The 53,539-nt window shown below is 45.6% G+C and carries 49 protein-coding genes and 1 pseudogene; 28 read left to right on the plus strand and 22 right to left on the minus strand.

Annotation, left to right across the window (positions count from 1 at the left end; all coding sequences use genetic code 11):
• The 8 genes from AAFP11_RS14985 to AAFP11_RS15020 form a co-directional block, all read left to right on the plus strand.
• On the plus strand, window positions 1–287 hold a 287-nt coding region (locus AAFP11_RS14985; protein ID WP_341737788.1), incomplete at its 5' end, for a tetratricopeptide repeat protein.
• A gap of 217 nt (window positions 288–504) precedes the next feature.
• Window positions 505–852 carry a nucleotidyltransferase domain-containing protein gene (locus tag AAFP11_RS14990; protein WP_341737789.1) on the plus strand — a complete coding sequence of 116 codons (348 nt, stop codon included), beginning with the start codon at window positions 505–507 and terminating at the stop codon, window positions 850–852.
• Entirely contained in the window at window positions 830–1,183 is a 354-nt protein-coding gene (locus AAFP11_RS14995) for a HepT-like ribonuclease domain-containing protein (RefSeq protein ID WP_341737790.1), read from the plus strand. Before AAFP11_RS14990 ends, AAFP11_RS14995 begins: the two co-directional genes overlap by 23 nt.
• A gap of 322 nt (window positions 1,184–1,505) precedes the next feature.
• Window positions 1,506–2,810, plus strand: a complete 1,305-nt coding sequence (locus tag AAFP11_RS15000) for a TldD/PmbA family protein (protein WP_341737791.1) — start codon at window positions 1,506–1,508, stop codon at window positions 2,808–2,810.
• A gap of 193 nt (window positions 2,811–3,003) precedes the next feature.
• A complete protein-coding gene (locus tag AAFP11_RS15005) occupies window positions 3,004–3,825 on the plus strand; it encodes a DUF3153 domain-containing protein (RefSeq protein ID WP_341737792.1) in 822 nt (273 codons plus the stop codon).
• A 125-nt stretch (window positions 3,826–3,950) separates the two neighbouring features.
• Window positions 3,951–4,328 carry a LapA family protein gene (locus AAFP11_RS15010; protein WP_341737793.1) on the plus strand — a complete coding sequence of 126 codons (378 nt, stop codon included), beginning with the start codon at window positions 3,951–3,953 and terminating at the stop codon, window positions 4,326–4,328.
• A gap of 146 nt (window positions 4,329–4,474) precedes the next feature.
• Window positions 4,475–5,296 carry a segregation/condensation protein A gene (locus AAFP11_RS15015; protein ID WP_341737794.1) on the plus strand — a complete coding sequence of 274 codons (822 nt, stop codon included), beginning with the start codon at window positions 4,475–4,477 and terminating at the stop codon, window positions 5,294–5,296.
• 314 nt (window positions 5,297–5,610) lie between these two features.
• Entirely contained in the window at window positions 5,611–6,774 is a 1,164-nt protein-coding gene (locus AAFP11_RS15020) for an NDP-sugar synthase (protein ID WP_341737795.1), read from the plus strand.
• On the opposite strand, the gene speA is transcribed toward AAFP11_RS15020, so the two are convergent.
• The 3 genes from speA to AAFP11_RS15035 all read right to left on the minus strand — a co-directional run bounded on the left by speA (window position 6,771) and on the right by AAFP11_RS15035 (window position 11,057).
• On the minus strand, window positions 6,771–8,780 hold the full coding sequence (speA, locus tag AAFP11_RS15025; protein ID WP_341737796.1) for a biosynthetic arginine decarboxylase: 2,010 nt from the start codon (window positions 8,778–8,780) through the stop codon (window positions 6,771–6,773). The genes AAFP11_RS15020 and speA overlap by 4 nt on opposite strands.
• Before the next feature lie 155 nt (window positions 8,781–8,935).
• Window positions 8,936–10,132 carry a helix-turn-helix domain-containing protein gene (locus tag AAFP11_RS15030; protein WP_341737797.1) on the minus strand — a complete coding sequence of 399 codons (1,197 nt, stop codon included), beginning with the start codon at window positions 10,130–10,132 and terminating at the stop codon, window positions 8,936–8,938.
• Between the two features lie 334 nt (window positions 10,133–10,466).
• The gene (locus AAFP11_RS15035; protein WP_341737798.1) at window positions 10,467–11,057 is read right to left on the minus strand and encodes a DUF3611 family protein; all 591 of its coding nucleotides are present in this window, start codon (window positions 11,055–11,057) and stop codon (window positions 10,467–10,469) included.
• A gap of 285 nt (window positions 11,058–11,342) precedes the next feature.
• Here AAFP11_RS15035 and AAFP11_RS15040 point away from each other — a divergent pair, with 285 nt between their 5' ends.
• A complete protein-coding gene (locus AAFP11_RS15040; RefSeq protein WP_341730581.1) occupies window positions 11,343–11,513 on the plus strand; it encodes a hypothetical protein in 171 nt (56 codons plus the stop codon).
• A 412-nt stretch (window positions 11,514–11,925) separates the two neighbouring features.
• Window positions 11,926–12,234: a hypothetical protein gene (locus tag AAFP11_RS15045; protein WP_341737799.1), complete on the plus strand. Its 309-nt coding sequence runs from the start codon at window positions 11,926–11,928 to the stop codon at window positions 12,232–12,234.
• Between the two features lie 67 nt (window positions 12,235–12,301).
• Here AAFP11_RS15045 and AAFP11_RS15050 read toward each other — a convergent pair.
• Window positions 12,302–12,610: pseudogene (locus AAFP11_RS15050) on the minus strand (transposase); the annotation flags it as partial.
• Window positions 12,611–13,381: 771 nt separating this feature from the next.
• A complete protein-coding gene (locus AAFP11_RS15055; RefSeq protein ID WP_341737800.1) occupies window positions 13,382–14,254 on the minus strand; it encodes a 6-carboxytetrahydropterin synthase in 873 nt (290 codons plus the stop codon).
• A gap of 468 nt (window positions 14,255–14,722) precedes the next feature.
• Here AAFP11_RS15055 and AAFP11_RS15060 point away from each other — a divergent pair, with 468 nt between their 5' ends.
• On the plus strand, window positions 14,723–16,216 hold the full coding sequence (locus AAFP11_RS15060) for a cyclic nucleotide-binding domain-containing protein (RefSeq protein ID WP_341737801.1): 1,494 nt from the start codon (window positions 14,723–14,725) through the stop codon (window positions 16,214–16,216).
• A 144-nt stretch (window positions 16,217–16,360) separates the two neighbouring features.
• Here the strand turns inward: AAFP11_RS15060 and AAFP11_RS15065 are convergent, their stop codons facing one another.
• The 5 genes from AAFP11_RS15065 to AAFP11_RS15085 form a co-directional block, all read right to left on the minus strand.
• A complete protein-coding gene (locus tag AAFP11_RS15065; RefSeq protein ID WP_341737802.1) occupies window positions 16,361–17,047 on the minus strand; it encodes a J domain-containing protein in 687 nt (228 codons plus the stop codon).
• Window positions 17,048–17,376: 329 nt separating this feature from the next.
• Window positions 17,377–17,952, minus strand: a complete 576-nt coding sequence (locus AAFP11_RS15070; RefSeq protein ID WP_341737803.1) for a zf-HC2 domain-containing protein — start codon at window positions 17,950–17,952, stop codon at window positions 17,377–17,379.
• A gap of 28 nt (window positions 17,953–17,980) precedes the next feature.
• A complete protein-coding gene (locus AAFP11_RS15075) occupies window positions 17,981–19,273 on the minus strand; it encodes a transposase (RefSeq protein WP_341737804.1) in 1,293 nt (430 codons plus the stop codon).
• Between the two features lie 224 nt (window positions 19,274–19,497).
• Window positions 19,498–20,157 carry a sigma-70 family RNA polymerase sigma factor gene (locus AAFP11_RS15080; protein WP_341737844.1) on the minus strand — a complete coding sequence of 220 codons (660 nt, stop codon included), beginning with the start codon at window positions 20,155–20,157 and terminating at the stop codon, window positions 19,498–19,500.
• Window positions 20,158–20,339: 182 nt separating this feature from the next.
• Complete coding sequence (locus AAFP11_RS15085; protein WP_341737805.1) at window positions 20,340–20,828, minus strand: molybdenum cofactor biosynthesis protein MoaE; 489 nt, start codon at window positions 20,826–20,828, stop codon at window positions 20,340–20,342.
• 475 nt (window positions 20,829–21,303) lie between these two features.
• Between AAFP11_RS15085 and AAFP11_RS15090 the strand changes: the two genes are divergently transcribed.
• Window positions 21,304–21,699, plus strand: coding sequence for an SH3 domain-containing protein (locus AAFP11_RS15090; protein ID WP_341737806.1), 396 nt, complete (start codon window positions 21,304–21,306; stop codon window positions 21,697–21,699).
• 92 nt (window positions 21,700–21,791) lie between these two features.
• Here AAFP11_RS15090 and AAFP11_RS15095 read toward each other — a convergent pair whose 3' ends face one another.
• The gene (locus AAFP11_RS15095; RefSeq protein WP_341737807.1) at window positions 21,792–22,772 is read right to left on the minus strand and encodes an aspartate carbamoyltransferase catalytic subunit; all 981 of its coding nucleotides are present in this window, start codon (window positions 22,770–22,772) and stop codon (window positions 21,792–21,794) included.
• Window positions 22,773–23,020: 248 nt separating this feature from the next.
• A complete protein-coding gene (locus AAFP11_RS15100; RefSeq protein ID WP_340550524.1) occupies window positions 23,021–24,202 on the minus strand; it encodes an RNA-guided endonuclease TnpB family protein in 1,182 nt (393 codons plus the stop codon).
• 113 nt (window positions 24,203–24,315) lie between these two features.
• Between AAFP11_RS15100 and AAFP11_RS15105 the strand changes: the two genes are divergently transcribed.
• Together AAFP11_RS15105 and AAFP11_RS15110 are read left to right on the plus strand one after the other, a co-directional pair.
• The gene (locus AAFP11_RS15105) at window positions 24,316–24,885 is read left to right on the plus strand and encodes a hypothetical protein (protein WP_341737808.1); all 570 of its coding nucleotides are present in this window, start codon (window positions 24,316–24,318) and stop codon (window positions 24,883–24,885) included.
• Window positions 24,886–25,241: 356 nt separating this feature from the next.
• Window positions 25,242–25,460: a DUF4327 family protein gene (locus AAFP11_RS15110; protein ID WP_340524949.1), complete on the plus strand. Its 219-nt coding sequence runs from the start codon at window positions 25,242–25,244 to the stop codon at window positions 25,458–25,460.
• Between the two features lie 138 nt (window positions 25,461–25,598).
• Here AAFP11_RS15110 and AAFP11_RS15115 read toward each other — a convergent pair whose 3' ends face one another.
• Window positions 25,599–26,840 carry an FHA domain-containing serine/threonine-protein kinase gene (locus tag AAFP11_RS15115; protein ID WP_341737809.1) on the minus strand — a complete coding sequence of 414 codons (1,242 nt, stop codon included), beginning with the start codon at window positions 26,838–26,840 and terminating at the stop codon, window positions 25,599–25,601.
• A gap of 491 nt (window positions 26,841–27,331) precedes the next feature.
• On the opposite strand from AAFP11_RS15115, the gene AAFP11_RS15120 reads away from it, so the two are divergent.
• Entirely contained in the window at window positions 27,332–28,027 is a 696-nt protein-coding gene (locus tag AAFP11_RS15120; RefSeq protein WP_341737810.1) for a PEP-CTERM sorting domain-containing protein, read from the plus strand.
• On the opposite strand, the gene AAFP11_RS15125 is transcribed toward AAFP11_RS15120, so the two are convergent.
• From AAFP11_RS15125 to AAFP11_RS15145, 5 genes are all read right to left on the minus strand, one after another.
• Complete coding sequence (locus AAFP11_RS15125) at window positions 28,024–30,276, minus strand: serine/threonine phosphatase (RefSeq protein ID WP_341737811.1); 2,253 nt, start codon at window positions 30,274–30,276, stop codon at window positions 28,024–28,026. The genes AAFP11_RS15120 and AAFP11_RS15125 overlap by 4 nt on opposite strands.
• Window positions 30,277–30,475: 199 nt before the next feature.
• A complete protein-coding gene (locus AAFP11_RS15130; RefSeq protein ID WP_341737812.1) occupies window positions 30,476–33,022 on the minus strand; it encodes a DHH family phosphoesterase in 2,547 nt (848 codons plus the stop codon).
• Between the two features lie 125 nt (window positions 33,023–33,147).
• Window positions 33,148–33,546, minus strand: coding sequence for a photosystem II protein Psb27 (gene psb27 / locus AAFP11_RS15135; RefSeq protein WP_341737813.1), 399 nt, complete (start codon window positions 33,544–33,546; stop codon window positions 33,148–33,150).
• Window positions 33,547–33,693: 147 nt separating this feature from the next.
• On the minus strand, window positions 33,694–34,953 hold the full coding sequence (locus AAFP11_RS15140; RefSeq protein WP_341737814.1) for a DNA replication/repair protein RecF: 1,260 nt from the start codon (window positions 34,951–34,953) through the stop codon (window positions 33,694–33,696).
• A 92-nt stretch (window positions 34,954–35,045) separates the two neighbouring features.
• Window positions 35,046–37,868, minus strand: a complete 2,823-nt coding sequence (locus AAFP11_RS15145) for a cation-transporting P-type ATPase (RefSeq protein ID WP_341737815.1) — start codon at window positions 37,866–37,868, stop codon at window positions 35,046–35,048.
• Window positions 37,869–38,505: 637 nt separating this feature from the next.
• On the opposite strand from AAFP11_RS15145, the gene AAFP11_RS15150 reads away from it, so the two are divergent.
• From AAFP11_RS15150 to AAFP11_RS15180, 7 genes are all read left to right on the plus strand, one after another.
• The gene (locus tag AAFP11_RS15150) at window positions 38,506–38,667 is read left to right on the plus strand and encodes a hypothetical protein (RefSeq protein WP_341737845.1); all 162 of its coding nucleotides are present in this window, start codon (window positions 38,506–38,508) and stop codon (window positions 38,665–38,667) included.
• 311 nt (window positions 38,668–38,978) lie between these two features.
• Window positions 38,979–39,161 (plus strand): hypothetical protein, encoded by a 183-nt coding sequence (locus AAFP11_RS15155; RefSeq protein WP_341737816.1) that lies wholly within the window; start codon window positions 38,979–38,981, stop codon window positions 39,159–39,161.
• Between the two features lie 578 nt (window positions 39,162–39,739).
• Window positions 39,740–40,258 (plus strand): phycocyanin subunit beta, encoded by a 519-nt coding sequence (locus tag AAFP11_RS15160; RefSeq protein ID WP_341737817.1) that lies wholly within the window; start codon window positions 39,740–39,742, stop codon window positions 40,256–40,258.
• A 106-nt stretch (window positions 40,259–40,364) separates the two neighbouring features.
• Window positions 40,365–40,853: a phycocyanin subunit alpha gene (gene cpcA / locus AAFP11_RS15165; RefSeq protein WP_340521912.1), complete on the plus strand. Its 489-nt coding sequence runs from the start codon at window positions 40,365–40,367 to the stop codon at window positions 40,851–40,853.
• Between the two features lie 385 nt (window positions 40,854–41,238).
• Window positions 41,239–42,108 carry a phycobilisome linker polypeptide gene (locus AAFP11_RS15170; RefSeq protein ID WP_341737818.1) on the plus strand — a complete coding sequence of 290 codons (870 nt, stop codon included), beginning with the start codon at window positions 41,239–41,241 and terminating at the stop codon, window positions 42,106–42,108.
• A 210-nt stretch (window positions 42,109–42,318) separates the two neighbouring features.
• Window positions 42,319–43,152, plus strand: a complete 834-nt coding sequence (locus tag AAFP11_RS15175; RefSeq protein WP_341737819.1) for a HEAT repeat domain-containing protein — start codon at window positions 42,319–42,321, stop codon at window positions 43,150–43,152.
• A gap of 3 nt (window positions 43,153–43,155) precedes the next feature.
• Window positions 43,156–43,779 (plus strand): HEAT repeat domain-containing protein, encoded by a 624-nt coding sequence (locus AAFP11_RS15180; RefSeq protein WP_341737820.1) that lies wholly within the window; start codon window positions 43,156–43,158, stop codon window positions 43,777–43,779.
• Here AAFP11_RS15180 and AAFP11_RS15185 read toward each other — a convergent pair.
• Complete coding sequence (locus AAFP11_RS15185; protein WP_341730606.1) at window positions 43,768–44,061, minus strand: DUF2103 domain-containing protein; 294 nt, start codon at window positions 44,059–44,061, stop codon at window positions 43,768–43,770. The two genes, AAFP11_RS15180 and AAFP11_RS15185, sit on opposite strands and share 12 nt — an antisense overlap.
• 365 nt (window positions 44,062–44,426) lie before the next feature.
• Here AAFP11_RS15185 and AAFP11_RS15190 point away from each other — a divergent pair, with 365 nt between their 5' ends.
• Window positions 44,427–44,753, plus strand: a complete 327-nt coding sequence (locus AAFP11_RS15190) for an antibiotic biosynthesis monooxygenase (RefSeq protein ID WP_340521906.1) — start codon at window positions 44,427–44,429, stop codon at window positions 44,751–44,753.
• A gap of 545 nt (window positions 44,754–45,298) precedes the next feature.
• Here AAFP11_RS15190 and AAFP11_RS15195 read toward each other — a convergent pair.
• Window positions 45,299–46,381: a class I fructose-bisphosphate aldolase gene (locus tag AAFP11_RS15195; protein ID WP_341737821.1), complete on the minus strand. Its 1,083-nt coding sequence runs from the start codon at window positions 46,379–46,381 to the stop codon at window positions 45,299–45,301.
• Window positions 46,382–46,599: 218 nt separating this feature from the next.
• Here AAFP11_RS15195 and AAFP11_RS15200 point away from each other — a divergent pair, with 218 nt between their 5' ends.
• From AAFP11_RS15200 to AAFP11_RS15220, 5 genes are all read left to right on the plus strand, one after another.
• Window positions 46,600–49,230 carry a M1 family metallopeptidase gene (locus AAFP11_RS15200; RefSeq protein ID WP_341737822.1) on the plus strand — a complete coding sequence of 877 codons (2,631 nt, stop codon included), beginning with the start codon at window positions 46,600–46,602 and terminating at the stop codon, window positions 49,228–49,230.
• Window positions 49,231–49,418: 188 nt separating this feature from the next.
• Window positions 49,419–49,835 (plus strand): NUDIX hydrolase, encoded by a 417-nt coding sequence (locus AAFP11_RS15205; RefSeq protein ID WP_341737823.1) that lies wholly within the window; start codon window positions 49,419–49,421, stop codon window positions 49,833–49,835.
• A gap of 237 nt (window positions 49,836–50,072) precedes the next feature.
• Entirely contained in the window at window positions 50,073–50,642 is a 570-nt protein-coding gene (locus AAFP11_RS15210; RefSeq protein ID WP_341737824.1) for a hypothetical protein, read from the plus strand.
• On the plus strand, window positions 50,630–50,977 hold the full coding sequence (locus AAFP11_RS15215; RefSeq protein WP_341737825.1) for a hypothetical protein: 348 nt from the start codon (window positions 50,630–50,632) through the stop codon (window positions 50,975–50,977). The genes AAFP11_RS15210 and AAFP11_RS15215 overlap by 13 nt, the downstream gene beginning before the upstream one ends.
• A 95-nt stretch (window positions 50,978–51,072) precedes the next feature.
• Window positions 51,073–51,621: a hypothetical protein gene (locus tag AAFP11_RS15220; RefSeq protein WP_341737826.1), complete on the plus strand. Its 549-nt coding sequence runs from the start codon at window positions 51,073–51,075 to the stop codon at window positions 51,619–51,621.
• A gap of 71 nt (window positions 51,622–51,692) precedes the next feature.
• Here AAFP11_RS15220 and AAFP11_RS15225 read toward each other — a convergent pair whose 3' ends face one another.
• Together AAFP11_RS15225 and AAFP11_RS15230 are read right to left on the minus strand one after the other, a co-directional pair.
• The gene (locus AAFP11_RS15225; RefSeq protein WP_341737827.1) at window positions 51,693–52,175 is read right to left on the minus strand and encodes a hypothetical protein; all 483 of its coding nucleotides are present in this window, start codon (window positions 52,173–52,175) and stop codon (window positions 51,693–51,695) included.
• Between the two features lie 51 nt (window positions 52,176–52,226).
• On the minus strand, window positions 52,227–53,372 hold the full coding sequence (locus tag AAFP11_RS15230) for an FAD-dependent oxidoreductase (protein WP_341737828.1): 1,146 nt from the start codon (window positions 53,370–53,372) through the stop codon (window positions 52,227–52,229).
• Window positions 53,373–53,539: the final 167 nt, after the last annotated feature.

Consider the following 53,539-nt stretch of genomic DNA (forward strand, 5'->3'; position numbering starts at 1 on the left):
ATACTTTGCACAATCTAGCAATAATCTATGCCAATCAAGGGGATGTAGAAAAGGCGATCGCATTTTATCAACAATCACTCGAACTTAAGGAAAAAATTGGCAATGTTCAAGGGAAAGCAGCTACTTTCGCAATGCTGGGACAGTTGTTAGCAGATGAGAAGGGAGATTTTGACCAAGCTTTGAATTATTTACAGCAATCTTTGGAGATTTTACAGCATTTGCGATCGCCTGACGCGGAGACAGTGAAGGAAATTATTGCTGCGGTTCAGGCGAGGGCTGGGGATTGATGGATGCACTTTGACTAAAGAAACCGGGTTTTTCGCAGTTTTTGGGCGGTGTATCGATGTTATTGGAAAAAACCCGGTTTCTGGCCACGCCCAAAATCTAATAAACCGGGTTCTCAGCAGTTTTTTGGTGTGTATTGATGTTGTCTGAAGGTCAGTCAGACCTGCAATGTTACAATTAAAAAAACGTTAGGCTAAAAAATTGGAGGTTGGCTCGCCCATGATTGAGTTGCAATCAGATTTAGAGTATGTGATGACCGATCGCTTAAAAGTCTCTCTAGATGCGATCGCCCAATTTTGCCAGCGCTGGAACATTGTCGAATTTGCCTTGTTTGGCTCAGTGCTCCGGGATGATTTTCGTTCTGATAGTGATGTGGATGTACTGGTGACATATGAGCCATCACATCGCCTCACGTTTGCTCATTTATTGAGTATGGAGGAGGAGATCGAGGATTTATTTCACCGTTCTGTGGATTTGGTAGAAAAAAAATTGTTAAAAAATCCCTATCTACGATCGAACATTTTGAAAACCTATCGAGTGATTTATGCAAACGGGCGATCGAGATAGTGCTTCACTTTGGGATATGGCGCAAGCAATCCGTCGGATTCAAGAGTTTACGGCGGATGCTTCATGCGACACTTATCTTGAAAATGTTTTTATGAGTGCCGTAGAGCGACAGTTGGGGATTTTGGGGGAGGCCGCTCGGAGAGTTTCTATGGAGTTTCAGCAGTTCCATCCCGAAATTGATTGGCGAAATGCGATTAACTTACGAAATATTTTGGTTCATCGTTATGACCAAGTAAGCTCGGAAGTTATTTGGAATATTGTTACGAGTGTTTTGCCTAGTTTACTGGTACAAGTAGAGGCATTATTGCCACCGTTACCTGATGATAGTTGATCGATCGCACAAACACAGAATGCGCGATCGTCTTCTACAGTTGACCCTTTAAATCGTTCGCTTTAAATCGAAGCGAACGATTTAAAGCGAACGGCTACGCTCAGGGCACCGCAGTTGACAGAGGTAGTGCGAGGTTTTACCCGGTTTCTGGTCACGCATAAAACTACCAGGATTTAGAAACCGGGTTTCTCACGAATATCTCATGAGGATGCGTAAAATCTCGTAGAAACCCGGTTTCTGGCCACACACACAAAAACCCGGTTTCTGGCCACACCCAAAATCGCTAAAATAGAACAAAGACCAAACCAGAAAGGCGATTATTGTGAGCGATTCCACCATAGAACAGATATTGAAATTGGCATCTCAACGCGCCGATAGCGCTGAAGTATACTACCTATCCAGCCAAGATACGCCGATCGAATTTGAAAACAATCGCCTCAAATCCCTCCAAACCAAAGCCCTCCGAGGTGTCGCACTCCGACTGATTCACAACGGCAAAATCGGCTTTGCTAGTTCCACCGATTTAACGCGGGTAGACGATTTAGTCGATGCAGCGATTCAAACAGCCGAAATAGGCGATGCCGCCGAATTTGAACTCGCCTCCAACTTCCACCTAACCACCCCGGAAACCACCTACATTCCGCCCACAACCGCCGAATTAGTCGAAAACGGCAAAAACCTCATCGAGCAAGTTCACGCCTACAATCCCGATATTATCGTCGATGTTGGCTTCCACGTCCGCAGCGGCCGCGTCACCATTGCCACGACGCGAGATGTGTATGCCCAAAGAAGCAGCCAAATAGTCAGCGGGACGATCGCAGGCAATTTGGTACAAGGAGAAGATTTTATGCAAGCATACAGTTATGATGTGGCGCGCGATCGCCCCCTAGACACCAACAACATCCTGCAAACACTCCTGGAAAAATACCGCCTCGCCGAAAATGCAGCCAGCATCACCAGCGGTTCCTACCCCGTATTATTCACCCCCAACGCCGCCGCTAGCACCCTCGGTGGCCTATTTGACACCATCCTGTCGGGCCAAGCCGTCGTTCAAAAAGCCTCTCCCCTAGCCGACAAAATCGGCGAAACCTTATTTGACGAACGCTTTACCTTTTTAGAAGACCCCACTTTAGGGCCCTATGCTCGTCCCTTTGACGACGAAGGCACTCCCACCACTCGCAAAGTCTTAATTGACAAAGGTACTGTAACCGGATTTTATTGGGATCGTAGATGGGCTGCTCGTGGAGGTGTAGAATCTACAGGCAACGGTTTTCGGGGGGGACTGTCTCGCCCCGGCCCAGATTTGAGTAACTTTTGCATTCTCCCCGGAAATACTCCAACTCAAGAATTGATTGCTAGCATGGACGAAGGCTTGATAGTAGAGCAGGTTCTAGGTGCCGGTCAGTCCAATCAATTAGCCGGCGAATTTTCAGTCAATTTGGCTTTAGGCTATAAAGTAGAAAAAGGCAAAATAGTAGGCCGCGTCAAGAATACAATGGTAGCGGGCAGCATTTTTGAAGCCTTTAAAAATTTGGTAGATTTGAGTAGCGAATCCGAATGGGTAGGCGGCGGGGCTTATTTACCGAGTATGCTGTTTAAACAGTTGGGCGTTGCCTCTAGACAATAAACAGTGGATGGGGAGGGTAGGCACGGGGGCACTATCCCTACAAAATGATGAGTTACTCGTTACCAGGCTCTGCCTGGTAATGAACATCCAGAGGCTCTGCCTCGAATTTGCATCAAAGCTGGCGAGGCAGAGCAAGAGTGACATGGGTTCCCAAGCTCTACCTGGGAACCAGTTAAACAGGGAAAAAACAACAATGAAGCAGCAAATGGTCAAGGATGAAACAGGGAAAAGGAAACAACACTTCTTGTTTCTTTTACCTTTTGTATTGTGCCTTTTAACTTTGGTAACAGGCTGCGTTCAGTACGATGTCGGAGTTAACTTTGAAAGCCAAACTCGCGGCGAAATTGTGCAGCACATTAAGCTGGGGGAACGGCTGACGAGCTTCAGCAGCGAGATTCTTGGAGATTGGTTGGATAGTGTGGAACTTAGAGTGCGCTCTTTGGATGGGAAAACTAAACGGCTTTCAGAGGGAGAGATTTTAGTGAGGATTCCTTTTAATAATGGTGCAGAGCTAGAGGAAAAGTTTAACCAATTTTACAATCCCGTACCCACCAAAAAATCTAGGGTTGCTACTCCCTTAGAAACGGATTTGCCGAAGTTTGAATCTCACCTAAAGGTCAAGCAAAATAATTTGTTGCTGGTGCTGCGAAATCGGTTAAGTTTGGAGTTGGATTTGCGATCGATTTCTTTGCTGTCGGCTAACGGTAATCTGATTGTCAGTCCTGGGGGACTTTTAGAGCTAGACTTTAGCTTGAACACCCCTTGGGGAGCCGAAAGTATTCAAACTGTCCCCGGTGCGATCGCACCGGAAATCTCTGACCAGGGAAAACAGTTGGTTTGGAAGCTGAAACCGGGGGAAATTAATTATTTAGAGGCTGTATTTTGGGTTCCCAGTCCGGTAGGCATTGGTGCAGTGATTATTGCTTTATTCGTTCTTGCTGGTATTGGTTTGAAATATCAACTCTTGCCAGCCATGGGCATCGGTCACAAAACTCAGAAAATCCCCCAAACCTAAAGCAGTTGCTCAGTCACAGCTAAAAAACAGAAGCTCTAGCACCAGGACTCCTGGAAAAAGTCGGAAATCTAATAGTTTATCGAGACACAAAAAATTGTACAGTTTGAGAATTAGGAACAGAGAAAATGCGGGTACTAAACTTCTTCTTCATCTTTCTGATTTGTTTGGCTTTAGTCTTGTTCAGCATAGAGAATACAGAGCCGACAACTATTCAAATTATCAAAGGCTTCCAAGTTAAAGCTCCTTTGTCAGTAGAATTAATTATGGCAACTGGATTGGGGGCAGTTTTAGCGTGGCTGTTTAGTTTGTGGTCCAGAATGCAGCGAATGCTCGCCTCTCGTGATGAGACTCGTCAAGTTCGCGAAAAGGAGCAGCAAATTCAAGCTTTAGAACAGGATATCGAACGGTATAAAGCAGAAGTTGAAGCGAAACAACTTTTGTTAGAAAGTACAGAACCGTCCACCGTGGAAGATATCAAGAATGCGGTGGCGATCGCTAATTAAATCAAATATAGCAATCCTAAATCATTTGTGAATTTCTTACTCCCGGACCTTAGTAAGGTCCGGGTTGGGTTTGGGTAAAAATATTTACGACTCCTACAAGGATTGCTATATAGGCTCGATCATCTAAAATCTAACATCAACATCGAATGACCATTGCCAAAGCCCAAGATGGTTTACAGACGATTTCCGAGGGGATCGCAATTTTAATTGACTTAGCAGAACGGGGAGAAATCAATCCTTGGGACGTTAAGGTGATTGAAGTGTTCGATCGCTGTTTGAACAAGCTAAACGAGGCGCGTGACGCAGATCAGAGTGGGGATTTCTCCGATTTGTCCCACTCCGGTCAGGCATTTTTGTATGCTTCGATGCTGGTTTTGCTCAAAGCAGAAAGTATAGTCCTCTCGGAACCCCCCGTGAATGACTCTACAGATGAGGTGCCACTGGAAGAGGCAGAAAACTCAGGAGGGCGACATTTGCCGCAGCATTTGGAGCGGCAACTGCGGCGTCGTGGTGTGGCTAAACTACCCCAAAAACGCCCGGTGACGCTTCCAGAACTGATCGAGCAGTTGCAGCTAATGAAAGCGGCAATGGAGGAGACAGTTGTTCCCCGGCGACGCAGTAGCTCCAAAATGCGGTCTCAAGCGGCGCGGGCTATATTTGAGCTAGCTCACCAAGAAAATCTGGTGGAAACTGCTAGTGAACTGGAGCGGTTTTTGGGAGAACGCAATTCTGAAATTGATGAGGGTTGGCTGGACTTGGAACAACTGCTGGAACTCTGGCCTCATCACGATTTGCACTCTCCTGCTGAGTCGCAAATTACGGTCTCTATGGAGGAAACGGAGGAAACAAATTCGCCCAATCATGACCGCGTTGGTATTTTTTGGGCGCTGTTGCTACTGTCGGCTCAGTCTAAAGTAGAGTTGGTTCAAGAAGAGTTTTATCGAGACCTCAAAATCCGAGTTCTCTAAACTTAAACGGAAATGAGACTGACTGCTCCGAAACTAATAACTATGCTACTCCGTCGGTTAATATTCCAGGCAGAAGCTCCCTAGCCGGAATTTTCTGGCTCAGTTTGGGAGTAAGACACTCACTCCAGTGCTAACTGAGTCGTGATTCCTGAGTGCTGAAATTCAGGGAAATCCCGAATCAGTGATTGATAGCCTGGTACTGTGTGGAAAATAAACAGGTCAGGATTTTAGTGCGATCGACAAATATAGATCGTAACCGCTAGCATCTAAGTGTTGAGTTGATATCAATTAACAAAGGGTTGAGGAAGTTAAGAATGAAAGCGATGATTCTGGCGGCCGGTAAAGGTACTCGTGTCCGTCCCATTACTCAGACAATACCGAAACCAATGATTCCCATCCTACAAAAGCCTGTGATGGAATTTTTGGTTGAATTGCTCCGTCAGCATGGATTTGACGAGATTATGGTCAATGTTTCCCACCTAGCGGACGTGATTGAAAATTACTTCCGCGATGGTCAAAAATTTGGGGTACAAATTGGCTATTCTTTTGAGGGACGGATTGAAGAGGGACAAATGATCGGAGAAGCCGTCGGCTCGGCTGGCGGTATGAAGCGGATTCAGGAATTCTCGCCATTTTTTGATGATACTTTTGTGGTGCTGTGCGGAGACGCTTTGATTGACCTGGATTTGACGGCTGCTGTCAAGTGGCACCGGGAAAAAGGAGCGATCGCTACTATTGTGATGAAATCTGTTCCCCGCGAAGAAGTTTCGAGTTACGGAGTTGTGGTAACAGACGACTCTGGTAAAGTTAAAGCATTCCAAGAAAAACCCTCTGTCGAAGAAGCTCTGAGTACCGATATCAACACTGGTATTTACATTTTTGAGCCTGAAATATTCAATTATATTCCATCTGATACAGAGTACGATATCGGTTCGCAATTATTTCCTAAGCTAGTAGCAGCAGGCGCGCCTTTTTATGGGATTAGCATGGACTTTGAGTGGGTGGATATCGGCAAAGTTCCTGACTATTGGCGGGCGATTCAAAGTGTACTATTGGGAGAAGTTAAAAATGTTTCGATTCCGGGAATTGAAGTTCGTCCCGGTGTTTATGCTGGTTTAAATGTAGCTGTGAATTGGGACAAGGTTGATATTACCGGACCTGTTTATATTGGCGGGATGACGATCATTGAAGATGGAGCAAAAATTGTTGGGCCGACGATGATCGGCCCCAATTGTTGGCTTTGCAGTGGGGCGACAGTGGAAAATAGCGTGATTTTTGAGTATTCCCGTTTGGGGCCAGAAGTACGCTTAGTTGACAAACTGGTGTTCGGGCGCTACTGCGTTGATAAAACGGGGGCTGCGATCGATTTGCAAGCAGCGGCTCTCGATTGGCTGATTACTGATGCTCGTCAAGTTTTGCCAACTCAACAACGAGAAGAACGGCGGGCGATCGCAGACATTCTCAGCAACACTAACTAAGATTGAAGATAAGTATACTGGCTAAGACTCCTTTCATAATTTTGCAGCAAAAGTTGTGACTCCGAAAGAGTTATTTTATTTTGCTGCAACGCTTCCTCTGTCTGACGGCGGATGCTTTCAACCAAACTTTCTGCATCGTACTGTACATAGCTGAGAACTTCTTTCATCGTGTCTCCTTTCACAACGTGTTCGATATGATAGCCAGAAGGCGTTAGCTGAATGTGTACTGCATTTGCATCGCCAAATAAGTTGTGAAGGTTCCCCATGATTTCTTGATAAGCACCTCCCAAAAATAGGGCTAAATAGTAAGGTTGTCCGGGCTTCATGGGATGCAGTTCCAAAACAGACTTGACATCTCGCAAATCGATAAATTGGTCGATTTTACCATCACTATCGCAGGTGAGATCTGCCAAAGTTCCTCGCTGAGTTGGTTCTTCATCAAGTCGGTGGATTGGCATAATAGGGAATAATTGGTTAATTGCCCAACTGTCTGGCACTGACTGAAAAACAGATAAGTTGATGTAATAAATTGAGGCCATCACCTTTTCTAAGTCTTCCAAATCGTCGGATACATATTCTTTTTCCCGCGCGATCGCCTGGATTTTTTCGCAGCAAGCCCAATACAATTGCTCAGTTTTAGCCCGTTCGGCAATTCCCAAATAGCCTAAGTTAAATAAACTGATTGCTTCTTCCTTAAATTGGATAGCATCGTGATAGACTTCTTGGTAATTTTCTGGACTAATAGATTGGTAGATTTCGTAGAGATTACGCGGAATTTGGTGGGCGTTTGGGTCTACTGGTTCTGGTACTTCCCTCAGAACTTCGCTGGTACCAAGTACATCAAAAATTAACACTGATTGGTGAGAAGCGATCGCCCGTCCGCTTTCACTAATGATAATTGGCACTGGTACTTTTCGCTCGTCACAGGCATCCTTTACTCCGGCTACTACGTCGTTGGCGTAGTTTTGCATATTGTAATTTTTAGAGGCATGAAAATTAGTTTTAGAACCATCATAGTCAACGCCCAGTCCACCACCTACGTCCAAGTAGTTCATATTAGCTCCCAACTTAGCTAATTCTACATAAATGTGGCTGGCTTCTCGGATGGCATCTTTGATGACGCTAATCGATGAAATTTGAGAGCCGATATGGAAGTGCAACAGTTGCAAACAGTCTAGCATTCCTGCTTTTTTCAGCTCCTCGACAGCGCGGACAATTTCAGGAATAGTCAAGCCAAATTTTGCCCGATCGCCTGTGGAACCTCCCCAGCGGCCAACACCGGTGGTACTGAGTTTGGCTCGCACTCCCAAAACCGGTTTAATTCCTAATGCTTTGCCCGCGGCGATCGCCAGTTGCACTTCCTCTATTTGCTCAAGCACAACTACTGAAGTTTGCCCTAACCGCTGAGCTAAAATTGCCGTTTCTATATATTCGCGGTCTTTGTAACCATTGCAAATTAATAAAGCGCCTGGGTTTTTTAAAGTGGCTAAAGCTATCATTAATTCCGGTTTAGATCCAGCTTCCAAACCGAAGTGATGCGGTTGACCGAAACGCACCAAATCTTCAACTAATTGGCGGTGCTGGTTGCATTTGACCGGAAAGACACCGCGATAGACATTTTTGTAATTGTAGCGGGCGATCGCTCTGGCAAAACAAGAATTTAACCGCTCAATCCGGTCTTCCAAAATATCAGAAAATCGAATCAGTAGTGGCAGTGCCAAGTTTCGCTGTTTGAGAGATTCTACCAGTTCGCACAAGTCTAAGGAGCCACCACGATCGCCCTTGGGAGATACTGTAACGTGACCGGCTGCATTGATCGAGAAATAGGGTTCCCCCCAACCTTGAATTCGGTATAGTTTTTCGCTATCTTCGATTGTCCAAGATTTCTGTGGAATTGGAGCAGTCGTTGACAAAGTAGTGTCTGGTGTCACCAAATTTGGGATACTTGGTGGCTGAGTCGATAGTGGCTCCATCGGGGAGGAAGCAGCAGTGGCAGGGGAACTCATCTTCTCGGAAACCTTAAAATGACTGGTCGAGTAGTTAGTTTATCGCAGATATCGGGTTTCCTGATGTACTGGAAAATTCACTTTGTGACTGTGGGGCGATCGACCTCAAGGTTAGATCGATGAAAATTGCGATCGGTATTTTCCACTAACAGATTTTAGGCCCAAATCATTTCAGGTGGTGCCATATCAGCCCCCATAATCATGCCCCCATGAGTGGGAGACTTTTTCACACCAGGTTTAGGTGCGGGGGTGTCGCGGGCCGCCGCTGGCGCAACGGACGCAGGTGGTGTCACCAAATTTGCCGGTACTGGCTGCCCCCCTGGCACAACGGGTTGTTGCGATAGCCAAGCCACACCCCCCACAGCCCCAGCCATTAAAGCTGTATACCCGATGTACAAATGGGCTGAATTCATTTGAAAGCCATCGTCTGATTCCGATTCGGAAACCGACAAATAGGAGTTGAGATTGCCACTGGCATCTAGTTGGGGCAAAGCATCTGCCATTGCACTACCGTTGAGTCCCACGGCATCGCCGATCCGACGGATGAAACCTCTAACGTAGATGTCTTGGGGGAGTTTCTCAATTTCCCCATTTTCGATCGCTTCGATGTGGTGCAGCGGCACCAGAGTTTGACTGTGGATGTGTTGGATAGATAAGGCTCTAAGTTCCCTTCCCAGGCGCAATTCTCTCCCCAACTCGCACAAACAATCTTTCCGTTGTTGAATAGCCAAAGCTAGTGCTTCTTCCTTAGTAAGTTTCTTGTGTTTCTGAAGAAAAGAAAATCCTGGGAAGGAGTTTCCTTTAACTACCACAGCACCGGGTGTAGCTGACTCAACTTGACCTTCGTCTGGGGGAAATTGTTGCTGTGCTTCGTGAGTTTCAGTATCTCGAAGATCGGCATTTTCATTGTCAGAATCTGTTGTGGGTGGCAATTCCACAGTAGTGCTACGACGATAAAAGATGGGAACAGATACTTGTGATGGCTCTAATTCTCTGACTGCCGTAAATTCTGTAGCCTTGCTCAGCAGCGGACTTGTCAGGGCAGAACTTCCCATAGTAGAACTTGCCATGACGAGACTTTCTGGGGCTAGTTGTAGTTCAGTTTTTTGTGATTTGGGGAACCGCTGAAATGCTAGTTTGACCGCTTCTCGGCTAACAGCTCTAATTAAAATTTCCGCTGCCGATGCCGCTTCGCCCAACATAGTTTGCAAGCTAGCTAGAGCGTGGCTGTAGGTGTCGCTACAAAGTAGTTCAGCTTCTATTTGACCAAGGACAGAGCGAAAACTTTCTTGAGAAACTTCAATAGTTGTGTGATCTGTTACCCCAAAATAAGCATCGGGTTTCAGTGCCATGATATTTATGTTGTTTTACTACAAGGTATCTGAGTAACTTATTCGACAAGTTGGTACTGATTCCGGATGCCATTAGGGGGAGAGTCGAGTAGGGCTAACGGCAGTTGACATAATATCTATATTTACCTATATTTTAAATAGGTAATTCAAGGGTTAGCAGTGGACAGACTAATTAGTATAGGCGAGCTAGCGGAACTCAAAGCTGTTACTGGTGATTCATGCTTGGGATCTTGCCTCACCAATAACTAATAACCAATCACTAACAACCCTTCGACTACGCTCAGGAAGCGCGAAGTCGAAGGGCAGGGCGACACCAATCACTAATAACTAATAACTACTGCTTGTTGATGCGATCGAGCAACCACAGAGCTCCGACAATCCCGACAAAGTGAGCTAAAGTAGCGTGAATGTTTGCCAGCACTACAAATATATCTAGGGGCTGAATGAACCGACTGAAATCGACGGCTGCACCGAACAAAACTTGGGGCTGAGATATAGATTTGACGAACAAGGTACCACCGATCGCTTCTGCTCCCAGCAGCGTCAGCAGCATTCCCGACAAATTACTCATCAATGTCAATCGTACTTCTTGAATCGTCTGTGCCCTTTTGGGGCGGACACCCGTGGCGGGCGATCGCAATTCTTTAGACAAGCGAGTAAACCGAAAAGCCCGATAGGCGCTGTAGCCGAGGGCTAACAGCCCGCACACAGCCAACAATACACCTCCGCCGGTTCCAGCACTGGTCTGGCTCGTAGCGGAGGCACCACTCGACAGGGCAGACGGGACTGCCAGCAGCAAAATTAGCCCCGCCACCACGCCCAGCACTGCTTGGACCCAGAAGCAAGTCCAGCCCGCAGTCCGCAGGGCAAAGGCAACTCGCTGTGCCGCTAGGGGAAGGTTATCTGTATCTAACTGATTTGTCATATATGCAAGCAGTGTAACTGGTTAGGTTTAGCTAGGAGTTTTTGGTAGCAGGGACTGGGGACCAAAAGAGTTTAGGGTATCAAGCCGTGGGAGCAATTCTTTAATTCTTCAATCTCAAATCTTAAATCTCAAATTGATTTATGGCGGGTTAACCGCTTCTAAAAATCTAGGTATTTGTCAACTTTCACAAACCCTCTTTACAATGGGAGAAGAAACGTTTAAGAATTGTAACTAACTAACATTGGATTTCACATTTAGATACTAGGCACTGAGGCAATTAAAGCAATGACACCAATACAACCCACCATAACTCCGAAACTGTCACAGCCAAAATTTGGCTTCAACAACTACGCCGAAAGGCTCAACGGTAGAGCTGCGATGATCGGCTTTATCCTCACTTTGGCGATCGAGTATGCCACAGGGCAGGGGTTACTGTCCTGGTTAGGCCTCAACTAATTTTAGCGTGCTGTCAGCCTCACATCGGCTCGATCGCCAGGGAATAGTCGGTGTGAGTTCTCTGTTGAGTGTCACCAGTTCTCGAATTGATTAGAATATGCACAAGAAACAATATCAGAGACTTTTCGGTCTTGGGATACTTGTTATCAAAACGGTAGAGCTGGATTATGATGTGTCGATCGGGCAAAAAATTGATTTGACGAGGTTGGCAATTTGACCGGACTCCCGTACAATGCCCCACAGGCGAGAATGTTAATCTAGGTTAAGCTAGTATTTGAGCTAGAAATCCCGAATGTTCCGCCAGCTCTGAGCTTTAGCGGGCTGTTAAGAAGCCCACATCATAATCTGTACTCAGATTTGATGTGGGAGTATGTCACAGATTGTAGATAAATATAGAAAAGAGTAAACAGCAATGAATGCTTCATGGACGCGACTTTTAAGGTCTGCTTACCGTAGAGATCCTATTACCAGCTTTGTTGTGACAGTGGGCGTTGTCGATGCAGCGATCGGCAGTATTGGTGCTAGTGGCTCTTTATTGGCTTTTGGGCTAGGTACCGCTGGGGTGGCGATCGCCCTGAGATTCTGGCAGATTTACCGCTCAGGAGCCGAACAGCCGGCACCTGCTCCCGAATACTATCTCCCCCCTCAGTCTTCTCGACCTCAGTTACCCACACTCAACAACCTATCTAAAAAAAATCCTCCCTATATCCACGGCGACTAAAGTCCCTTGAGTCTTGTTTCCTCTCAGCGCTGAAGCGACTGAGTTTCCACACATCCCATGAGGTTTTATGAGTTCTGATTGAGAGCGACTTCTGAACGCGATTGCCACAACTTGAACAATCCTGGGAAGTGTACTGAGGGGCAACAGCAACTACTGTTTTACCGTACACTTTTCCCAAATATTGCAACCATTGAGCAAACTGCGACCATGCTGCATCGCTAATTGATTTAGCGAGCTTATGGTTTTTCACCATGTTCCGCACTTGAAGGTTTTCATAAGCTACAAAATCGCTAGATTTCACTACGCACAACGCCGTCTTAATGGCGAAGTCTTTACGTTGCCTACTAACCTTTAAATGTTTTCTTCCTACCTTAGATGATTCTATCATGCTTACAAGCAATTGTAGCTATCAACTTGTAGCTTGCAAGACATCTTTACACTTGAATTAAAGCCGTCCTATAAGGCGATGTGCTGAGCGTAGTCGAAGTAACGGGGCTTTAAACCCAAGTATTTGGTAATCGGAATGAGCTGAGGCAAATATCACAAAAGGGAAGGAAATGTGAGTTTCCTTCCCTTTGTTTTTGTTGTTTTGTGTGTAGTTTTGGCGATCGCCGGATTCAGGGTTTTGGGCTTTTAATTTTTTCCGCAAAGTTTGCTGTTGTTTTTTTAGCTGTCGAACTCTGGCGGAGCCACCTTTTCCTTTGGAGTTTCTGCCTTCGCTGCGGGGAGACTCCCAACTCTTCAGTCTCATGTTGTTATTTTTGTATACTACTTTTATAGTACACTCTGGCAATTTCACTGTCAAGTAGTTTCAGTATCTGGGAAACCAAAACTAAAAAGCGTAGTGGCACGGATTTATCCATTAGTATCAACTTAACGTCAAACCCTGTCACAGACTGCTGTTTGACTATTAAGGCCAGATCCCCCCTAGCCCCCCTTAAGAAGGGGGGGACAGGAGTCTTCTCTTTCGTCCCCCTTCCCCCATCCCCCCTTGGGGGGGCAGGGGGGGGTGGGGATTTAGAGGGGGATCTAGACTTGGCTATGAACGAGAGATACCAAGGGTTTCAGGCGATTGTTGACACCAATGGGATTTATCCTGCCACTACGCAACAGTTTAGAATCCCCGTGTCTTTAGACCGGGGAGATGTCAAACCCCAACCAAAACCCCTGACTGCTGCTGACTTTCACTCACCAATTCCTCTAAATCAGCGGAGTAAATTTCACAACTATTATTGGGGCTTTCAGTCAGCTTAATTTTGTACAACTCGGCTCCCAATTCACGAACGGGCGATCGTAATAATTGGCAAATACGAACCGCAATATTTTCCGCCGTCGGTACAACATTTTCAAAATAAGAAATATCCTTATTTAAAAAAGTATGATCCAACGGTTCAACAACATAATCATCAATAGCCTTTTGCAAAGCTCCCAAATCCGCAATCATACCAGTCCGCTCATCAATTTCCCCTTTCACCGTCACATCTAAATGATAGTTGTGACCGTGACCATGAGGACGAGCGCACTTGCCGTAAATTTCCGAATTTTCTTCCAAGCTCAAATCTGGACGAGCTAACCGGTGGGCGGCGCTAAAATGAGTAGACACAGTAAGATAAGCTTCCATTCCGTTTCCTAAATATTCGGCCCAAAGTTCTGGGTGTTCAAACAATTGAATTTTGCTCACAGGTAAATGAGGAGCTAGCCTCCGCCAGATTTCCCGTGCGATGTTTTCGGTAGTTGGCAAAGTCTGCTGAAATTCCGGCCATGCTTCGTTAAGGTAGGAAAAATCGAGATGGTTGGTAACTTCCCGCTTAATGACGTGCTTGACATCAGACAGGTTCAACACCATGCCGTACTCATCAAGTTCTCCTATCATAGAAACATACAGGACGTAATTGTGTCCATGTCCCGGTGCGCGGGCTGTTGGGCCAAACCGCTCAAAATTTTCGGCTTCGCTCAACTCCGGTAGCCAGTAACGATGACTCGCCGAAAACTGTGCCCGACGATTGATGATGCACTGCATAAAAGTCAAGTAGGGTAAGCTTGTAAAGTTCTGTAAAGGACTTACTTCTTAAGGATAAACTAATTTTTGCTGGAATTTTTCGATACTTTGAGGGTGCTGTACATGAATTGCGACCAATTTTCCAGATATGGGCAAGGGGCGGGCTCTCCCGCCGAGCCCACAATCAAATTTACTCTTTGGGGAACAGGCATCTTGCCTGTTCTTGAGCATAGTGCAAGATTTTACATTAATTCTATAAACAGATATCAGATATCAAGTACCCCTAGCAAACATCTTCTCCCCATCAGTTGCTAGCCCATCGGTTAGGAATCTTTGGCATAAAAAGTGCGATCGACTTTTTTGCAACACAGGACACTCTCAAGTAGAAGTTTTTCGGATAAACTCTGCAATAATTAGCCGTTTGCAGTTCAATGACAACCAAAATTAATCACCGGTTCCCAACCATCTATTACCCCTTACCCAATATTAATGAATTGGATTACTGTAAAAGCCAAACATTTTTTTGAACAACTATCTGGTGCGATGATGACCCCACTATTTTATGTGGGCGATGCTCATCTTTCCATTGCTGCCATCCTCAAACTAATTTTACTAGCTATAGTTTCCTTTTTTGTAGCTCGCATCATTAGTGAAGGAATCAAGCGTAGCGTCCTAGTTAGGATGGGATTAGATCGAGGTAGTCAAGAAGCAATTTCTACCATAATTGGCTATATTTTGGCAACTTTCGGTTGCATCATCGTCCTGCAAGGCGCAGGCATCAATCTCACTTCTTTAACTGTCCTAGCCGGGGTTGTGGGTATTGGTTTTGGCTTTGGCTTGCAAAATCTAGCCACTAACTTTATCAGCGGTCTCACTTTACTATTTGAACACCAAATTAGAGTGGGAGATTTTATTGAAATAGACAATTTATTAGGAACAGTCGAAAATATTTCGATTCGTTCCACGATTATTAAAACCATAGACGGTCTTTTTGTTATTATCCCCAATATTAAATTTGTTGAAACTAACATTATTAACTGGAGTTATAGAGACCCTAGATGTCGCCTACATATCCCCGTTGGCGTTGCCTACGGCACCGATCCAGTTTTAGTTACGGAAGCACTCTTAGTCGCTGCGAGGAAGGAACCAAATGTTTTGTCACATCCTTCTCCGAAAGTTTGGTTTCGCGGATTTGGAGATAACGCTTTAAACTTTGACCTTTTGATTTGGACTGACCAGCCCCAGGAAAGTGATGCCATCAAAAGTGCCGTCAATTTTTTAATTGACTACGAATTTCGCAACCGCAACATCGAAATTCCTTTTCCTCAACAGGATTTATGGCTGCGAAATCCGCAAGAATTAACTAAAATACTTGAAAATCACAAAAATGATATTTCCAATGGCAAAGTTTTTCCGCACCATGTCCAAAACTCAGCCGAATCAAATGGTAGTTTTACCTCTCCGAAACAGTCTGTACCCAAGTCTCTAAATAATTGGAATTTGCGCGATTTGTTGCGACGAGTAACTTATTTTGAACAATGTACAGATTTAGAACTACGACAATTAATTGAATATGGCTACCGACAACTGTTTCCAGCAGAACAGGTTGTATGCAAAGAAAACGATCCAGGCGATTCTTTCTATATTATTCTTTCGGGTTCTGTAGAAGTTCTTTCTCAAAAAACTGGTAAGTATATTGCTACCCTTCACGAGGGGGAGTTTTTTGGGGAAATATCTTTGCTGTTGGGAACTCCGAGAACCGCGACTGTTAAAACTAGCGCGGATTCAATTTTGTTTGTAGTGGAACGCCATGATTTGAAAAAATTATTAGTAGAACAGCCAAATTTAGCCGATCAAATTGCTCTCAAATTGTCGGAACGTCAACAAGCTTTGAGAGATTTGGGATTGTTGGATGACGATTCTTTGGAACAAACTCCTTTTCTTAAAGTTCGGAAACGAATTCAAGTTCTTTTTGGAATTTGAAACCAGGAAAACGATTTTATGGGCAGTTGTGGGACTTGGAGGGCCGGCACTCTTGGCACTGCCCCTACCAAGAATGAAACCGCCGTGCCCCAAGGGGGGAAGAAGAAAGCAGGAAGCAGACAGAAGGATGGAAAATTAAATTTTTTAAGATTTTATTTTTAATTCAGCTTGTGCTTCCCGTCGCAGTCTAGTGGCAATTCTAAACAGTTCTTGACCTGTATGCAAGTGCCGATCGTCGTAGTTTAAGGTAAATAAATGTAATTCTTCTATGCCATCTCCGACTTGATTGATGCAGTAGTAAAGATGAGCGGCTACTCCGGCTACGTTAGATGGATTAGGCATGGAACGAAAAAATTTTTGAGCTTGTTTGAGAAACTCGCGACTGGCTTCGAGATAGGTTTGAAAATTTTCTATCAATTCGTCATCAAAAGGGTCTGCTGATAATTGGTCAATTTCTTTTTTGAGTGGTTTCAATATGTTGTTGAGAAATCGATTCACGGGTTTGTATACTTTAATCAGCCACTGTTCCATGTGTTCGTCGGCATCCCGTGCACTGGCTGTTTGCTGGCGGCTGATGTTTTCGTTGGAAACAGGTTGTGCTTGCTGTACGGTGCGATCGCAAATTTGGCGATCGTAGGATTGTCTGTGCTGGGCATCTCCTAGTATTTCGTAGGCTGCATTCAGGCGGACAATTTGTTCGTGACCTGCGGTTTTGCTGTTACTATCTGGATGAAATAATTTGACTAAACGGCGGTAGGCTTGTTTAATCTCGGCTTGTGTTGCGGTTGGGGTGACGTTTAGGGTTTGGTAGTGATTGCTAGGCTCAGACACGCTTTTATTTCCTTGAAATTTGATAATTTACGCAAAAATCATTGACAATAGTTTCATGTTTTGCTATGATACCTATTATTTACTTGAAACACAATAAATTTTAAGTGTCAGTAAAAAACCTAAGTTTTCCAATTATTATCAAAAAACTGGGTTGAAAACCCCGTACTTTTAGGAAGGCTTTAATTGTAAAAATTTTTTGTAAATCTGTTTGAAAAAAACAGCGGCTGTTGAGAAATTTGTAGTGCAAAGCGGCGACTTCTTCAAGAAGTCGCCGCTTTCGGTTTTGGGTTTTTCAGGCAAAATCAATGGAATCTGTCTAGCTAAAACTCTTACTTGTGGCCAGATTTGGGAATTTCCACCACGGGTGCATCGACTCCCAGGAGCAAATCGTTAGGATTAATAATCTCCACCACAGGCTCGTTTAATGCCACCACCAAACCGTCATATTCAGGATTAACGGGGGATTGAGCAAACTGGGGAGCGAAGGATTGGCGGCCACTACTGACACCAGACACTACCGCGACCAACAAAGCTGCGATCGCGCATCCACCCCAGACTATCATCCGTTTCGGCTTGCGTTCAACTCGCTGCAACACCTTCGCAGCCAACTCCTGGGCCGATTGTGCCGAAGGCGGTACCGGAAGAGACTGAAAACTCTGCTGCATAGTTAGCAGTCGCGAGTACAAAGCTTTAGTGGCGGGGTCCGTTGCCAGCCATTCTTCAACTTGCCGCCGTTCGGCAGCAGTGACTTCGCCATCGAGGTAGGCGCTGAGCATTTCAAAGCGATCGCAAGTCATAGTAGTTACAGTCCCCTGAGCATGATTGTGTTGAGCTTGATTTCTAGCGAGTGCATCCCCGCCACCTTGGTGATGCTGATTGTGTTCCGATTCAAAGTTAGATTTCATAATTTATAGCTGGTAAAAGTATAGGCATTTATGACATGACATGGGAGGCGTTGAGTCCCTCCCCCTTCGCTTTTACTTCGAGCGGATTGACCCGCCTCGGCTGAACTACACAGCTCCCTATCCCATTGCTGAACGCATTTGGGATTGCTTTTCTCAAAATATTATAAGACCCGTTAACATCAGCGTTAATCAATCGACCCGACGATGTTCTGTACAATCCTCTCTTAATTCGCTGACCACTAAATGTGACATCGAAGGTTCCAATATACCCGTACACAGGAATTCGATCTAAATTCAGGAAGTTCGATTTGGAAGTATAGGATTCTTCTTGTTCTATTATCTTTATTCCCATCAATTCAGCTTTGTACTTCAACATTTCAATTAGTCGAGCATGAGGAATGTTTACAAAGCTTTGATTAGTTTTCCTTCCTAAATCAAGCTCGTTTTTCCATTGTGCATTTTTACCAATTACTAGCGTTCCGATATTTTGTGAGCCGAGAACATTGATGATATACCGACTAGCAGAGTGCAAGTAATTATCGACTTTTTGATGGCGACAACGGGTTAAACGCTGAATCCGTGATGAAGTTTTACGCAGACTTTTTAACTGAGATTGTAGTCGTGCCTTACGCTTGTTGTAGAATTGATTAATCGATTTCAGTGGTCGCCCGTTAATCAGTAAAGGGACAAATCCCGGCTGATTTGAAGTTAACGCCACTAAATTATTCAGCCCTAAGTCGATACTAGCTACTAATTCTTTGGGGTTTTCATCAAGCTCAAGGGTGGACTCCGGCTCAGTACAGGCATTGTAAATCACCTCAATTATATAGCAATCGCATTTTGGCACCAATCTAATTTGACAAATTCGCTCTGGTTTAATTTGGGTTTTAATTAAAATATTAGTACCCGACAGCTTGATAATTCCTTTCTTTAGTTCCTTGCTACTAATCGCCTGAATTGTATAGACGAGAATATTCCGACCCTTGACTTTATCTTTATACTTCGGTAATTTCGGGCGGCCTGTGAATCTCGTGGGTTCATTTTTGTAAGCTTTGACTGCTTCAAAAAAAGACTTCCAATTCTTGTCTAATATCATTAATATTTGTTGACTTACCTTGGCTGGTAATTCCTTGTATGCTGAATGAGATTTCATCAAACGATTCATTTCGTTGTAATTTATATAACCCCATCCATAGACAAAACTCTGACGAATCACGTAGTTAGCGGCATTGTAGAGATTTTTGGATTTAAAGGCTAATCCGTCTATTTCAACAAAACGATGTTCTGTGGATTTAATGATGTGTCTCTCTGCTAGTTGCATTCAGCATCTCCATTTTTTAACGCTCGCTATAATTCTCGCTTCTTGACCATTATGACTATATAATACTACCATTGCTTACTACTGCTTACAAACTTAATGAATTTTTACAATACTGCTTCTTGTCCCTTAACATTATTTACAGCTTATTTATATTGACAAATAGAAGTTTTGATGTTAGCTAAAACTTCACCAAATCTTCTGTTGTTACCTGGAAAACCACTAGACTAATTACCGTCTAGATATTTTTGCAATTGCAACTGCAATCTTTGGCGAGCTCTGGCAATTCTCGACTTGACAGTGCCGAGAGAAACTCCTGTCATTTCAGCTATTTCTTCATAGGCTAAACCTTGGATTTCTCTCAAAACAATGGTCGTGCGGAATACTTCTGGTAAATCCGCGATCGCCTCCCGCAATTGGTCGTAAAATTCTCTGGTCGTCAAATCTTCCTCCGGTCCCGGACAATCTGCCGGAATCTCCCAATCCACTTCCCCATCTTCGAGAGTACGAGGTACGTCCAGGGAGAGGGGAGTTCGGATGCGCTTGCGCTTCCGCAGCTCATCGTAAAATAAATTTGTGGCAATGCGACTCAGCCAGCCCCTAAATTTGACAGGCTCTTGTAAGCGATTGATATTTCGATAAACTCGAATCCAGACTTCCTGAGCCAAATCAGCGCGGTCTTGCCAGTCAGGGGCCAAGTGATAGAGAACGCGATCGACATGGGATTGATATCGCTTCAACAGTTCTGAAAAAGCAGCGCTTTCAGGTAGATTTCCTTCCTGACACCGCAACACTAAGTCATAGTTAGAGAGTTTTTCCGCTGGCAATTGCACTCTTTGAACGGTCGCCACAACCGCAGACCAGGACACTGAAATAAAGTCACTCATGGGTGGAATCGGGTCATCGAACATTCCATGATTTTTGACGTTGCGCTATCTTCCGAAGTTCCCAAATAGGCCAAGACAGACGGGAGAGTGCGGGATCACTCGGAGGGCCGGCACTCTTGGCACTGCCCCTACCAATAATGAAACAGCCCTGGGGCTAGGGGGGGGGTGACTTCTTCTTCCTTCTAACCAGCAACTTCGCACGCACCAATATTAACCCAACTACTAGAACCATCAGCCCAATGTTCCTTTTTCCAAATAGGAACATTATGTTTGAGCGTGTCCATCCCATACTGACAAGCTGCAAAGGCTTCCCTTCGGTGGGGACAGCCCACGGCTACCAATACGCTGATTTCCCCGACCTCCAAGCGTCCAACGCGGTGATGAATAACTACTCGATTGACATCAGGCCACTGGCGACGAATTTCCGTGGCGATTTGCTGGAATACTCGCACTGCCATTGGTTCGTAAGCTTGGTACTCTAGGGCAATTACAGGTTTACCGTCAGTTTGGTTGCGGACAGTGCCACTCATTAGTACCACCGCTCCGTTGGCTTCGTCATCTGCCAAAGTGTAGATTTCTTCTACAGATAAAGGAGCAAAAGTAATGGCAAAACTGTCTTGCCGATTGGGTTGAGGAATTGTGTTGATGGAAAGAGCAGCGCCAGAATTCATGGTGTGGAAATAGTGCTGGAGAACTTAATTTATCTTGACACAATGCCAGTGGCGATCGCTCGATGTTTACCGAATCTAGATTATTATCGATCGCACTGTAACCAATCAATCAGCAAATTTTAGGCGATCGACAGTATCATTTATCTATCGTAGAATCAATCTTGAACCCCAAGCCATCTGTTGATTCCTTACGCAATGATACAAATACCTAAAATCAGAGCGTCCGAGCATTCCCCCCTCACCCAAGATTTTCAGCAGCCGATGTAAACTTTATTGATTTTTTTGCCATCCAAGCTGCTGACATGGCATCATATACCTGTGCAGGATTCAGGCAAATAGTCTAAGATTCGGTAACAGCAAGACCCTAACAGTTCTTTGTGCCTTCTCTGACACATAAGTTAATAATTAGAGCTTGTAATCGATTTTTTGATCTGAGTCTCCAGCGACAACAGTTAACAACAATCATGAGGAAACTATGGAAGCACTAGCATTGAGCCACTCTTTTGTTGCTTATGAATCTCCAGAGTCTGAACTCCAACTCAAGTCCTTAGACGAACTGGGTTTAAAAATTCCTAATTCTGCATGGGTAGGGGTTGTAGGTATGGCAGTAGCCGTATCTGTTGTAAGTATTCCTGGGGAAGCCCAGGCAAATTGTGGGTATCGCCACTGCGGTGGTCATCACGAGTATCACAGCTCTACCCAAGTTGTGACCAACGGCAGCCGACTGAATATCCGCCACCGACCCAGTGACTGTTCTCATGTCATCGGCAAGTTATACGATGGAGATTATGTGGCATTGAGTGGTCGCTATAAACATGGCTGGGCCCAACTGGCTGACGGTGGCTGGGTATCTGCTGCCTGGATTCAATAAATCTTAACTAGAAAATTATATTTTTCTAGAAAGATGTTTAATCGTTACCAAGTCGAGCCTGGTAACGATTATTTTCCATAGCAACCGCAAGTTTAAACTTTACCGCCACCGATCAGGTAAAGTAAGGCCATCCGCACCGCCACCCCGCTGGTAACTTGCTGAGAAATGAGACTAAATTGGGGATCGTCCATCAAATCGGAACTAATTTCCACGCCACGATTCACCGGGCCTGGGTGTAAAACCTTGACATCGGGTTTGCAGAGTTTGAGTCGATCGCGCGTAATCCCATACAGAGAATGATACTCTCGTAAACTCGGTAGCAAATTCTGGCTCATCCGTTCCTTTTGCAGGCGCAAAGTCATCACAAAATCAGCATCGGCCAAAGCAGGTTCGAGATGCCAGTGCAAATATAACTTGCCTTCCCTACCTTGGCCGCACTCAGCGAACAAAAGTGGCAGTAAAGTAGGCGGTCCGGCGAGGTGAACTTGGGCCCCGGAAGCCGTTAAACTCCAGATATTAGACCGGGCTACCCGCGAATGCAAAATATCCCCAACCACAGCAATTTTTTTGCCTGCTAAAAGTTTCAGTCTCGGACGTTCGGGATCTAAAACAGAACAGATAGTAAAGAGGTCTAACAAACCTTGGGAGGGGTGTTCGTGCTGACCATCTCCAGCATTGAGAACACTGACTCTCGAACCCAATCGGTCCATTTCCGAGGCAATGGTGCTAGGCACTCCCGCCTGTCCGTGGCGGATTACCATCAAATCTGTGCCCATGGCCAGATAAGTCTTAGCCGTATCGAGAATCGTCTCTCCCTTGGTCAGAGAAGAACTACCGGGAGTAAAATTGAGGGTATCGGCTGAAAGTCGCTTTGCAGCCAACTCAAAACTATTGCGAGTCCGGGTAGAAGGCTCAAAAAACAAGTTCGCCACGACTTGACCCTGCAAAGCTGGCACTTTCTTGGTGCGGCGGCCGAGTACCTCCCGAAAACTCGCCGCCGTTTGCAGCACTGTATCGTATTCGTCGGAAGTAAAATCAGCCAGAGTGAGAATGTGGCGCCGAGTCCAAGTCATAGAGTTAAGTCGAGAGTAGCAAGTTTCAAGTGAACAAACCTGACGGTCAACTGAGTACAGTTAGACCGCAGGCTTCTTTTTCCTTTTTTGCAAAGGCTGTTTTGAGTGACGGAGTTCCCCCGCCACTTTCTTAAAAGACTCCTGAATGCGGATTTGTGTACTGCCGCCCAGAATGTTCGATCGAGATTTAGTGATAATCTTGACATCCACCCCGGCGTAAACGCACGGGGATTCCTAAGACTCACGACTTAGGTTTCTGCTTCCGTCCTCAGAGGGGATTTCGCACCAGCCTTAACAGATTTACTCTGTTCGGGTCTTACAGTCGCTCCACAGACTGCCACGGCAAGCCCTGCCGCCAAAATATTCTTTGCCGCGTTGATGTCTCGGTCATGGTGCGTCCCGCAATTAGGACAATACCATTCCCGGATATTCAACGGCATCTTGTCAACGATATGTCCGCAATTGCCACACCGTTTTGAACTCGGAAACCATCGGTCAATCTTAATTAAAGTACGACCGTACCCATCGCACTTGTAATCTAGTTGTCTGACTAATTCCCCCCAACTTGCATCACTTATAGCTAGAGCAAGTTTCCGGTTTTTAACCAGATTCTTCACAGCTAAGTCTTCTACGGCGATGGTTTGGTTTTCACGCACCAACCGTGTTGTTAACTTGTGAAGATGATCTTTCCTTGCATCAGTAATTTCTTGATGCACTTTCGCTACTTTAAGCCGTGCTTTGTGACGGTTGTTTGACCCTTTTTGCTTGCGACTTAAGGCTTTCTGCGCTCTTCTAAGCTTGCGATACTTTGCCTTGAATCCTTTGGGATTGGCAATCTTTTCGCCAGTGCTTAGAGTGAGCAAGCTTGTAACTCCCAGGTCGATGCCGACTTGATTATCTGTTTTGGGTAGTGTTTCAATTTCAACATCTACCAGCAGAGAAACCGACCACCTACCTGATGGTGCAAGCTTCACGCTTAAGGTTGATGGTATGGCACCATCAGGTAGTGTCCGGCTCCAGCGAATTGGTAAAGCTTGTGTGCTTTTTGCTAGGTAGACTTGTCCATCTCTGAACTTAAATGCTGACTTGGTAAATTCTGCACTACCACCATTGCGTTTCTTTTTGAAGTTAGGATATTTTGCCCGCCCATCAAAAAAGTTGGTATAAGCCGTTTGTAAATGTCTCAAGCATTGCTGTAATGGCACACAGCTAACTTTGTTCAGAAAATCTAGTTCTTCGGTTTTCTTCCATTCAGTTAACATTGAAGAAGTCTCAGCATAGCCTACCCGTTTCTGTTCTGCGTACCAAGCTTCCGTTCTTGTGGCTAAAGCACGGTTGTAGACCAAACGAACACAACCCAAAGTACGTCGCAACAAACCTTCTTGTTCCGGCGTTGGGTAGAATCGATAGCTGAAGGCTTTTAGTGTCATGCTGACCTTAAGTACGCTTCACATACTAGCACGTCTTGTGTGAAATGGTAGATATTAACAAAAATTCATGTAAAGCCGTCCTAAAAGGACGGGGTTTCAGACCCATTTTTTTGATGAACAGTATCCAACAAATTTTGACAACCTTTGCCGCCAGTACAGTTATAATGGGTTTGTATAGCTGTAGTATGCTGCCCCCTAACCGCATCCAGTCTCGCACATTACACGATAACAGTGTACCTATAGCAGCCTCGCTCAAAGTCGAGTCAGCAGCAGCCAGCCAAACACCTTCGCTCCTGGGAGCGAGTCCAGGGATGCAGCTATCAGAGACAGCAAAGATAGTCACAGTTACAGTCTACGAACCAGACTCTGAGTGCAAAACACTGATTGCCCAGGAAATTTCCCTCCCTGCTGAAAACTCGCTGTTAGCAGCAGTGTCTAAGATTCTGGAAAGACAATATGGCGGTGACTTGAACTTTGCTTATCGGGTAAGTGTCGATCGAAACACTGGCAAGGCTATAATAGATTTGCGAGTCTCCCCCGACTCCAAACGTACTTTGACTTCCATGTCAACCTGCGAACAGCTAGCTATCTTCGGCAGTTTGCGCCAAACTCTCATCGCTAACCCAATGTGGAACGTGAAACAAGTGCAGTTCACATCGCGGGGAGAAGACATTTCGCTGTAGCAGCATCTAGCTGTAGTTGCAGGAAGTTGCCAAATCTTGTCAAAAACTGGACTCCGGCAGTCATCGCACCTAGAAAAAGCTAGAAATAGTCAAGACCACCCACAACCAGTCGCTAATCAACAGCAGATAGCGGTGGCACTTAAAGATGATCAATTCTTTAGAGTCAGTCTTGACTATTAAGTCTTGCTTATAGCCCCTTGTCAAAACCAACGATGTTAAGATATAAGTTGAAGATGTAGCTTCCCGAAAAAAATCTACACGTATCTTGGTGAAACTGTTCTTGGCGAAACTGCGACAAAAAGTGAGAGCCGGGAAGTTGTAATTACAAACAAGATTTAAACAATTCAAGAGGTATTATGAACCAGCAGGTTATACAGCCGATGGTTAAGTTCCAGCGTCAGGTGCAATCTCTCGTCACGTCTGACATCATCAAACCGACAGACAGCATTTGGAAGATTGCTCTGCTATACGGGGACGAATGGCCCTACTGGAAGCAGCAACTCACAGAGTTTGAATTTTCCATGCAAGACCCCGTGAGCGAGTTGTTAGCTGTAGAAGCTTGGGACGAAGAATAGCAGGGAGGAAAAGGAAGAATTGGGTGTTTAGAAATAGGGGGTTTCCAAACATCCTCAAAGCTGATACTAAGTAGCGGTGAGTATGTCAAATTAAAGAAATCATGAACAAAAAATACAGGTTCTAACTTCTGCCTGCCCTCAAAGGCAAGCTGCTAAAGCTTGACCTAATTGTTGAGCAGTTTGAAACCTGTCCCCAGGTTTAGACGCGGTGGTTTTTAAGATAATTTCTCGCAATTTTGGGGTAATAGTGGGAATATTTTCGAGCTTAAAACCATAACCTCCAGCTATCTTGCCGTAATACTTTTGCGGGCCGTTGGCGGTGAGCAAAAAAATCAAAGTAGGGCCAATAGCATATAAATCCGACTGAGGAAGAGGCTGTCCCCGGTCTTGTTCAGGCGCTGTGTAACCTTCAACGCCGATGCGAGTACCCGGAGGAGTGCCAATTTCTTTAACAGCGCCAAAATCGAGGACTGAAATGCCATTGTCTCGATGTCGGACTAGCAAATTAGCAGGTTTAATATCCCGGTGGACGATGGGAGGTTTTTGAGAGTGAATGTATTCCAAAACTTCACAGCTTTGAATCATCCACTCTATAGCCTGCTGCGGAGTAACAGGGCCGCGGTTATAGATGCGTTTTTCTAAATCCTCGCCGTGGAGCATTTCCATCACCAAGTATTTTTTGCCCCCTTCGACAAAAAAGTCAAAAAACTGAGGAATTCCGGGATGATGGAGAGATTTGAGGGTTTTAGCTTCCCGTTCAAAAAGTTCTTGAGCTTTGGCGATTTGAGCCATGTCAGCATTCATTTCCTTGAGAACTACCAGAGAAGCTGCGGGGGAACTTCCTGGTTGTTGAGCTTTTGCTTTGTCTCGATCCCAGGCTAAGGTGGTTGTGCCCATACCGCCTTGACCCAAAGTTCGCAGCACTTGATAGTTTCGCACCGTGCGCTCGACTTTAATCGGTTCGCCACAGTGGATGCAGAATAAATTACCAGGGGGGTTTCCCGCGTGGGTGCATAGGGGAGAGGGACGAGCGATGGGAGGCATGGTTTCGATTTTGCCACCACAGGCAATGGTGGTGACTTGGAAATGTAGCAGTGGGCCGCCCCGCGCCAACTGGATTAAAGCACCGTCGGATATCCATCCCTGAGATAAAAGCATACCGTTAACAAAAGTCCCATTAGTCCCAGAATTGACTAAATACCACTGACTGGATGCACCACTTTTAATTCTTTGCAATTCCAGGTGCTGCCGGGAGACTAGAGCATTGGGGATCACAACGTGATTTTCAGGAGAACGGCCGATGCGAACAATGGATTCGCTTTCAAAACTCCACTGTTGCAGAGGGGTATTTTGTTCTGGATCTAAAAGGGTCAGCAGCATTTTCAATTGATGTGGTTGAGATCCGTTGTTTGGCAGTGGCGGGCAAAAGATAATTTACAGGTTGAGAGTATGGGGCATCAAGTAAGGAAATTTTAAGGATTAATAACAACTAAAAATTAAACATAATTAACTTTTGTAAGATTCAAGGGGGAATTTTTGGTTTTGAATCAGAAACAACTAACAACAGATGCGCTGATTTTCCTAGGAGTTGTAGCCATAAGTTTGATTAAATCTTCATAATAGCGTAATTTTTATTAAAGATTTGATAAACATGATTATTGGAGATGTTTCTGGTGGGTATTCATGTGTAAAATTACGGAGCGGTAAGTGCGCCGGATTAAAGGTCACAGATGCCGATCGGGGATTGTCGATCGCTTAAAGAAGTCGGCAATTGGGGTATTTGGTATTTTTAATTGACCTACTTTAGCAGAGGAAGTTCAAAAACAAAACTCCTCGATCCAATACTTGACAATACAAAAATTAGGTGAACAATGACTAATATTTTACGTAAATTTGCTGTTGCTGTGACAGGTACTGTTCTGGGATTTGCCTTGACTGGGGTCAACTCAGCACAGGCCGCCTCACTTAATTTTAGTTTAAGTTTTTTTGATTCGAGTAATTCTTTAGTAGGTGAAGGGTCTTTCAGCTATGATGGCTCGACTCCTTATCAAGACACTATTTTGGCTAGCTTCTCATTGCCGCCCCTAGAAATAAAAGCCAGCAATCAATGGTTCGCCCTGACAAGCTTTTCGGCAACGGTATGGGGGAAATCCTGGGATTTGTCTAAAGCGAGTTCAGGAGACAGGGGTGAACTACTTACTCCTTTGCTGTGGGCCCCCTTCGATACGGTGAAAACACGGTTTGTGTTTGATGCTAAGGTCATAGGCAGTGGAGTTATCCCTCAATTAGCAAGTCAATGGGCTTTTGGTAATTATCGCATTCTGCCAGCTTTGGGGATATTTGGCGAAGGTTTCGGTACAGGGGGAGGAAAGATTAGTTGGATGCAATCGGGTGGGGGACAATCCAATGGAAAATCTGTCAACACTGGATATTTGATAGTAGAGGAAATCCAGCCCTGCCATGAAAATTCGGAGGCTGTTCCCGAACCTGCGACTGTTGCAGGTTTAGGTCTGGCGGCCGCTGGCTTGGGAGCGGCCAAGAAAAAGTGGGCAGCCTCCAAAGTCTAAAATCGGGATGGCCCGACTAGGGCGCGAATCACAATGGCTGTGATATTGTCATGACCATTGTGTTTGTTGCCTAGTTCTATTAACTTTGCCACTCCTTGCTCCAAATTAGCTTGTGGGTGCAAGAGTGGTTCGAGACAGTTTTGCCAGTAGGTTTCCAAAACATTATTGTCTGTCAGACCGTCAGAAGCCAAAATCAATAAAGTATCTTCAGACAATTCTAAAAACTGGACATCAGGTTTGAGAAAATTACTGTCTCGTGGGCCGATGGCTTGAGTCAGTTGATAGGCATCGGGGCGAGAATATGCTGTTTCTGGGTCAACCCCGCGCTTAATTTCCCGCTGGCCTACTTCATGGTCTGAGGTGAGTTTTTCTAGGGTTTGTCCTTTTCGGAGTTGGTAGAGGCGGCTGTCGCCTACATGGGCAAAGGCAACTTGGGTGTCTTGAACTAAGACTGTGACTAGAGTTGTACCCATGCGACCACTGCCGGAACGACTTTCCTTTTGGTTGATTTCAAAGATGGCTTTGTTGGCTAATAAAATGCCCTTGCGGATAGTTTCTGCGGAAGGGAGTTGATTCTCCCAACTGGTTTGAAAGAATTCTCTGAGGGTTTCCGCGGCTAGTTGACTGGCGACTTCGCCGCTGTCGTGTCCGCCCATGCCGTCACAGAGAATGTACAGTCCTTTGCTTTGGAAGGTTCTACCGAAGGATGTTTCGAGCTTGTTGATTTGAGTCCAGATGCTGAAGAAGTCTTCGTTGTGGGCGCGCTGGAGTCCGACATCGGTGATACCTGCGTCTTCCAAGCTGTAAATCTGCACTGGCATGGGCTGGGTTAGGACTTCCCCTGGGTCGGGACTGGGTTCGTGGGGTTGGCCAAATTGGAAGCGTGTTGGGGTGGAAGTTTTTGCTGGTGCGGGTTGGAGTTCTAGGGGGACGGTCTCTAGGCGCGATCGCAATTCGTCTATGGTATGAATTTCGCCCCTGTACATTTCTTGCAGGAGTTCGAGCAAGGCGCCAAACTGGGTGCGATCGGACTGGTTAAATATGGTCTGCCACAATTGCCCCAAATCTAGCAGTTGCAGGTTGGAGTCGGGGGCTTCGGGATAGAGACGTTGCACCCGCAAAGATGCTAATGCAAAGGAAGAGTCGGGGTTGACTCGCAAATTTGTCAGTTCCAACAAACTTTGGCGACAGCGCCAGGGTTCTAGGGCTGCCCACAGTTCTGTCATTTCGTGGAGCCAGTACAGAATTTGTTGAGTGGAGGTTTCGGGTTGACTCCAGCGTTCTATCAGGGGTGGCCACTGGGAGCAGTCTTCTAACAGCAGCACTGCTTGTTGGTTTTCTAGCCAGCTATCGTGAATGACTGGCAGGTTTTGGGAGAATTGCCATCGGAGAGCTAGATAAGGTTCGGCTATGCCTTGGCACAGGTTTTCTAGGGCGGAGTCGGTGAAGTTGGCTCTGGCTTCTAGGGCTCCTCTGTAGGGGGATGCTCGTTTGGCGACGGTGGCAGAATTGGCTGCTAGGAGGGCTTTGAGGGGTGACATTTGCAGTGGCTGACAGTCTAATACTGTTACGGTTACTGTGTCTGAGGGTTTTCTTGGTGGTAGGGTTTCTAAGAGTTGGTAGCGCTGCTGGTTGTCGAGATAGGCTCCTGCTGGCTGGGAAGCGATTAAGTTTTGGGGGTTGGAAGTGGGGAGTTCGGAAGCTTGGGGGGGAGTATTGGCTATGGTTGGGCGATCGCGATTTTCTGTGGATTCCTGGTGGGGTTCAGGGTCTGTAGTGGTGTCCAAATTGCTTTGGGATGGGGTTATTTGGCTGTCTAGTGGTGCATTAGTGCTTTTTTGGTCTGTTTGAAAGGATTCGGGGACGATCGCACTCACGCCGACTACAGCATCGATTGGTGATTCAACTGCTGCTGGGACTAATGCTGGGTCTTGGGCTGGGGTGATGATTTCTGTTGGAGTTGCGTCTGTTGGGGGTTCAACGGAGTTGGCGATGGGGGTGCTTTGGGGCACAGTGTCTGGTTGTGGTGGCTGTTCCTCTGTCTCGACTGCTGGCAAATTCGATCGACCGCAAATAATTGCTTGCCACACTTGACCTGTTGCGGTGCCACAATTCTGACATTCTTTGGCGCTCACAGCGACTTGGACGCCGCATTGGGGACAAGATTTGTAAGTTAGGGAATTTCCGCATTGTTGACAAAACTTGTTTTGATTGGGATTTTCAAACTGGCAGCGGGGACAGAGGAGCATAGGGGTTAAAAATTTGAAGATGTGCGATCGAATTTGAGAGGGAGGGAGTTTTGGGTTCTTCTGAGTTTTGGGCAAGAGTTGCAACGGATAACTCCCATTGTCCTATGACCTATTTTATCGGCATGAATTGAGAACGAAGATATTTCTGGGAATCGAGATGTCAGAGATGCTGTTCCTGAGAATTTGGTTTTTGGTTGAGTTAGAAAGGAATTGCTGGGGAATCTTCTTGGAAAAAAGTCTCTCTGGCGATGGATTGAATGGTGGACAGGGGTACTTGACAGAAATATTGGCGCCGGAATTGTTCTTCGGAGACTGCTGCTAGGAATTTTGCTGTCCAGTGGGCTAGTTGTCGAGAATTAGAAGTGGAAAATTGGGTGGATTGGCTAGCTAATAAGGATTTGGAGATGTTATTTCCTCTGTTTTCCGTTTCTGCTTGTCTGGTGATGTAAAAGGCTCGATCGCGATAATTGACTTTGAAACCAAGATGGGTTAAGGTTTTGAACCCCAATTGCAGGGATGTGTCGCTGATTCCGAGTTTGTGGCCTAGTTGCTGTCTGGTGACTGGTTTTTGGGTGCGGCTGAGATATTTGGCGATACCGATTAGCTGTTGCCAGATTTGCTCAGGGGGGACTGCTGGGGGTAAGCTGTAGGCGATCGCCAGTTTTTGTTGATTGTGCTGTGCTTTTCTCAACCAAATCCGCATTTCATCCCAACTTGTGGGGCATTTTTGGAGGATGAGGCAGTTTGGTCGATCGAATATTTCGGAGGAATCAACTCGATGTTCTGCGGATAGGGGAGAGGCTAAGTTGTGGCTGGCTGCTAATAATTCTGCCTCTGGATTTCCACTCCGCCAGTCTAATATCCAATCTATTTGATGGGTCGGCTGGATGGGGTTTGATTCCTGGCGAGAACGCAATGCTATCAGTCGCACTTCGTATTGTTCTTCATAGGTATTGAAGTCTAGTTCCACTATAGCATCGCATCGACCTTCAGGAATTTCGTCTCGGTAGTGTCCCCACCAAATACCGGGAAATCCTGTATTGACAGATTCATCCCAAATTTTAAATCTGGTTTTGATATATTTAATTTCTTGTCCTTTCCCATCTTTGATATTTTTATTCCAAACATTGTCAAACCAGCAGTTAAGAATCAGTAATTTGGGTGCGGGATTTCCCATACCGCAGGGTTCGAGTAATTTTAATTCTTGAAATAGGTTTTTTCCTAACTCAGCAACAGTAATTGTGAGGTCTGCTTGAACGGGAGATGGTGTCAAACTTTCGGTGCTGTACTTCTGCCGTAGTTGCTGGTTTATAGCATCGGTAAATAGGGGGATATTTTCCACGGGCAGACTCAATCCAGCGGCGAAGGGATGACCGCCAAATCTATCTAATAAATGTGCTTGGTCTTTGACTAATTGATAAAGGTCGATTTGATTGGTGGAACGGGCAGAACCTCTGGCAATTTGGGATTGGGGGACTGTGGGTATTTCTGAGTCTAAAGACTGGATCGATTGTGTTTCTGGCAGAGTTTCGTTGATTTCTGGTGTGGTTTCGGTGCTGAATAAAATTACGGGGCGGCCGTATTCTTGGGCGATTTGTCCGGCTACCAATCCTAATACTCCTAGGGCCCATTGGGGGTCAGAGAGGACGATGACGCTGGTAGTGGACAGGTCGAGTTTGGCTAATTTTTGGGCTGCATCTTTGGCTACAGATGTTTGTAAAGATTTGCGCCTGGAGTTGGCTATTTCGGTTAAGAGTGCTAGTTCTTCGCAGCGTTTTTTGTCGCGGCTGGTGAGGAGTTCTACGCAGAAACTGGCGTCGCCTTGGATGCGGCTAACGGCGTTGATGCGGGGGCCTAGTCCGAAGGAAATGTCTGTGGGGCGATCGCCATTTTTGTTGCACAATTGTAGTAATTTAGCCACCCCCGGACGAGTGGGATGTTTGAGTTGTTTTTGTAGTTGTTGTATGCCCAGTTGAGCTAGGTAGCGACTGTCTCCTGTGAGTTGGACTAAATCGGCGATTAATCCGATGGCTACTAATTCTAATAACTCTGTTAAAGCAAGCTGGGGAATATCGGGCAATGTTTGATATAGTGCTTCGATTAATTTGTAGGCGACGGCGACACCGGATAGGTGAAAAAGTTGATGATTTGAGGGGAGGTATCGGGGATTGATAATGGCTACTGCGTCAGGGCGATCGTCCGGGAGGGTATGATGATCTGTAATGATTATATCTATGCCTAGACTTGTGGCATATTTGATTTCGGCGATATTTGTACTGCCGGTATCGCAGGTAATAATTAGGCTAACGCCCGATGTTTTTAAGGTGTTTATGCCTGGAATATTGAGACCGTGAGATTCTGTTAAACGATTGGGAATATAATAAATTAGTTGGTCATTTTGGGAAAATATTTTGCCCAGTCCATCCCACAGTACGGAGGTTGAAGTGATACCGTCGGCATCGAAGTCTCCCCAAATTGCGACTTTTTCACCCTGGTTTTTTGCTTGATGGATTCTGTCTATTGCCCAGTTCATTTCTTGCCCGAATTCCCAGGGACTTGCGGGCTGGTAAAGTTGGGGATTTAAGAATCCGGGTATTTGTTCTGGGTTTTTAAGGCCTCGATACCACAGGAGTGCTGCGGCATAGTTTCCGGGGAGTTCCGGTGCGTGTTTGTTGACAGCTTGGATTAGCCAAGCTGGGACTTGAGTTGAGGGTTGAGTTTGCCAGTTTTGATGGGGTTCTGTCATAGGATAATTTTAACAGAATTGATTGCCAATCAAAGTATCAATATCAGAAACCCGGTTGTTGAAAATAACCGGGTTTCGAGAGAAAGTCATCATAACTTTCTCGTTCAAGTCTCAAAATACAAGAATTAAGAGCCTCTTTTGAGAGCCATTTCTACCTGCTGAAATTCTGCTTCAAGACGCTTTTTCAACTTTTCAGGAACGGGACGATTTGGATAGGAACTGTAATGTCCGGCCAAAGAGTTTAAAGCTGTTCGCATTGTTGTGAAAGATGAAAGCTTGGTAAGAGCGGGATCGCGACGGTAAGCAGCAGCAAAGTCATTGATTTTTGTGCGAGAATCTGCTTGAGCTGCTGCTTTTTCCGGCGTACCCTCTGGTAAAGTCAGCGAGGTTCTCAAGCTGGTTACTAAGTCTAATGTGTCTTGGCGGTAGTCTCCGCTGAGAGTGGCTGGAACATTGGTACAGCCACTGATGCCTAGGACAACAACTAAGACTAGGGCTAACAGACGGGAAATGTAATGCTTCATAAGGGTTGAAAGAAATGGCAGCCAAATTCGCGATCGAATATTAACCTTTATCCTATCTCGAATCAGGATACCCATGTCAATTTACCCAAAAATATCTCCATAGCATGAAAGATATATTTTGTCAATCTCCCAATCAAAATCCCTTATCTAAAATTGATTGATTTGTCCTGCAACAACGGTCAGAATTTGAGTTTGTTGCAGCCATTGAGAGTCAAAAGCGCCTAAATGGGTGGTAGTAATTAAAGTTTGAAATCGTTCTTGAATGGTTTCTAAAAGTTGATTTTGGCGGTTGAGATCGAGTTCTGCAAGTACGTCGTCTAGCAACAGCAAAGGTGGTTCGCCAACGACTTCTTCAATAAGCTGCAATTCGGCTAATTTTAAGGCTAATACCAGAGTTCGTTGCTGACCTTGAGAGCCGTATTGACGAGCAGGTGTATTGTTAATGGTAAATGTAATATCATCACGGTGGGGACCGACTAAAGTAGTACCTTGAAATTTTTCGGCGATCGCCCTTTGTTGAATTTTATCTAAAAATGCTTGCCGCACTCCTTCTAGATTGTCTTTAGCGATGAATTCTTGCCCTACTTCAATATTAGCAGCATATTTCATATCCAAAACTTCTGTAGAACCGCTAATGGAAGAGTGCCAATTGCGAGCTAAAGGTATCAATCGCTCTAAAATGCGATCGCGCCTACGGATCACACGAGCACCCGCCGTCGCTAATTGTGCATCCCACAAAGCTAATTCTGTATTGGGAATGGGGGATTGGGCAACCCCCCCCTCACCCCCCCCAAGGGGGGAAAAAATTGGGAATTGTTCTCTATTTGGTGAGAAGGGAGTTTCGTTTCCCATAAATTGCATTTTGTCAATAGTTTCGGAAACATCGATTTTTCTAATTTCCTTAGAGCTTTTTAATAGAGCGTTGCGTTGGCGCAAAATTTGGTTATATTGCTGCAAAATATGAGCGTAAATTGGTTCTAATTGGATTACCAGGCGATCGATCCAATGTCGCCTTATTTCCGGGGCACCGCGCACTAAGTCCAAATCTAAACAAGAAAATTGCACGACATTTAAGACGCTCAAAAAATCCAAATGACGGCGCAGAGGTTCACTGTTGATTTTGCATACACGGCGCGCCTGAGAGCGCATAGTTAATGCTAATTCTATCGAGCCGGTTTGACGCTCTAGGCTGGCATCTATTTGCCCCATGGGTTTGGAGTCGAGGATTAAATCGCGATCGCGCGTCGCCCTGTGACTTTTTAATGTCGAAAGCAATTCTACTGCTTCTAATAAATTCGATTTTCCCTGAGCGTTATTGCCGACTAAAATAGTTTTTGGAGCATCAAATACTACTTTTTGGTCTAGGTAATTGCGAAATTGTCTAAGGTGGATATTTTTGAGATACATGATAATATCAATTCCGGTTGTATCGGAATGATTTAACCGCGAAGGCGCGAAGGACGCGAAGGAAGAGAGGAGAGGGATTAATCTACTTTTGATTATTTGCTGGGTTTGTAGAAGCGGATAAATAGTTTTTCCATTTCAATCCAGACAAACATTAGGGCGCTGAATCCGAAGCAAATCATTAGTTCAAATAAGCTCAAATAGTGAGTTCCAAAAAATGTTCTGAGTGGCGGAATGTAAATTAGTAGCATTTGCATAAAAGTTGTAACTATCACAGCGCCCCACACAAAAATGTTGGTGAAGGGATTTAACTCAATAGTTAGCTGAGTGTGGGAACGACAGGCGATCGCGTGACCCATTTGTGCTAGACAGAGAGTGGTGAATACCATCGTTTTCCAAGCTTCTCGATCGCCCTGATAATTGGCGGCATGAGTGTATCCGTAAGCCCAGGACATCATGGTTATGGTCAAAATTGCAAAAATAATCCCGATCCGAATCATGTAAGAACCCAAACCCCGCGCAAAAATACTTTCTCGCGGACTAAAAGGAGGCTTATTCATCACATTCGGTTCGGCTGGTTCTACCGCTAAAGCTAACGCCGGAACTCCGTCAGTAACTAAGTTCATCCACAAAATTTGTAGGGGGGTCAGCGGTACTCCTCCCAAACCCATTAAAGGGGCGGCGGCGATGGTCAAAACTTCGCCAATATTACTGCCCAAAATGTACTTAATAAAACGGCGAATATTAGTATAAACTACTCGTCCTTCTTCAGCGGCGGCGACAATGGTGGCAAAGTTGTCATCTAGCAGCACCATATCACTAGCTTCTTTGCTGACATCGGTGCCGGTAATGCCCATGGCGATGCCGATATCGGCTTGTTTCAAAGCAGGTGCATCGTTAACGCCGTCACCTGTCATGGCGACAAATTTCCCCCAACTTTGCAAGGCTTGGACTATTCGTAATTTGTGCTCTGGGGAGACGCGGGCGTAAACGCTAACTTGCTCTACTTGCTGTTTGAGTTCTTCTTGGCTGAGTTTTTCCAATTCTTGACCGGTGAGGACTCGATCGCCTACAGTGGCAATACCCAAATCCTGGGCGATCGCATGAGCAGTCAGTTGGTGATCGCCGGTAATCATCACTACGCGAATCCCTGCATCTCGACATTTCACTACAGCTTCTCGTACTTCCGGGCGTGGTGCATCCAGCATACTCACCAACCCCAACCAAATCATGTTTTGTTCGCTGGTTTCTTCGGAACCTGATGGTGGTAAGTTTTCCCATAGTTTGTAAGCAAAGCCGAGCACTCGCAAACCGCTACTTGCCATATCGTTGTTTTCGGCAAGGATGCGATCGCGCATGGACTGTGTTATGGGTTGAATTCGATCGCCCACAATCATGCCCTGACAGCGCTCCAAAGTCAACTCTGGAGAACCTTTGGTCAACATTAAATAATTGGGTTCTTCTCCTTCGGGTTTGGGAAATCCGCAATTGTGCGATCGCCCCGGTAGTTGGCAAATTACGCTCATCCGCTTGCGTTCGGAAGAAAACGGAAATTCTGCCGTCCGTGGCAGTAATTGAGACTGTATATCCTTATATATGCCTGCTTTGGCCGCAAAAGATAGCAGGGCTCCCTCGGTGGGATCTCCCAAAATTGTCCATTCTTGCTGTTGGTGCTGCAAAAATGCGTCGTTGCAAACTGCACAGGCTATTAATAAGGCTTCGAGTTCTGGATATGCTTCTAAGTTATCAATTTGGGCCGATTTTTGGCGATCGGTAAAAATGCCGATCGGGTTATAACCCGATCCGTCGATGCCGACATCAGAATTGCCTGTGTGTACTCGCTGAACTACCATTTTATTTTGGGTCAGGGTACCGGTTTTGTCGGAACAAATAGTAGTCACTGAACCCAAGGTTTCTACGGCTGGTAGTTTGCGAATCAGGGCCTGCCGCTTCACCATCCGCTTGGTTCCCAGGGCTAAAGTGACTGTGACAACTGCTGCGAGTCCTTCGGGGACAACGGCTACAGCCATACTCAGAGATACTTCTAAGAGTTCTTCAAATTTCCTGGTATCGAACCCAAGGCTGCCATTTTGGAAGGTAATCATGCCGCCGATGACGACGATCAGGACTAAAATCATCGCACCGGAGACTAGAACATTCGCCAACTGGCTCATGCGTCGTTGCAGGGGAGTTGGTTCGGTTTCTACGGAGGCAAGCATGGTGGCGATTTTGCCTAGTTCAGTTTGCATTCCGGTGTTGGTGACGATCGCCTTGGCGCGTCCTTGTACAACTTCTGTGCCCTGAAAAATCAAGTTCAGGCGATCGCCCAAGGAAGCATTTTCTGCAAGTTCCAGATCCGCTTCTTTGGTGACTGCTAAGGCTTCTCCGGTTAAAGCAGATTCTCTGACTTGCAGGTTGGATGCTTCGATCAATCGCGCATCTGCGGCTATTTTCACCCCGGCTTCGAGGAGCATGATGTCTCCGGGGACGACTTCTGTGGCTGCTATTTCTGAAGTTGTGCCGTCTCGCACTACTCTGACGAGGGGGGATGAAAGGTTTTTGAGGGCTGCAAGGGCTTTTTCGGCTCTACTTTCTTGGAGATAGCCGAGAATCCCGTTGAGGATGACGATCGCAAAAATGGCGATCGCATCTTTGGGAAAATTGTTGGATTTGATATCCAAGAAACCGGAAATTATGGCTACACCCATCAGCATCAACAACATGATGTTGGTGAATTGATCGACGAAAATCGACCAAGGGCTGCGGCCTGCTGTTTCTTCTAGTTCGTTGTGGCCGTATTGCTGTAGTCGTTCTGATACCTGTTGAGCCCTTAAGCCAGTGTCTTTGTTGCTACTGAGCTGTTTCAGGGTTGTGTCGATTGCTACGGTGTGCCAAGAAGACGGAGGATTTGAAGACATAAATTACCATCGAGCATGGGGCATAAAGGTGGCTGTGGCGCGACAGCTACAGCCAGTGGAGGGGGCGATCGGGCATTGGGAAGAGTTAAGAGGAAGGAGGAAGCTAGAAACCTCTCTCTGGCTCTGTCTGTATAGCTACCGCTGATTGCACTAATCCACCTTACCAAACTTACCAAAAATCAGGAATTTCCGTGGGCCAACAGACTCTATTCCAAGATGGGGGATAGGGAGATGAGGAGAGGGATTCAAGGCTGGGTTACAAGTTGGTAACGATGCAATTTAAATGACGAACAGCTTAGCGTGATTAATTAATGATATTTTGTCACCAAAAAACTGGGTAAGAACTTTTTCGACTCCTGTAAAGGCAAGCGAAAAGGACGTAAAGCTGGGTATCCCAAGTTCAAGAAGAGGACTAACAATCAATCTGCCAGATTTACTCTTCGCGGTTTTTCCATGAAAGAGGACGGTGGTGTCTATTTAGCCAAGATTGGAATTGTTAATCCAATATCGCCCGTGAAGTCTTCCGTCTGAACCTAGCTCTGTTACGGTAATCAAGGACTGTGCAAACCGCTATTTTCTGAGTTTTGTTGTAGAGGTTGAACCAATTCAATCCGAAGCCAAAAGTCCAAGTATCGGGATTGATTTGGGAATTAAAACTTTTGCAGTAATGAGCAACGGTGAAAAAGCCGAAAGCCCTAGCTATAAAAAGTTAGACCGAAAAGTTCGTAAGCTACAACGCAAATTAGCTCGTCAACCAAAAGACTCCAAAAGAAGAAATGTAACTCGAATAGAAATATAGAGAAAGTCGGGATGGGGAATCGCCACGACTCTAAACGGGCGCAGAGGGATTGTCAGACTACTCCGGTAGCAGAACCCGATGAAGCGTCAAGAATCACCGCTCCTGATAGACGGTGAGTATTTCAATATTAAGCGTTCATCAGGACGCGGATCGATATCAAGTCTGAAGCAGAATTTTATGTTACGAAAACGTCATTGAGTCAGCCGTTCTGGACATACGATTACTCGTCGCCATTTTCTTTATGCCTTGGCCGGCTGGCTCTCTCGGATATTTGGTGAAAAATGTAGCAATCAATACTAAATTTCTTAATCGTGAAAGCTCAAACCCAAATTTGGTATCCCTCTAGTGGCTTCCATAGCCAACGGGGAGTCCTGACTGCTGCTTACAATCGCGGCCGAGAAGCGCGGGTGTTTGGTGCACTGTCGGGGGAAGACCGGATCTCCTTGGCGCTTAAGGGCGGTGAAAAACTGCATCCGGGCTATAGCAACCATTAGATCGCTTCGCTAATGCGATCGGGTTGAATGTTTCGCTTTTTTTTTGCTTCCCCAACCTTCTTTTCGCAAAGATTTAATTATCTTAACTTTTTTTAACAATAGGGCTAAACCCCAGACATCAGGAAGGTGGGTTCCTCCGAAGGCCTTGGGGATTTGGCAAAACATACCAGAAAATTCTGGGCATCGGAGGCGATCGCAAGGCTATAACCATTACAACATTAGCCTCCCAGTCTCACCCTCTGCTAACAGATAAATTCCTGTAATAATTTGTAATAAACAAACACTCGTCAGCATTGTATAAAGAGTAGGAGAGGGTTGAAGGGGCAGGCTAAAGTTAACAAAAACACTGTTTAACAAGGTTTGTCGCATCTCATAAAAGATGTAAAATATTCTAAGGTTTCTTAAACGTCCGTTGCAATGTAACAATGGTACAGGTAGCGGAAAGGGAGAGATCGAGCCGCTCAGCTAATTAGCTGGTGTCAACCCTCAACCCTTACAGGCGATCGGCCTGAACAAATTTAACTTAACGGTTTTATACCGCAACCAAACTCAATTAACTCAAATAGGAGAGTTGTTTCATGTTAGACGCATTTACAAAAGTAGTTTCCCAAGCTGACGCTCGTGGCGAATTCTTGGCAGCAGGTCAACTAGATGCCCTCAGCAGCATGGTTGCAGAGAGCAACAAGCGCATTGATGCAGTTAACCGCATCACCAGCAACGCTTCCACCATCGTTGCCAATGCAGCTCGCTCTTTGTTTGCTGAGCAACCTCAATTGATCGCCCCAGGCGGCAACGCTTACACCAGCCGTCGCATGGCAGCTTGCTTGCGCGACATGGAAATCATCTTGCGCTATGTCACCTATGCAACTTTCGCAGGTGATGCCAGCGTTCTTGATGACCGTTGCTTGAACGGCTTGCGGGAAACCTACCTGGCCTTGGGCACTCCTGGTGCTTCAGTAGCAGCAGGCGTCCAAAAAATGAAGGAAGCAGCGATCGCGATCGCCAACGATCCTAACGGTATCACTCGTGGCGATTGCAGCTCGCTGATGTCCGAAATCGGTGGCTACTTCGACCGTGCAGCTAGTGCAGTCGGCTAAAAATAGCTCAGCGACGATTAATTGAATGTAAAAAAAGCGATCCATCGCATTTTTACAAATATTCTGTGCCAAAACAACACAACATTATTAGGGAGAAAACAAGACAATGAAAACCCCGTTGACCGAAGCAGTAACAGCAGCCGATTCTCAAGGCCGTTTCCTCAGCAGCACCGAACTTCAAGTCGCCTTCGGCCGCTTCCGCCAAGCTGCTGCTGGCTTAGAAGCAGCAAAAGCTCTGACAGCTAACTCTCAGCGCTTGATCGACGGTGCAGCCCAAGCAGTGTACAACAAATTCCCGTACACCCAACAAATGCAAGGCCCTAACTATGCTTCTACCGCAACAGGTAAAGCAAAGTGCGCTCGCGACATCGGCTACTACCTGCGTATGGTCACCTACTGCTTGGTTGCAGGCGGCACAGGCCCAATGGATGAGTACCTGATTGCAGGTATCGACGAAATCAACCGGACTTTTGAATTGTCCCCTAGCTGGTACGTTGAAGCTCTCAAGTACATCAAAGCCAACCACGGTTTGAGTGGCGATGCTGCTACTGAAGCTACCTCCTACCTAGACTACGCAATCAACGCCCTGAGCTAGATTTGCGTGATGCCCGGAAATGTAAGCTGCTGTTAGCTAGAGTGTTAGCGGTTGTTTACAATTCCGGGCATCTCCATTGGAGGGCAAGTTTTCCAAACAATTTTAAAAAGTTTTCAGTTTTTAAAGCAAAAAGGGAGAACTAAAAATGTCTCGATTGAGTGCTGCATAACGCTGTTTCGGGTAGTTCTCGCGCTCAAATATTGGGTTGGAAAAAGTCGCATTAAAGTAAGTTGAATGGATGATTACAGAAACCAGACAATTAAAGATGGTTTGGTGGATTTTATAAAATCAACTTACTAAAAAATAACACTTTTTGCCTAAGTAGCAAAACACTCAAGTACCACAAAGCTTTCAATTCACATTCATACATTTAGGAGAAATTCTGGTGGCTATTACAACAGCAGCGTCCAGACTGGGGACATCAGCATTGAGCGATGCGCCGAAGGTAGAATTGCGTCCGAATTACACAAAAGATGACGTAGAAATGGTAATTCGCGCTACTTACCGCCAGTTGTTAGGTAACGATTATTTGATGAAATCCGAGCGCTTGAAAAGTGCTGAATCTTTGCTGCAAGACGGCAGTTTAACAGTACGAGAATTTGTGCGCACAGTAGCTAAATCAGAACTGTACAAAACCAAGTTTTTCTACAGCAGCTTCCAAACTCGGACGATCGAACTAAACTACAAACACCTGCTCGGTCGCGCTATTTACGACGAATCTGAAGTAGTTTATCACTTAGATTTGTACGAAAACAAAGGATACGATGCTGATATTGATTCCTACATCGATTCCGTAGAATATCAAGAAAGCTTTGGCGAAAGTATCGTCCCTTACTACCGTGGTTTTGATAATCAGCGCGGACAAAAAACCGTTGGTTTTACCCGGATGTTCCGCTTGTATCGGGGCTACGCAAATAGCGATACAGCTCAACTAGAAGGCAATAACTCTCGCCTAGCCGTTGAAGTTGGTAGCAACAGTGCTACAGCAGTAGTTGGCCCCTCCGGTGGCAGCGAAGGTTGGGCTTATCGCCCTTCGGCACAAAACGTAACTCCCAGCAGCGGTTTCGGCGGCGCGGCAGCTTACGGCAAAGAAGGACGACTTTTCCGGGTGGAAGTTTCAGGCATTCGCACGGGCGGATATCCTAACGTGCGTCGCAGCAGCAAGGCGTTTATCGTACCTGTTGATGATTTGTCCTCGCAAATGCAGAAATTTCAGCGTTTGGGCGGGAAAATCGCCAGCATTACTCCAATTTAGTCATTAGTCATTAGTTATTGGTTATTGTTAAGTTACCATAACCAATAACAATGCCCGATCGCACAATCAGCGCCACAATCACCAACTTTCGTCCGCGCCACGCGAGACTAAGAATGCAACTAACCCGCGCAGGCGGGTTTTGTCTGTGTAGAAGCGAATTCTATTCGCCCAATATGTGCCTAAAATTATGAATAAAATTAATCAAAAATTATGGATTATTATGAATCAGACTCACCGCCAGCGGATGTAGCTAGCGGCGAGTCTTTAACATTAGAACAGGCGATCGCCAATCTCCGCTCCCAAGATTACAGCCTCCGCTATTACGCCGCATGGTGGGTGGGCAGATTTCGAGTTAAAGAACCCGCAGTGATTGCAGCTCTAATTGCTGCTTTGCAAGAAGAATCGGAACAAACAAAAATAGGCGATTATTCTCTGTTGCGAAATGCAGCGCGAGCTCTGGGAAAATTGGGTGACAAACAAGCATTGCCGGCACTAATTCAGTGCTTGGAATGTGAGGATTATTACGTGCGGGAAGCGGCGGCTCAAGCTCTAGAAATGCTGGGCGATCGGGATGCGATCGGGGCACTGATGAAACTATTAGATGGGGGAGTGGCGGCGGCCGTGCGCGTGCCGGGAAAATCCCACTTAGTGCAACCCTATGACTCAGTAATTGAAGCTTTGGGAACCCTGCAAGCTGAGGAAGCGCTACCAGCAATTCAACCTTTTTTAGAACATTCTGTCGAGCGGGTACAGTACGCGGCAGCGCGGGCGATGTATCAGTTAACTGGGGAATCAGTTTACGGAGAACGGTTGGTGACTGCTTTGAATGGGGATAATTTGCAGTTGAGACGATCGGCTTTAATGGACTTAGGGGCGATCGGCTATTTGCCCGGAGCTCAAGCGATTTCTGAAACTTTAGCCGAAAATAGCATGAAATTGATTGCCCTAAAAGGAGTTTTGGAGCATCATCTCCAACAACAAGCATCACTCTCTTTGTCCGATGAAGCTATCCATGTGATGAACTTAATGGATAGCCTTTTATAACTTATGACTAATCAACTAATTCAAGCTGTAGAACAAGCAGATTCTGCCGAGGGCTTGTTAAACTCAGTCAAAGCACTGGCCGCCGCTGGCTCAAAAGAAGCAATTCCCACCCTAATTACAGTGCTCGGCTACAACAACCCAGGGGCAGCCGTTGCCGCCGTGGACGGGCTGATTCAACTCGGAGAACCTGCCGTACTTCCCCTCCTAGAACAGTTGGACGGCTACAATTACGGAGCCAGGGCTTGGGCGGTGAGAGCCTTGGCGGGCATTGGAGACCCCAGAGGTTTAAATATTTTGCTCGATGCAGCGGCGAATGACTTTGCTTTGAGCGTGCGACGGGCGGCGGCTAGGGGTTTGGGAACCATTTGTTGGGAACTGATGCCCGCAGCACAAATTCCCGAAGCTCAAAAAAACGCATCCCAAACGCTGCTGCAAGCCTCCCAAGACCCCGAATGGGTGGTGCGCTACGCAGCAGTAGGTGGTTTGCAAGCTTTGGCTAGTGCTGCTGTTCAACCGGATTGGCTGTCGCAAGTTTTGAGTAGACTTGAGGAAATAGCCTCTGGTGATGAAACTTCTTCAGTTAGGGCACGGGCCATGCTTGCTCAACAACAATTGTTACCGGGCTAGGGTTTGGGCGATCGTCTCTTCCAAATCCCGTTGAGGGAGAGTGGTTAATATAAAGACTTCTTGTACAGTTTTGCCCTGTCTGGCAATAATTTTAAATCCCCCGCGAATGGGTACTGACACTCTTAGTGTCATGTGGGGGATGTGACCTTTAACTTTGTTAATGACGCCTGGAGTAATGGTTTGAATGCCAATTTTTTGAGTCAGTCGCTCTAAAATTGGTATCAATCCGTCAAGATGGGTAGAGTGATTCCAAACTAAGCGGCCTTTAGATTGTGGGTTCATAGCTTTTTTACCAATTCAACATACCCAGTCTAAGCCACCCCCGACGGTGAGGAATTGTCAATTCCCTGAACTTACCCATCAATTAAGACGTGATTAATTGCTCAAACCATTGTTTTGACTGCTTTTGCCTTCCTGTTCCCATTTTTGAGCCTGTCATAAAAATAAATGAAATCTTGGCAAGGCTCAATTGTAGCTCAGAAAAAGCAGTCATCAACCTATTCACAGTCAATCGTCAACAATCATTTCTGAGTGCTAGGGCGATCGATATTTAAATTGGAAACAATTTTACAAAATGTCAAGTTCACAAAATTAGGCGATCGACTCTGATAAAATTTAGTCGAGACAAATTTTTTGAGCAAAGACCTATGTCAGAATTTCTAGACTTTCTCAGACATCAGTTTGCCTACGTTGCGGTTGGGGAATTTAAACCAGGCAAATTTAAAGCAGCAGAAGAACTTTTTGAAAAAGCGGTTGCAACTTACGTCACAGGTTTCAAGGGCGCATACTTGCTGCAATTACCTAATACAGACAAAGGTATTGCGATCGTTTTTTGGGAAAGCGTAGATGAAATGGCTGCTAACCATAGCGAAGCTTATCAGGAAATCTTAAATAAAATGACGCCTTTGTTTGTGAAAATACCAGACAGTGATGTTTATGAAATTGTTAGTGAAATTAAGCCAAAAAGTGAATAGACTTGGCTGTTGGGTATGTTGAATTGCTACTGGACTGAGAATATGGTAATGGGTAATATCAAATCCGGTAGCATCGTCCTGTATTCATCTCTCTTATCTCCCTCTGTGTTCTCTGCGTTCTCTGTGGTTAAATCATTCCGATGCAACCGGAAACAATATAATATCGAATTGTAGGGGAGCATCCCGATTTTGCATAGGCGAAGCATGACCTCCGTAAATCTCTGGTTATAACTAATAAATTGTCTGCGGTCATGCTTCGCCCCTACGAATATATTTACAAAACACAGATGCACCCAATTGTAGGGTGCGTCATGTAAGTGTTTTGAACAATTTAGGTGTTGGGGATTTGACGAACCTTACTTTTAATTGATAAGTAGAAGGAAGAAGGAAGAGGCCACCCCCCCCTGCCCCCCCCAAGGGGGGAAGATCGATGTGAAGAATAGCAAACCAGTCAGTTTTTGAGCGATTTGGATCTTGCATTTAATTAGGTGGACTTACTTACTAGCCTCAAGAAGTCTGGAATGGGGATATTCTATGGCAAGATTTTAGGCTATAGAAATTTTAGGAGACAGGTAAACGTCTTGAATGGCGTTAAATAATTTGACCCCTTCTTCAAAAGGTCTCTGAAAGGTTTTACGTCCAGAAATTAAACCGCAACCCCCAGCGCGTTTGTTAATTACTGCCGTGCGAATGGCTTCTGCAAAATCGGTTTTTCCTGAAGCACCGCCGGAATTAATTAAACCCATCCTTCCCGCATAACAGTTGAGGACTTGATAGCGAGTGAGATCGATCGGGTGATCCGTCGTCAAATCCGAATAAACCCGCTTGTCGGTTTTGCCGTAACTGTTACCGCTAGCTTTAGCAACAGCTTCGTAACCGTGGTTGCACTCTGGTAATTTCTGCTTAATAATGTCAGCTTGAATTGTCACACCCAAGTGATTTGCTTGGCCAGTCAAATCCGCTGCAAGGTGATAATCTTTGTCTTGTTTAAAGATGTCGTTGCGGAGATAACACCACAGAATTGTCGCCATTCCGTATTCGTGAGCATGAGCAAAAGCTTGACTGACTTCTTGGATTTGTCTGGTCGATTCGGGCGACCCAAAATAGATTGTGGCTCCCACTGCAACGGCTCCCAAATTCCAAGCTTGTTCGACGCTCGCAAACATTATTTGGTCGTATTGATTGGGATAAGTTAGCAATTCGTTGTGATTTAGCTTGACAATGAAAGGGATTTTGTGCGCGTATTTACGAGATACACTTCCCAAAACTCCTAGGGTAGTGGCGACAGCATTGCATCCGGCAGAAATTGCTAATTTAATGATATTTTCGCTGTCAAAATAGATGGGATTTGGTGCGAAAGAAGCGCCGGCTGAGTGTTCGATTCCTTGGTCTACGGGCAGGATAGATAAATAGCCGGTATTTGCCAAGCGTCCGCTAGAATATAGTTGCTGAAGAGAGCGGAGGACTTGAGGCGATCGATCGGTTTGAGCGAAAATGCGATCGACCCAATCCGGGCCGGGTAGGTGCAATAAATCTTTAGAAACTTTCGCTTGATAGCCCAGCAAGTCTTCTGCTTCATCGCCGAGCCAAGACTCGATGGAATTGGAAACTGATAGTGTAGCTGTCATACAGATTTCCCCTTCAATTTCAATGGTAGGCTGATGATTGTAGTCATTAGCCTTGCTGGTATTGTAGCAAAAAAATCCTAGTTGCCATCCGGGGGAATATCAGGAAAGTTTTTAATCAGATTAGAGACAAGAGCAACTTTGACGCGCTACTCTAGAATAAGCTGGCAGCTCAACAGCAGCTCAAGTACCAGCGATCGATTCACAACTTCGCCATCAAAATGTCACACATATACTTTGATTCTGACAACGGTCACAAATCCTTTGAGATGCCCGGTGCTCGGCCGCATTACAATCCCGATCGCCCCGGTCAAGTAGAGCATATTTTCCTGGACTTAGTGCTGGATATTCCCAAACAAAGCTTTCACGGTACTTGCAGCGTCCGCATCAATCCAGTGCGCAGCGGTATTGACAAATTAACCTTAGATGCCGTTAACCTAAAAATTAAATCAGTAAAAGTCGGTAACATCGAGCAAAATTTTGAGAGTGATGGCGAATTTCTAGAAATTCAACTACACGAACCAACAGCAGCCTACAAACCAATTACAATTGCGATCGACTATGCAGTCGAAAAACCCCAGCGAGGTCTTTATTTCGTCGGTCCAGACAAGCACTACCCCGATAAACCAACTCAAGTTTGGACGCAAGGCGAAGATGAAGATTCGCGCTTTTGGTTTCCCTGTTTCGACTATCCCGGACAACTGGCAACTTCCGAAATTAAAGTACAAGTTCCCAAACAACTTTTTGCTATTTCTAACGGGGAATTAATCAACACAGAAACCAAGGGAGATGATAAAATTTATCACTGGTTACAAAAACAGGTTCATCCCAGCTATTTGATGACTTTAGCTGTGGGAGATTTTGCGGAAATTAAAGATGAGTGGAACGGCAAACCTGTTAATTATTACGTGGAAAGAAGCCGGGAAGCTGATGCCAAACGCACCATGGGCAAAACGCCTCAAATGATTGAATTTTTCTCTCAGATATTTGGCTACCCTTACCCGTTTCCGAAATACGCTCAAGTCTGCGTCGATGATTTCATTTTCGGGGGGATGGAAAATACTTCGACAACTTTGCTAACAGATAGGTGCTTGTTAGACGAACGCGCTACTCTCGATAATCGAGGTTCGGAAAGCTTGGTTGCTCATGAATTAGCTCACCAATGGTTTGGCGATTTAGTAGTAATCAAACACTGGTCTCATGCTTGGATTAAAGAAGGTATGGCTTCCTATTCCGAGGTGCTGTGGACTGATAAAGAATACGGGAAAGAAGACGCGGCTTATTATATGTTAAATGAGGCGCGTAGTTATTTAGCTGAAGACAGTTCTCGCTACCGCCGCCCAATGGTTACTCATGTTTACCGGGAAGCGATCGAATTGTACGATCGCCATTTGTACGAAAAAGGCGCTTGCGTTTATCACATGATCCGCGCGGAGTTGGGCGATGAGTTGTTTTACAAAGCAGTTCAGACTTTTGTGCAAGACAATGCTCACAAAACTGTAGAAACTATTGATTTGTTGCGGGCGATCGAAAAAGCGACTGGTCGCAATTTAATGTTTTTGTTTGACCAGTACGTTTATCGCGGCGGTCATCCAGATTACAAAGTTGCTTATTCCTGGGATGGAGATAACAAATTAGCGAAAGTTACTGTAACCCAAACTCAGATCAAAGAACCGAAAAATGGGAATGCTAACAGTAAGGATGTATTCGATCTCAAAATTCCGATCGGCTTCGGTTACAAGCCGGAAAAATCAGACAACGATGAGAGTTCTGCATCCTCTGGGCCGAATCTTAAAACTTTTACAGTGCGCGTCTACGAACGGGAGCAAAGTTTCTATTTTCCTCTGGAACAGAAGCCAGCATTCATTAGTTTTGATGTGGGAAATAAATACTTAAAAACAGTTAGTTTAGAGTTTCCGGTTGCCGAACTAAAAGCTCAGTTACAACTAGATCCAGACCCTGTTTCCCGGATTTACGCTGCCCAAGCTTTGGCGAAAAAGGGAGGATTGGAGGTCGTGCATACGCTGTCAGAAGTTCTGAAGAAGGAGCCGTTTTGGGCGGTGCGTGCGGAAGTTGCAGGCTATTTAGTAGAAATTAAACTCGACCAAGCTTTTGATGGTTTAGTAGCTGGTGTGAAGGATAAAGATGCTCGTGTTCGCCGTGCTGTGGTGGGGGCGCTGGGTAAAATCAAAACTCACGAGAGCTATAAAGCTTTGAAATCTATTGTTGAAAAAGGGGATGCTAGCTATTATGTAGAAGCAGCCGCTGCGAGTGCGATCGGGGGAATTGCAGGGGCTAACCTCGATGAAAAACCGACTGACGAACAGGTACTGAAAGAGTTAAAATTGGTGCTGAAAGAGCGTCAAGGGTGGAATGAGGTGGTGCGATCGGGGGCGATATCCGGTTTGGCGCAAATGAAAACCTCTGAAGACGCGCTGCATCTGATTTTGAAATACACAGCCATTGGTACTCCCCAAGCTTTGCGCTTGGGTGCAATTCGTGCTTTGGGTACAATTTCAACAGGTCAAACTAATATCAATTTAGAACGGATTTTGCAGCGGCTGGCAGAATTGTCTAGAGAGACCTTTTTCTTGACTCAAGTATCTGTAGTTGCAGCATTAGGACAAATGGAAACTCGCAAAGCGATTCGGATTTTGCGTTCTTTGGCGGACCAAACTCCTGATGGGCGCGTTCGTCGCATGGCGGATGAGGCTGTGCAAAGAGTGCAGAAAAGCGCGGGTTCTGATGCAGCAGTGAAGCAGTTGCGTGAGGAATTAGACCAGGTGAAAAAGGATAATCAAGATTTGAAGAGTCGTTTGGAAAGTTTGGAGGCTAAGTCGAAACAAGATTAGGTTAAGTAGATAAACGTAAAAAACCCGGTTGCTTGGATAAATTTGAATTCATGTGAGAGATTGACGCAGAAACCGGGTTTTTAACCTCAAGCATAAGTTATGTAAAATCAGGGTGCAATTTTTGTTTTTAGTTTTCAACTGTCAATTAAGTTGAACCAGTTTTTGCATGAAAATATGTTTCATAAATAATGAGTACCAGAACAATTGTATTGGTGGAACAATCGGGGGTAATTCCCTACCGCATTATGGACGGTAAAATTGAAGTAATGTTGATTACTTCTTCGGGAGGTAAGCGTTGGGTAATTCCGAAAGGTTTGATTGAACCTGACATGACTCCCGAAGATTCGGCGGCAAAGGAAGCTTGGGAGGAAGCAGGTGTATTGGGTCGAGTGTTTCCAGATTTGATGGGGACTTACGAATACTATAAGTCTGGTTGTACTTGGCAAGTAGATGTATTTTTACTGCAAGTAGAAACGGTGGTGAAAAATTGGCCGGAAGCTTATAAGAGAAAGCGGCAGTGGGTGAGTATTCCTAAAGCAATTAAGCGGGTTGATGAACCGGAATTGAAATTGATTCTTGGGGGTTTGCCACCTAGATTTTGGTAAGCAGATACCCAGAAGCCAGAATTATTCAAGGAGTTGGGGATCTATCAGCATCGCGATCGATGGTGGCTCCACACGCAGAGCAGTGAGGATAATTAAAGGAGTTCATACAAATGTTATTTCTAGTATTTTAATCTAAACTTCTGACTTATGGCAATTTTTTATGATCGAAGAACAAAATGACTAAGACCATATGCTGTAAGATTCTGGGGATGTGATCGCCCCGAGCCATCTCCTCTGATGACCGACCTTAACCCGATTAAAACTCTTTCCCTCAACGACCTCCGCCAAAACAAGCCCGAACGTCCAGGCTGGTCGCTCACCTTCGGAGCCATCTGTGCAGATGCAGCCGCCGTTTGCCTCGACGAGAGAGGACACTCCATCCCCGTGACGCTGACAATCGAAGGGATTCAACCCTGTGAAATCCAAATTCAAGCAGATGCGATCGATGATACTATTCGTCGCTTCAACGCCGATCGAGAAGTTGCCACTGAATATGGTGCTTACGGTATTGCAGCCCTGATCATGCCTCACCTCACTGGACTTACAATCATCGAACGCTCTGTCAAAGGCAAAGGTTTGGGTTTCGACTTTTGGCTTGGCTCGATCGAAGACCCAGACACGCTATTTCAGCGCAAAGCCCGCTTAGAAGTCTCCGGGATTCGTCAAGGTTCTGACAGCCTGATCCAAGCGAGAGTTAACATAAAATTAGAACAAATACGCCCTTCAGATGACTTAGCTCCAGGCTATGTGTCTGTCGTTGAGTTCGGCACTCCCAAAGCACGGATCGTCAAAAAATGCAGACCGTAGAAGCCCTTCACCACGAAGCAATGGAACTGGTCGATCGAGCCATTCTCGCCCGTCAGCGCGGCGATATCGACCAAGTGACAGCATTTACCAAGGCAGCCTTTGCCAAAGAACGCGCCGCAGCGGATTTAGTCGCCAACGAATGGGATTTTGAACCGACTCGTTCTGTACTGCATCGGAGCGCCGCCGTACTTGCCATTGAGTGTTCCCAACTCCGGGAAGCTGAACGGCTAATTGGACGTGCCCTCGCCGGAAACCCTCCCGCCGACATAGCTGATGAACTGCGTGACTTGCTGATAGAAGAAATTTACTCCCAGCGTCAAGCGATCGGAGCTTAATCTATCTTAAGTAATGAAAAAAAAGGCATGACTTGCCCGTCATTAACCGATTGCCGATCGCGCACAATGAAACTAAAACACGCTCAAAAAACAAGATGACAGAAGACCCCATCCTCAAAGTCTGGCTACTAGAATACGACAAACTCAAAGCCGAACAAAGCCAACGGATTGGCTTCCGAGACAACCTCCTCTACGTCACCTTGGGTTTGTTCGGTACAATCGTGTCCTTTGCAGCTTCCAACTCCGCCAACTACTACGCCTTTCTCATCCTTCCCTGGGCGTCCTTGATTCTCGGCTGGACGTACTTAGTAAACGATGAAAAGATAAGTGCGATCGGGCGATATATTCGACTCACTTTAGTCGAAAAAATCAAAGAAAAGACCGGACACGCAGAGGTAGAATCTATATTTGGCTGGGAAATTGCCCACCGGAGCGATTCCCGCCGATCACGCCGCAAAATCGAGCAACTTATTGTTGATGAAATTACCTTCGTCGTGTCAGGAATCATTGCCCTGATTTCCTTCTGGGTCTTAGTACCTGGTGCGCCTTTAGCTATCCATATTTTGGGCGGGGTTGAGCTACTCCTGATCCTGATATTGGGTTGGGAAATCATCGTCTACGCCGACTTAGCTAAGGGAAGATAAATCCATCGACTTGCGATCGCTGGAAACCCCAAGGGAAATTGCAGCAAAAAGTCCAGATGCTTTAATACAGATTAAGCATTAGCTGACAGGAAAGAAAGGCTTTCTGCTAAGTTATCTTTAACTTCTATTCCCTGTTTCATCGCCCAAAATTGGCTCAAAAAGTGGATTTGGCGCAAGCCAACAATTAAATTTAAACCAGGTATGAAAATCCACCAAACTGTTAGCGGTTCTTTGATTCCTTCTTGGCGATACAGTTCGTTTACTGTGTTGTAAAGTTTGAATTGTACGATGTAAATCCAAGCAATGCCTAGGAAGGAAAACCAACCAAACCATCCGGGAACGTCGGGATCGTAGATTCGCAAAGCTTGGGGAATGGCTACTCCTAACACAAAGGGTAGCAAGCAGAGGGTTCCTGACCACCCGGTGCCGTTATAGCGGCGCAACTCTTCTTGAATAATCCATTTATACCATCCGTAGTACAGCAGCAAGGTGGCTGCGGATAGCAAAATTACTTTCCACAAGGAGCGGGGTTTACCTAAAGGTTTTTCGGACATATTGAAATGTAAGAGATGGATGGCAATCTTGATTATATTAAGATTTGTTAATTATTGCAAAATCATTTCTCGAATTGTGCGTGCTGTGGCGGGGGCGAGTAATACGCCGTTGCGATAGTGGCCGCTGGCGATGAGGATGTTGTTACTGGAAAGTCGATCGATAATTGGTGCGGGTCGTTTTTCCGGGCGTGGGCGCAAACCTGACCATTGCTTGATAATGTCGGCTGTTGCTATGGTTGGACAAAGGGCGATCGCCTTTTCCATGACTTGCTGCAACATATCAGCATTCGCCTGAATTTCCTCGCTATTTACCGGAAACTCTACCGTTGCCCCTACCCAATATTCCTGATTTTCCAATGGCACAATATGGACGTCATTGCAAGTAATTACTGGGGCAAAATCAGGATTTTCTAGAGGTTTGGGCGATCGCAAATGTAGGGCTTGTCCTAACACCGGCCGAATGTCAACCAATTGATTTAATGATGCGGTTAAAGCAGAAGAGCCTAAACCAGCAGCTACAATTAGCCAATCGAATTCTAAATTTCCTACATTTGTTTGAATCTGACATTTTGCACCATTTTCAATCACAGGCATCTTGCCTATTCCACAAGGTATTATATTGGTTGTGGGGTGGGCATCTTGCGGGCCCATGAGGCCTTGAACTTCTACCCCAAAGTCAAAATTAACTCCTTTGAGCTTAGCAGCCTCAACTAAAGCTAAAGTCAGGGCTGTGGGATCGACTTGTCGATCGCGAGGTGAATAAATAGCACCAATAATAGGATGATGGAGGTTAAGATGAGGATTGCGATCGCGCACTTGCTCCACATCCCAAATTTCCAATTCCCAACCTTGAGACTGGCGAGTGGCTTGCAACTTTTCCCACTTACTGAAATCCTCTCCCTCGGAACAAAGCATCAAAATTCCCTGTTTGTTAAAAGGAATTTTCCGCCCCGTCATTGCTTCTAATTCAGGAATCAGAGTTTCGTAATGCTGAAGGCTAGTTTCTCTTAACTGCCAATTTCTGCCCTTGGTTTTGTGGCTAATTATTCCCATCAACACACCGAGGGCTGCACCGGTGGATGCTTGTGCTGGTGGCTGTTTGTCGAATACCGTGATTTTCAGTTCGGGATAGTGGCTCAGTTCAAAGGCGATCGATGCTCCGACAATACCACATCCAATAATTGCAATACGAACCATTCGATTTGAGATTTTTGATTTTGGATTTTGGATTTTAGATTTTACTTGTTACCAGGCTCTGCCTGGTAACACAGATCCGGAGGCTCTGCCTCCAATTTGACTACTCTCAGAGCGAGGCAGAGCCTCTGGACATGGGTTCCCAGGCTAGAGCCTGGGAACCAGTACAA

Source organism: Microcoleus sp. CAWBG640 (assembly GCF_020883015.1).
GTDB lineage: Bacteria > Cyanobacteriota > Cyanobacteriia > Cyanobacteriales > Microcoleaceae > Microcoleus > Microcoleus anatoxicus.

What these genes read in the sequence shown, in the direction of transcription:
- AAFP11_RS14990 (WP_341737789.1), top strand. Translation starts at nt 505, where the DNA reads ATGATTGAGTTGCAATCAGATTTAGAGTATGTGATGACCGATCGCTTA.
- AAFP11_RS14995 (WP_341737790.1), top strand. Translation starts at nt 830, where the DNA reads ATGCAAACGGGCGATCGAGATAGTGCTTCACTTTGGGATATGGCGCAA.
- AAFP11_RS15005 (WP_341737792.1), top strand. Translation starts at nt 3,004, where the DNA reads ATGAAGCAGCAAATGGTCAAGGATGAAACAGGGAAAAGGAAACAACAC.
- AAFP11_RS15010 (WP_341737793.1), top strand. Translation starts at nt 3,951, where the DNA reads ATGCGGGTACTAAACTTCTTCTTCATCTTTCTGATTTGTTTGGCTTTA.
- AAFP11_RS15015 (WP_341737794.1), top strand. Translation starts at nt 4,475, where the DNA reads ATGACCATTGCCAAAGCCCAAGATGGTTTACAGACGATTTCCGAGGGG.
- AAFP11_RS15020 (WP_341737795.1), top strand. Translation starts at nt 5,611, where the DNA reads ATGAAAGCGATGATTCTGGCGGCCGGTAAAGGTACTCGTGTCCGTCCC.
- speA (WP_341737796.1), bottom strand. Translation starts at nt 8,780, where the DNA reads ATGAGTTCCCCTGCCACTGCTGCTTCCTCCCCGATGGAGCCACTATCG.
- AAFP11_RS15030 (WP_341737797.1), bottom strand. Translation starts at nt 10,132, where the DNA reads ATGGCACTGAAACCCGATGCTTATTTTGGGGTAACAGATCACACAACT.
- AAFP11_RS15035 (WP_341737798.1), bottom strand. Translation starts at nt 11,057, where the DNA reads ATGACAAATCAGTTAGATACAGATAACCTTCCCCTAGCGGCACAGCGA.
- AAFP11_RS15040 (WP_341730581.1), top strand. Translation starts at nt 11,343, where the DNA reads ATGACACCAATACAACCCACCATAACTCCGAAACTGTCACAGCCAAAA.
- AAFP11_RS15045 (WP_341737799.1), top strand. Translation starts at nt 11,926, where the DNA reads ATGAATGCTTCATGGACGCGACTTTTAAGGTCTGCTTACCGTAGAGAT.
- AAFP11_RS15055 (WP_341737800.1), bottom strand. Translation starts at nt 14,254, where the DNA reads ATGCAGTGCATCATCAATCGTCGGGCACAGTTTTCGGCGAGTCATCGT.
- AAFP11_RS15060 (WP_341737801.1), top strand. Translation starts at nt 14,723, where the DNA reads ATGAATTGGATTACTGTAAAAGCCAAACATTTTTTTGAACAACTATCT.
- AAFP11_RS15070 (WP_341737803.1), bottom strand. Translation starts at nt 17,952, where the DNA reads ATGAAATCTAACTTTGAATCGGAACACAATCAGCATCACCAAGGTGGC.
- AAFP11_RS15075 (WP_341737804.1), bottom strand. Translation starts at nt 19,273, where the DNA reads ATGCAACTAGCAGAGAGACACATCATTAAATCCACAGAACATCGTTTT.
- AAFP11_RS15080 (WP_341737844.1), bottom strand. Translation starts at nt 20,157, where the DNA reads ATGAGTGACTTTATTTCAGTGTCCTGGTCTGCGGTTGTGGCGACCGTT.
- AAFP11_RS15085 (WP_341737805.1), bottom strand. Translation starts at nt 20,828, where the DNA reads ATGAATTCTGGCGCTGCTCTTTCCATCAACACAATTCCTCAACCCAAT.
- AAFP11_RS15090 (WP_341737806.1), top strand. Translation starts at nt 21,304, where the DNA reads ATGGAAGCACTAGCATTGAGCCACTCTTTTGTTGCTTATGAATCTCCA.
- AAFP11_RS15095 (WP_341737807.1), bottom strand. Translation starts at nt 22,772, where the DNA reads ATGACTTGGACTCGGCGCCACATTCTCACTCTGGCTGATTTTACTTCC.
- AAFP11_RS15100 (WP_340550524.1), bottom strand. Translation starts at nt 24,202, where the DNA reads ATGACACTAAAAGCCTTCAGCTATCGATTCTACCCAACGCCGGAACAA.
- AAFP11_RS15105 (WP_341737808.1), top strand. Translation starts at nt 24,316, where the DNA reads ATGAACAGTATCCAACAAATTTTGACAACCTTTGCCGCCAGTACAGTT.
- AAFP11_RS15110 (WP_340524949.1), top strand. Translation starts at nt 25,242, where the DNA reads ATGAACCAGCAGGTTATACAGCCGATGGTTAAGTTCCAGCGTCAGGTG.
- AAFP11_RS15115 (WP_341737809.1), bottom strand. Translation starts at nt 26,840, where the DNA reads ATGCTGCTGACCCTTTTAGATCCAGAACAAAATACCCCTCTGCAACAG.
- AAFP11_RS15120 (WP_341737810.1), top strand. Translation starts at nt 27,332, where the DNA reads ATGACTAATATTTTACGTAAATTTGCTGTTGCTGTGACAGGTACTGTT.
- AAFP11_RS15125 (WP_341737811.1), bottom strand. Translation starts at nt 30,276, where the DNA reads ATGCTCCTCTGTCCCCGCTGCCAGTTTGAAAATCCCAATCAAAACAAG.
- AAFP11_RS15130 (WP_341737812.1), bottom strand. Translation starts at nt 33,022, where the DNA reads ATGACAGAACCCCATCAAAACTGGCAAACTCAACCCTCAACTCAAGTC.
- psb27 (WP_341737813.1), bottom strand. Translation starts at nt 33,546, where the DNA reads ATGAAGCATTACATTTCCCGTCTGTTAGCCCTAGTCTTAGTTGTTGTC.
- AAFP11_RS15140 (WP_341737814.1), bottom strand. Translation starts at nt 34,953, where the DNA reads ATGTATCTCAAAAATATCCACCTTAGACAATTTCGCAATTACCTAGAC.
- AAFP11_RS15145 (WP_341737815.1), bottom strand. Translation starts at nt 37,868, where the DNA reads ATGTCTTCAAATCCTCCGTCTTCTTGGCACACCGTAGCAATCGACACA.
- AAFP11_RS15160 (WP_341737817.1), top strand. Translation starts at nt 39,740, where the DNA reads ATGTTAGACGCATTTACAAAAGTAGTTTCCCAAGCTGACGCTCGTGGC.
- cpcA (WP_340521912.1), top strand. Translation starts at nt 40,365, where the DNA reads ATGAAAACCCCGTTGACCGAAGCAGTAACAGCAGCCGATTCTCAAGGC.
- AAFP11_RS15175 (WP_341737819.1), top strand. Translation starts at nt 42,319, where the DNA reads ATGGATTATTATGAATCAGACTCACCGCCAGCGGATGTAGCTAGCGGC.
- AAFP11_RS15180 (WP_341737820.1), top strand. Translation starts at nt 43,156, where the DNA reads ATGACTAATCAACTAATTCAAGCTGTAGAACAAGCAGATTCTGCCGAG.
- AAFP11_RS15185 (WP_341730606.1), bottom strand. Translation starts at nt 44,061, where the DNA reads ATGAACCCACAATCTAAAGGCCGCTTAGTTTGGAATCACTCTACCCAT.
- AAFP11_RS15190 (WP_340521906.1), top strand. Translation starts at nt 44,427, where the DNA reads ATGTCAGAATTTCTAGACTTTCTCAGACATCAGTTTGCCTACGTTGCG.
- AAFP11_RS15195 (WP_341737821.1), bottom strand. Translation starts at nt 46,381, where the DNA reads ATGACAGCTACACTATCAGTTTCCAATTCCATCGAGTCTTGGCTCGGC.
- AAFP11_RS15200 (WP_341737822.1), top strand. Translation starts at nt 46,600, where the DNA reads ATGTCACACATATACTTTGATTCTGACAACGGTCACAAATCCTTTGAG.
- AAFP11_RS15205 (WP_341737823.1), top strand. Translation starts at nt 49,419, where the DNA reads ATGAGTACCAGAACAATTGTATTGGTGGAACAATCGGGGGTAATTCCC.
- AAFP11_RS15210 (WP_341737824.1), top strand. Translation starts at nt 50,073, where the DNA reads ATGACCGACCTTAACCCGATTAAAACTCTTTCCCTCAACGACCTCCGC.
- AAFP11_RS15215 (WP_341737825.1), top strand. Translation starts at nt 50,630, where the DNA reads ATGCAGACCGTAGAAGCCCTTCACCACGAAGCAATGGAACTGGTCGAT.
- AAFP11_RS15220 (WP_341737826.1), top strand. Translation starts at nt 51,073, where the DNA reads ATGACAGAAGACCCCATCCTCAAAGTCTGGCTACTAGAATACGACAAA.
- AAFP11_RS15225 (WP_341737827.1), bottom strand. Translation starts at nt 52,175, where the DNA reads ATGTCCGAAAAACCTTTAGGTAAACCCCGCTCCTTGTGGAAAGTAATT.
- AAFP11_RS15230 (WP_341737828.1), bottom strand. Translation starts at nt 53,372, where the DNA reads ATGGTTCGTATTGCAATTATTGGATGTGGTATTGTCGGAGCATCGATC.